We start from the raw sequence: 53,575 nt of genomic DNA, 5'->3' as shown, positions 1-53,575 counted from the left end.
ATGGGCGTGCCCGCGTCGCTGCCGCGCCGGCTCGTGCTGGTCGCGCTCGCCGGGCTGCCGTTTGCGGCGACTGCGGCGGCGCGTGAGAGTGCAGACGCCCTGTGGGATGCGCTTGCCACGCCTGGGCACATCGCGCTGCTGCGTCATGCCGACGCTCCCGGGGTCGGCGATCCGGCCGGCTTCCGGATCGGCGACTGCGCGACGCAGCGCAATCTTGGCGAGCAAGGCCGCGCACAGGCCCGCCGGATCGGGGATGAGTTTCGCCGGCGCGGCGTGCGCGTCGGCCTCGTGCTCACGAGCCAGTGGTGCCGGGCGCGCGACACCGCGCAACTCATGAGCCTGGGAACCGTCGAGGACGCACCCGAGGCGCTGAACTCCTTCTTCGGCCGCTCCGGCGAGCGCGAGTCCGCAACGAATGCGCTCCGACGGCGGCTGTCCGGCCTGCCGCGCGATGCGGGAACGGTCGTGATGGTGACCCATCAGGTCAACATCACCGCGCTGACCGGAGTGTTTCCCAGGTCGGGCGATATCGTGGTGCTGCGTCGCGAGCCTGACGGCGGCATCAGCGTACGCGGCACGATCCCTGCGCCGTGACGGCCAGCGAGAAAAGGGCGATGCGATGAACCTGATGCCAAAGCTCGCCGCCCGCGCCGAGGCCGGCCGTCCCGTTCGCTGCGCCCTGATCGGCGCCGGCAAGTTCGGCTCCATGTTCCTGGCCCAGGCGCCGCATATCGAGGGACTGGAAGTTGCGGCGATCGCCGATCTCGATCCCGAGCGGGCGCGTCAGGCCTGCCGCACGGTCGGCTGGGACGAGGCCCGCATCGCCGCCACGCGCTTCGTCGACAGCGGCGTCGCCGCCGCGGAAATGGACGGCGTCGAGGTGGTGATCGAGGCGACCGGGCATCCGGCCGCCGGCGCCCGCCATGCGCTCGCCGCGATCGCGGCCGGGCGCCATGTCGTGATGGTCAATGTCGAGGCCGATGTGCTGGTCGGCCCTGTCCTGGCAGCCAAAGCGAAGGCAGCCGGCGTGGTCTATTCCATGGCCTATGGCGACCAGCCCGCCCTTGTCGCCGAGATGGTAGACTGGGCCAGAGCCTCCGGCTTCACCGTCGCGGCCGCCGGCAAGGGCACGAAGTATCTGCCGGCCTATCACCGCGTCACGCCGGACGAGGTCTGGGGCCATTATGGGCTGACGCCGGAAGCGGCGAAGGCTGCTGGCATGAACCCGCAAATGTTCAACTCCTTCCTCGACGGCACCAAATCGGCGATCGAGATGGCGGCGATCGCCAATGCCAGCGGGCTCGACGTGCCGGAAGGCGGTCTCGCTTTCCCGCCCTGCGGCGTCGACGATCTCGCCCATGTCCTGCGGCCGAAGGCGGTCGGCGGCCGGCTCGACCATGACGGCATGGTCGAGGTCGTGTCCTCGCTGGAGCGGGATGGGCGGCCGGTCTTCCGCGACCTGCGCTGGGGCGTCTATGTCGTGCTGAAGGCGCCGAACCCTTACGCCGCCGCCTGCTTCAAGCAATACGGTCTGCCAACCGATTCCACCGGCCTCTATGCGGCGATGTACAAGCCCTTCCACCTGATCGGGCTCGAACTCTCGATCTCGGTGCTGAACGCGGTGCTGCGCGGCGAGCCGACCGGCACGACCCGGAGCTGGCGCGGCGACGCGGTCGCGACCGCCAAGCGCGATCTCAAGGCCGGCGAGATGCTGGACGGGGAGGGCGGCTACACCGTTTATGGCAGACTGATGCCAGCCGCCGCCAGCCGCGCGGCGAAGGCGCTGCCGATCGGACTGGCGCATGGCGTGACATTGAAGCGCGACGTTGCGGCAGGGGCCGTGGTCACCAGTGACGATGTTATGCTCGACGAAAGAGCGGAGATCGTGCGGCTCCGACGTGAACTCGAGGCGGCTGACCGGTAAACGCCCTTGCGACGAACGCACGACCCGGTCCGTTTCGAGGATAGTGTTGACCCGGCTTTAAGGGCCCGAGGGCATGATGGCGGCAAAGCCGCTGGAGCGTGCGATGTCGGGACATGGGGTGATCGCGGATCGGGCCAACCGTCTGGCCTGGATCCTGACTGGGAGCTTGCTCTTGGTCGATCTCGCCTGGCTGGCGTTCTCGCAAATCTCGGTCGTGCCGCTCTCGCTTGCCGGACCCGTCGCGGTGGGAGCGGGCCTGGCGTTCGCCGCTCGCTACTACCGATACCGTCGCGGCGAAGCACGCCTCGCCGATGCGCTGGACCTCTGTGGCCAGATGACGGCCTTTATGACGGTCGGGGCGCTGTTTTCCTATCTCGTCGCGACCTTGGGTATGCCGATGCAGGATGCGGCTCTGTACGCGATCGACCAGGGCCTCGGGCTCGATTGGCTGGCCTATCTCAAGGTCGTCGACCAGCGCCCATTGCTGGGTGTCCTGTTTCGCGTGGCCTATCAGAGCTTTATCCCGCAAGTGCTGGTTCTGATGCTCGTGCTGTCGTTCTCGGGCCTGGGACACGCGGCGCGCGTCATGACCCTGGCCATGATGCTGTCCGGCATCGTGACGATAGCGATCTCAGGCTTGCTGCCGGCGATGGCGATGTTCGTCCATCTCAACCTGAGCCCCGCCGATTATCCCAATCTGTCGCCCTCGGCTGCCTTCGTGCACGTCAAGGACATGCATGCCCTGCGGGCTGGGCTGCCGCTCGAGCTCGACCTGTCGAAGGCCGAAGGCATTATCACCTTTCCGTCCTATCATGCTGCGCTCGGCCTCCTGATGTTGCTGGCCGGGTTGTCCCATTCCGTGCTGCGCTGGTCTTTCGGCGCGCTCAATCTGGCCATGATCGCGGCCACGCCGATCGATGGCGGGCACTATTTCGTCGATGTCGCCGCCGGACTGGTCATTGCCGTTTTGTGCTATCTGCTCGCACGGCGCCTGCTGCGTGTGAAGAGCGGTGTCGCACGGCAGAATTCGCTTGCTGCGCCCGTTGCTATCGCGAAATCATGAAGAGCAATCCAGGCCGCTAAGCGCAAAACAGCTGGCGAGGCGCTGTCCGGGACCTTATCTCGTTTCCAGGCGAAACGGAGGAGAGGTGCGGATGATGCGGGTTTTTCGAGCGCTCGTTCTTGCTGCAACGCTTCTTCCGGGCTGGGCTTTCGCCCAGCAACGGCACCCATCGAGCGCCGGAGAGCTCGTGGTTGAAACCGTCGCGAGCGGGCTGGAGAACCCCTGGGGCCTCGCCTTCCTGCCGGACGGGCGCATGCTGGTGACCGAGCGCCCCGGCCGCCTGCGCCTCGTCGGCAGCGACGGCAAGCTCTCGGCGCCGATCTCCGGCGCGCCCAATGTCGTGGCGCGCGGGCAGGGCGGCCTGCTGGATGTCGTGCTCGATCCGAATTTCGCCCAGAACCGCTACCTCTATCTCTCCTTCGCCGAGCCGCGCGCCAACGGCAACGGCACCAGCGTCGCTCGCGCCAGGTTGAGCGCCAACGGCACTGCGCTTGAGGGCCTCAGCGTGATCTTCCGGCAGATGCCGACGATCGCGAGCAACATGCATTTCGGCTCACGGCTGGTCTTCGACCGGACCGGCGCGCTCTTCGTCACCGTCGGCGACCGCTACAGCCAGCGCGACCAGGCGCAGAACCCGGAGAACCATATCGGCAAGGTCCTGCGCATCAAGCCGGAGGGCGGCGCGGCTGAGGGCAATCCGAAGACGCCGGGCTGGCAGCCGGAGATCTGGTCGATCGGCCACCGGAATGTCCAGGGTGCCGCCCTTCACCCGCAGACCGGCCAGCTCTGGACGGCCGAGCACGGCGCGCGCGGCGGCGACGAGATCAACACACCCAAGGCCGGCCTGAACTATGGCTGGCCGGTCATCACCTATGGCATCGACTATTCCGGCGTGAAGATCGGCGACGGCACGTCCAAGCCCGGGATGGAACAGCCGCTGTTCTACTGGGACCCGTCGATCGCGCCTTCCGGCGCCGCCTTCTACACCGGCGATCGCTGGCCGGCCTGGAAGAACTCGCTCTTCGTCGGCGCGCTCGCTGGCCAATTGCTGTCGCGGCTCTCGACCGATGGCGAGAAGGTCACCGGCGAGGAGCGCCTGCTGAGCAATCTCGGCGAGCGCATCCGCGACGTCCGGCAGGGGCCGGACGGCTTCCTCTATCTCCTCAGCGACGATTCGAACGGCAAGGTGCTGCGGGTCAGGCCGGCGCGCTGAGGCGCTCCGTCATTCCGGGCGCCGCAAAGCAGCGAGCCCGGGGAAGCAAAGAACACGACGCTATTCCAGCCCGTCATGCTCGCCCTTGTGGCGAGCATCCACGTCTTGAACACCGCCTTGCCCGAAGGAAGACGTGGATGGTCGGGACAAGCCCGACCATGACGGGAGTTATGGCGATGCTCGGTGAGTGTCGGGCGTCACGGCCCGCAATCCCATTCGCGCTCGACGACGAAGACCCTGCGGGTCGCAAGATGCCCGTTGGTGTCGTAGAGATCGCCGACATAGTACTCGGTCCCGGCGGCGTCGCGCACGCTGCGGTCGACCTGCAGCGACCAGCCATAGCCAACCCGGTTTCCGCCCTTCCAGTCGCGATGGAGATTGCCGGTCGAGGCCGAGGCGAGGATGCGGGCGCGCTCGTCGCTCGGCGAGCAGGTCGGTCCGGCAAGGGCGGCGCCGGACAGAGCGGCTAGGCAGAGGGAGAGCGTGATCGGCTTGAGCAAGGCAGGCATCCTTCGGAGGAATTCGAGCAGAATCAGGTGATCTCGGCGAGCCGCGTATCGAGCGACAGAACGAGGCACCAATGTGGCTCGAAGTCGGCTCCCAGCGGCCAGACCTGCTCTTTGAAGATCGTCAGCATGGCCGCCTGGTAGCGCTCGAACCAGTCGCGCTGGCAAAGCACGAACTTGGTCGCGCCGACAATGGTCTCACGGTCGATGATGCACAGCGGAACGATGTCGGGATTGGCCGCAAGATAGTCCTGCACCGCGACCATCAGCGTCGGGTAGCCGGGGTGCAGCATGTCGTCGAGCACGATGAGCCCGCCTTCGGCGAGGCAGGCGGTGGCGAGCGCCAGATCCTTGCTCAGCGCCGCGCGCGAATGCTCGCCGTCGATATGGATGAAGCGCAGCTTCTCGCCGCGGGCATGGCCTATCAGTTCTGCCGGCGACATCGTGCCGGCATCGGCCTTGATGGTAACACGGCGCTCGGGCGCGATGCCGTGCTTCAGGCAGTTCGCCTCGAAGCGATCCTTCACCTGAGGATTTGGCCATTCGAAGATGTCGATGCCGACGGCAAGCTCGCCAGGCTCCAGCGCATGCGCCAGCGCGATGAAGAAGCGACCTTCGAAAGCGCCGATTTCGGCGATCGGCCCGCCGACCCCCTCTTCCGTCTGCAAACGCAGCAGCCGCGCGCAGATTGCCGCCGCAAAGCGCGAGGACATGCCGACGACGCTGTCATAGCCCTCGGCGAGATAGGCTTCGACGGCAGGGTGGCCGGAGTGCGGGATCGGCGCCATCGCTCAGGCCTTGGCGTGGAAGATGAAGAAGGCGCCGGCCGCGATCAGCGCAAAGCCGATCGCATGGTTCCAGGTCAGCTGCTCCTTGAGCCAGAACACGGAGAAGCCGGCGAAGACGCAGAGCGTGATCACCTCCTGCATCGTCTTCAGCTCGGCGGCCGAATAGACGGCGGAGCCGATGCGGTTGGCCGGCACCGCGAGCATGTATTCCGGCAGAGCGATCATCCAGCTCGCCAGGATCGCCAGCCAGATCGCCGTGCTCTTGTAGGAGAGATGGCCGTACCAGGCGAAGGTCATGAAGACGTTCGAGCCGATCAGCATGGCGATCGGCAAGAGATGGGCGGCGCTGAGGGTTGGCATGGCAGGGTCCGGATTTGCGCAGGATCGGCGGGATCAACGGCTCAGCCGTAGCGGAGTTTCATCGTCAGGATGATCAGCACCAGCGCGAGCGTCACCGTATTGGCGCCGATCAGCGGCCATGAGGCGATCAGCACGCCATAGATCAGCCAGAGCACGATGCCCGTGGCAAAAAGCGCCTGCGTCCACAGCGAGATGCCGCTGGTGTCGCGCGTCTTGATCGTCTGCCAGGCCTGCGGCAGCCAGCAGAAAGTGGTGAGCAGGGCGGCGCAGAAGCCGAGCGCTTCGATGGCGGCGGTGGACATGCGGGCCTGCGGCGATTCGCGCGAGAGTCGAGGTCGATCAGACATAGCCGGTTTCGGCGTTCCGCGCGCGGCAGGCCTCGCATGGTTAACCTCCGTTAACCGCAGCGCCCTAGTTTTGCGTCAATCCTGCGATTCGGTGGACTTATGCGCACATTGATCCTGGCCTTGCCTCTCGTCCTCGCCGCCGCGACCGCGGCCCGGGCCGATTTCGACTCCTGCGTCGCCGGCCTGCGTTCGGCCGCCGCGGCCAAGGGCGTCTCCGGCGCCACCTTCGATCGCGCCATGGCGGGCGTCACGCCCGACATGAAAGTGATCGAGGCGATGAACAACCAGCCGGAGTTCAAGACTCCGATCTGGGACTATCTCGGCACGCTGGTCGATGACGAGAAGGTCGCGGAAGGGCGCTCGATGATGCGCCAGCACGCGTCGACGCTTGCCGCCGCCGAACAGCGCTTCGGCGTCGACCGCCACACCATCGCGGCGGTCTGGGGCGTCGAGAGCGATTTCGGCAAGGCGCGGGGCAAGATGCCGCTGGTCCAGGCGCTTTCGACCGGTGCCTGCCTGGCGCCGCGGCGCAATGCCTTCTTCAAGGGCGAATTGATCGCTACCCTGCAGATCATCCAGCGCGGCGATGTCCGCCCCGAGCGGCTGTTCGGCTCCTGGGCCGGCGCCTTCGGCCACACCCAGTTCATCCCCTCGACCTATCTGCGGCTCGCGGTCGACGGCGATGGCGACGGCCGGCGCGACCTCGTCGACTCCATTCCCGACGCGCTGCATTCGACCGCGAACTTCATGGACAAGGCCGGCTGGGTCACCGGCGCGACCTGGGGCTACGAGGTCCGCGTGCCTGGTGGCTATTCCGGCCCGACCGGGCGCAACCCGAAGCAGCCGGTCTCGTCCTGGGCGGCGCGAGGCATCGTCAAATTCGACGGCTCGGCGCTGACCGGTTCCGGCAATGCCGGCTTGCTGATGCCGGCCGGCCGTAATGGCCCGGCCTTCCTCGTCTTCAAGAACTATGACGCCGCCTACAGCTATAACGGCGCGGATTCCTATGCCCTTGCGATCTCGCTCCTGTCCGACCGCCTGCGCGGCCGGCCCGGTGTGCAGGGCGAATGGCCGACCGACGATCTGCCGCTCTCGCGCGAGCAGCGCCGCGAATTGCAGCGCCTGCTGATCCAGCGCGGCTACAACGTCGGCGAGCCCGATGGTGCGGTCGGCGCGCTGACGCGGGCGGCGATCAAGGACATCGAGGGCAAGATCGGCATGCCCCAGACCGGCCGCCCCGGCGAGAAGGTCCTGCGCGCGCTGAAGGGCGGGCGCGTCTGAGGCGCAGCCGTCCCGTGCTTGCGCACGAACGCTGCGCCTCGTAAGCAGCCAGCGCATTTCTGTTGCGCGAGGCTCCCATGGCGAACCACAAGCTCCTGCTGCTCCCCGGCGACGGCATCGGCCCCGAGGTAATGGGTCAGGTCGAGAAAATCGTCTCCTGGTTCGAGAAGCAGGGCCTCGGCTCGTTCTCGCTCGAGCGCGGCCTCGTCGGCGGCATCGCCTATGACACCCACAAGCAGGCGATCTCGGAAGGCGACATGAAGCTCGCCCAGGAAGCTGACGCCGTGCTGTTCGGCGCGGTCGGCGGCCCGAAATGGGCCGATGTGCCCTATCAGCATCGTCCCGAGGCCGGCCTGCTGCGCCTGCGCAAGGATCTCGGCCTGTTCGCCAATCTGCGCCCGGCGATCTGCTATCCGGCGCTGGCCTCGGCCTCGTCGCTGAAGCCGGAGGTCGTCGAAGGGCTCGACATCCTGATCGTGCGCGAGCTCACCGGCGGCGTCTATTTCGGCGAGCCGAAGGAGATCGTCACGCTGGAGGACGGCTCCAAGCGCGGCGTCGACACCCAGCTCTATACGACCGGCGAGATCGAGCGGATTTGCGCCGTCGCCTTCGAGCTGGCCCGCACCCGCCGCAACAAGGTCTCTTCGGCCGAGAAGCACAACGTCATGAAGACCGGCGTGCTCTGGAAGCAGACGGTCACTGCCCAGCACGCCCGCGACTACAAGGATGTCGAGCTCGAGCATGTGCTGGCCGACAACTGCGCCATGCAGCTGGTGCGCTGGCCCAAGCAGTACGACGTCATCGTCTGCGACAACCTCTTCGGCGACATCCTCTCCGACGTCGCGGCGATGCTGACCGGCTCGCTCGGCATGCTGCCCTCCGCCTCGCTCGGCGCCGAGGATCCGGCCACCGGCAAGCGCAAGGCGCTCTATGAACCCGTCCACGGCTCGGCGCCCGACATCGCCGGAAAAGGCCTTGCCAACCCGATCGCGATGATCGGCTCCTTCGCCATGGCGCTGCGCTATTCCTTCGGCGCCGGCGAGGCGGCGGACCGGCTCGAAGGCGCGATCGCCGACGTGCTCGGCGCCGGCACCCGCACCAAGGACATCGCCGCGCCCGGCGCCAACGCCGTCTCGACGACCGAGATGGGCGACGCCATCGTCAAGGCGCTCGAAGCGCGGGGGTGAGGTTCGTCATTCCGGGGCGCTGCGGAGCAGCGAGCCCGGAAACCATGAACACCACGCTGCTCCACTACGTCATGCTCGCCCTTGTGGCGAGCATCCACGTCTTGAACACCGCCTTCAATCAGCGAAGACGTGGGTGGTCGGGACAAGCCCGACCATGACGAGGTAGGCTCTTCAGCCCCTCAGCTTGCCCTGCCCCCATACTGCGCCTCATGCAGGCGCCGGTAGATCCCGGGCCGCTGCACCAGCTCCTGATGCCGGCCCTGCTCGGCGACGCCGCTCTCGTCGATGACGATGATGCGGTCGGCATCCTGGATCGTCGCCAGGCGATGCGCGATGACGAGCGTCGTCCGGCCCTTCGAGAGCTCAGCGAGCGAGGCCTGGATGGCGCGCTCGGTCTCGGTGTCGAGCGCCGAGGTCGCTTCGTCCAGGATCAGGATCGGCGGGTTCTTCAGGAACATGCGGGCGATGGCGAGGCGCTGCTTCTGGCCGCCGGAGAGCTTGACGCCGCGCTCGCCGATCACCGTGTCGAGGCCGTCCGGCAGCCGCGCGATCATCTCGTCGAGCCGGGCGCGTCGCGCAGCGTCAACAATCTCCTCCTCGCTCGCCGTCAGCTTGCCGTAGGCGATGTTCTCGCGGAGCGTGCCGGCGAAGAGGAAGACGTCCTGCTGGACGATGCCGATCTGGCCACGCAGCGAGGCCAGCGTCATCTGGCGGATATCGATGCCGTCGATGGTGATTTGGCCGCTCTCGACATCATAGAAGCGCGGCAGCAGCGAGCAGATCGTCGTCTTGCCGGCCCCGGACGGGCCGACGAAGGCGATGGTCTCGCCGGCGCGGATCGCAAGGTCGATGCCCCTGAGGATCTTGCGGTCCGGCGTATAGCCGAAGCTGACATTGTCATAGGCGATGTCGCCCTTGAGACCGGAGACAGCGATGGCGCCCGGCAGGTCGGCGATATCGGGCCGCGTATCCAGGAATTCGGTATAGCGCCGGAAGCCGGCGATCCCCTTTGGATAGGTCTCGATCACCGAGTTGATCTTCTCGATCGGCCGGAAGAACACCGTCACCAGCAGCAGGAAGCCGACGAAGCCGCCGGCAGTCAGGTCGCCGATCAGCACGTAATAGGCGCCGGCGATCATCACCGCCATCTGGGTCAGGCGCATGCCGAAATAGGAGAGCGAGGTCGAGGCCGCCATCAGCCGGTAGGCGTCGAGCTTGGTGCGGCGATAGCGCTGGTTATCCTCTGCGAACAGGCTGCGCTCGTGCTCCTCATTGGCGAAGGCCTGGACGACACGGATGCCGCCGACATTCTCCTCGATGCGGGCGTTGAAGGAGCCGACGCTGCCGAACAGTTTCTGCCAATTCGCCGTCATCCGCCGGCCGTAGCGGCTGGTCAGCCAGGCGACCAATGGCACGATCGTCGCGGTGATCAAGGCGAGCTGCGGGTGCACCATCAGCATCAGCACGAAGGCGCCGATGAAGGTCATCACCGCGATGAACAGGTCCTCCGGCCCGTGATGGGCGACCTCGCCGATTTCCTCGAGGTCCTTGGTCAGGCGCCCGACGAGATGGCCGGTCTTCTGGTTGTCGAACCAGCCGAAGGAGAGCTTCTGCAGATGGTCGAACGCCTTGCGGCGCATCTCGGTCTCGATGTTGATGCCGAGCATGTGGCCCCAATAGGTCACAACCACCATCAGGCCGGCATTGATCAGGTAGATCGCGAGCAGGCCGAGCGAGGCCAGCACGATCAGGCTCCAGTTCCCGCTCGGCAGCAGCTGGTCGACGAACAGCTTCACCGCGATCGGAAAGCCGAGCTCGAGCAGGCCCGAGATCACGGCGCAGCCGAAATCGAGCAGGAATAGGCCGCGATGGGGGCGATAATAGGCGAAGAAGCGGGCGAGCATGCCGGGGCTGTTAGCATATTGGCGGCAAGCTGGTCAGGTGGAGACGCACGGAGCGTCACGCACCGGTCGCATTGCGGCGACGGGGCGAGGCGGTTCGGCGGAGGTACCGACCTTGCTTCGTTGACGCGCCCATCGTGCGCGTCACGATCGCTGCTCTGTCGCGGAGGGGGTGCGCATGAATAGATTGGCGATCATGACAGGCATGGCGGCGTCGTTCGTCATGCTTCTGAATGGCCCCGTGCAGGCCCAGGAGGGCTGCAAGCAGGTCAGAACCTCCTGCTCCGCCATTTTCAGGAGCTGCGAGCAGAACTGCAACAAGGTCGGCAGCAACCCTTCTGCCTGCATCGCCCGCGTCTGCACGCCGCCGCTCGACGGCTGCAAGTCGAACGGCGTCTGGCGCAGCGTCCAGAGCGGCTCGGCCTGCTGGGCGACGAACAACAGGTCCTAGCTTCGAGGTCGAAGGCCGCTACTCGGTAAGCTTGTTCGCGCATGCTTATGGTTGAGATGTCGGTGAGACGCTACTTTCGGTCGCGCGTAACAAGCTGCCGGTAAGTGGATTCTCATGTTCAATATCTGGAAGAAGCTCGACCCGGACGCCATTTGGACGGCGCCGGCGCTTATTTTAATGTCGATTCAATCAGCTATTGTAGGAAAGGGTTATGTAAATCAGGATTTGGAATTGAATATGATATACATTGCATTAGTTCTTCTTTTTATAGGCAGTGCCGTTGGACTATTGAAGCCTATTAAAAGACGAATTGAGAGAGGAATTATAGTAGAGGATGATGCGCAAAAATACAAAAAAGCATATGCTGTAATATTAATGATATTAATTTTGCCTTGGATGTGGAATATAATTTCGCGTCTAATTCGCTAGAAGGCGTAAAATCGACCATTGAGGGGCGCCTCCGATTGGAGGCGCTTAACTCCCCAGCCGATACTTCACGAACCCTTCGCCGGCATCGCCGACCGGCTGCGCCTTCAGCGTTTCCGGCTTCTTGCTGACGGCGGCCGGAGAGGTCGGGAAGGTGACGTTGACGGTTGCCGGCAGCGGCTTCAGCGACCAGTTGTTGTCGGCCGCCGGATTGATCGTCTTCTTCTCGATGATGTAGCGCACGATCACGTCGCGATTGAGGTCGGGCGCCTCCAGCACCACCGTCGTCTTGGTGCCCGGGAAATTGCCGCCGCCGGAGGCACGGTAATTGTTGGTGACGACGATGAACTCGGCTTTTTCGTCGATCGGCTTGCCCTGATAGGCGAGCGCGACGATGCGATGGGCGCCTGGCGCCACCAGCTTGCCGTCGCCGTCATAGCGCGAGGCTTGCGTCACGTCGATCTGGTAGCTGACGCCGTCGATCACGTCGAAATTGAAGGCCGGGAAGCCGGGATTGATCAGCGGCTGCTCCTCGGTCCTGGCGACGTCGATCTGGTTGAAGATGCCGGCCGAGCGCTCCAGCCATTCGCGGATCTGCGCGCCGCTGACTTTCACGACCTGCACCGTGTTCGGGTAGAGATAGATGTCGGCGACGTTCTTGATCGCGATCGGCCCGGCCGGGATATCGGTGAAGAAGGCCGGCCCGGCGCGCCCGCCCGATTTGAAGGGCGCTGCGGCCGACAGGACGGGCAAGTCCTTGTACGGCGTCTGCGCCATCAGCGGCTTGGCATAGGCGATCTGCGCCTCCGCCACGATCTGTACGGAAGGATCGTCGGCGACGAGGGCGAAATAGCTGTTGATCGGCGCGCTCGTGGTGCCGACCGGCTCGCGCATATAGCTCAGCGTCGCCTCGTGGTCGGCCTTCACCGTCGCGAGCACGGCGGCTTCGGCCTCGGCCTTCGGCACGATCTTGCGGTTGGGCGTGCGCTCATAGATCGGCTTGGGGTCGACCTTGAAGTCGGCGATGCGCCAGCGCCCGTCGCGCTTCTCCAACTCGAGGTCGACGATGCCGACATGCGAGCCCCAGAAGCCGGGCTGGCAGGCCGGCTTGCCATGCAGCGAGCCCTTCTTGTTGTCGACGCCGGGAATGCCGTCGAAGGCCTTGCCGCCAGGGAAGACGAGATGCTGATGGCCGGTCAGGACGACGTCGATGCCGTCGAGCTTGGCGAGGTGCAGCGCCGCGTTCTCCTCGCCGCCCTTGCGTTCGCCGCCGGCGATGCCCGAGTGGCAGAGCGCGATGGTCAGGTCGGGATGGGCGAGCGCGATCTCCGGAAGGTATTTCTGCGCGGCATCGACGATGTCGATTGCGGTGACCTTGCGGTCGAGATTGCCCTTGTCCCATTGCATGATCTGCGGCGGCACGAAGCCGATTACCGCGATGTTGAGGATATGCTTCGTGCCGGCCTCGTCCTCGAAGCTCTGCTCGAAGATGCGCCAGGGCTCGATCAGCGTGCCGCCGCCGACCCGGTCGACATTGGCGCAGACGATCGGGAATTCGGCACGGGCGAGGCCGTGCTCGAGGAAATCGAGCCCGTAATTGAACTCGTGATTGCCGAGCGTGCCGCACTGATAGGGCAGGGCGTTCATCGCGGCGATCATCGGATGGGTCTCGCCGGCTTTCAGCCCCTTCTTGTAGGCGACGAAGTCGCCGAGCGAGGAGCCTTGCAGGAAGTCGCCATTGTCGAAGAGCAGGCTGTTCCTGGCTTCCGCCTGCGCCGCCTTGATCAGGTTCGCCGTCTTGGCGAGGCCGACCGTGTCGTCGGGCGCGTCGCGGAAATAGTCATAAGGGACGACGTTGACGTGCAGGTCGCTGGTCTCCAGCAGCCGGAGCTTGAGCTTGGCCGGGGCCTGCGCCGCGACCGGGCTGGCGAGCGCGCCGGCTGCGGCGATGGCGGCCCCGGCCTTGAGCGTGTCACGGCGGCTGAAACTGCGGGCGCGGTCCATCATCGGCTCCTGAAGCGAGGTGCTGCGACAGACGCTAGCACCATGGCAGGACCGTGACACGGGGACTTTCGTCATTGCGCGCGGTGGGAAGCAATCCTGGGGACGTTGTGCCGCCCTTGGATTGCTTCGTCGCTGCGCTCCTCGCAATGACGATTGGCGTTACCGGCTCACGCCCTCCATCCGCACTCGCCCGTCGGCGCCCTCGGTCCAGGCGGCGATGGCGCCGTCCGGGAGCCGTTTCGCCTTCACCTGGAACGCCTCGCCGGCGATCAGCGGCGCGAGCCCGCGATAGTCGAGCCGGATCGGCTCGCCGCCGGAGAGCGTCGCGATGATGTTCATGATCAGCGTCGCCTGGATGGGCCCGTGCACGACGAGGCCGGCATAGCCTTCGACGCCGGTGACATAAGGCTGGTCGTAATGGATGCGGTGGCCATTGAAAGTGAGCGCCGAATAGCGGAACAGCAGCACCGGGTTTGCCTCGACCGTCCAGGTCAGGTCGGCCGGGCGAGGCTCGGCTGGAGCCGGTGCCGGCTCGGCTCCTGGCTTGGCCGCCTCGCGATAGACGATATCATGGCGCTCGCGCAGCGCGACGCCGCGCGCCGTGACGAATGCATGGTTGACCGCGACGAAGCAGAGCGGGCCGGCGCGACCTGCTTTGTACGTGACGTCACCGATGGTCGAGCGGCGGGTGACCTCGTCGCCTGTGCGCAAGGGAGCGAGCGTTTCGATCCGTCCGCCCGCCCACATCCGCCGCGGCAGCGCCACCGGCGGCAGGAACTTGCCCTTGGCAGCGTGGCCGTCATCACCGAGCGCGGCCATGGGCGAGATCGGCGGGGCCAGGCACCAGTGCAGGGCGAGCGGCGCTTCGCCCTGCGGGTATGGCGCAAGATGAGGGGAGAACGTCGCCTCATAGCTGGCGACGAGGCGCGGCGTGATCAGGTCGGACGCCTCTTCCGAGCGGCCGATCCATGATTTCAGATGATCGATATCCATTGCGCTCAGTAGCTTCTCGGCATGCCGAGGACGTGCTCGGCGAGATAGGACAGGATCAGGTTGGTCGAGATCGGCGCGACCTGGTAGAGCCGCGTCTCCCTGAACTTGCGCTCGATGTCGTATTCCTCGGCAAAGCCGAAGCCGCCATGCGTCTGGATGCAGGCGTTCGCCGCTTCGAAGGAGGCGTCGGCCGCCAGCATCTTGGCCATGTTGGCCTCGGCGCCCGGATTGGCCCCGGCCTCGTAGAGGCGGATCGCCTCGCGCACCATCAGTTCAGCCGCGCGCATATTGGCGTAGGCCCTGGCGATCGGGAACTGGATGCCCTGGTTCTGGCCGATCGGCCGGCCGAAGACTTGGCGCTCCTTCGCGTAATTGGAAGCTTTGTCGATGAACCATTTGGCATCGCCGACGCATTCGGCCGCGATCAGGATGCGCTCGGCGTTCATGCCGGAGAGGATATAGCGAAAGCCCTTGCCCTCCTCGCCGACGAGGTTGGCCGCCGGCACCTTCACATTGTCGAAGAAGACCTCGGTGGTGGCGTGGTTCATCATCGTGCGGATCGGCCGGATCGTGAGGCCGGCCTGCAGCGCCTCGCGCATGTCGAGGATGAAGACCGAGAGCCCGTCAGTACGCTTTTGCACCTGATCGCGCGGCGTTGTCCGGGCGAGCAGCAGCATCAGGTCGGATTGCGCCGCCCGGCTGGTCCAGATCTTCTGGCCATTGACGACGTAGTGATCGCCTTCGCGGCGGGCGGTGGTGCGCAAGGCGGTCGTGTCGGTGCCGCTGGTTGGCTCGGTGACGCCGAAGGCCTGCAGGCGCAATTCGCCCGACGCGATTGCTGGCAGATAGCGCTGCTTCTGCTCGGCGCTGCCATGGCGCAGCACTGTGCCCATCACATACATCTGGGCATGGCAGGCGCCGCCATTGCAGCCCTGGCGCTGGATCTCCTCCATGATCGCCGCCGCGGCCGAGAGCGTGAGTCCTGCCCCGCCATACTCCTCCGGGATCAGCGCAGAGAGGAAGCCGCTCTGCGTCAGTGCCGTCACGAACTCGCTGGGATAGGCCATCTCGCGGTCGAGCTTGCGCCAGTACTCGCCGGGGAAGTCGGCGCAGAGCCTTGCCACCGCCTCGCGGATGTCGGTGTGATCGTTGGCTGTGGTCATGCTCATCTCAGGCCGATCGCGCCGCTTTCGCCATGAACTCGCGGCGTAACGCTTCATCATGTTCGCCGAGGCCAGGTGGCGCCCGCATCAGGGCGCGCTCGCCGTCGACCAGCACCGGTGGCGCCAGCACCTCGATCGGGCCGTTCGGGGTCGGGACGGGCAGGGCGGTCGCGGCCGGATGGTCGATCAGGTCGGCCATTGTCGAGACCGTGCCATAGGCGATGCGGGCGGCATCGAGCCCTGCTGCCGTCTCGGCATAGGTTCGGGTGGCGAGCGTCGCCTGGATCGCGGCATCGAGGGCAGGGCGGTTGCGCACGCGCAGCACATTGCTGGCAAAGCGTGGGTCGTCGAGCAGGCCGTCATTGCCCAGCACGTCGCGGGCCAGGATCTGCCATTCGCGCTCGCTCTGGATCGAGATCAGCACCTCGGCATCGGCGAGGCGGAACACGCCATAGGGCGCGATCGAGGGGTGGGCTAGACCGAGCCGCGGCGGTTCGATCCCGCCATAGCGCCGGGTGAGATAGGGCACGTTCATCAAATCGGCGATGGTGTCGAACAGCGAGAGCTGGATGCGCGACCCTTCGCCGGTGCGACCGCGCCGGATCAGCGCTTCGAGGATCGCGGCATAGGCGGCATTGCCGGTGGCGATGTCGGCGATCGAGATGCCGATCCGCGTCGGGCCGGAATCGGGGCTGCCGGTGACGGCGGCAAGGCCGGCTTCCGCCTGGATCAAGAGATCATAGGCCTTCTTGGTGTAGTGCGGCGTACCGGGCGCATAGCCGGAGATGTCGCAGGTGATCAGCCTGGGATGGCGCTGGCGCAGCGCCTCGCTGCCGATCCCGAGCCGGTCGGTCGCGCCGGGCGCGAAGTTCTGGATGAAGACGTCGGCCTCCGCCAGCATCGCTTCGACCAGAGCGAGGTCATTCGGATCCTTGAGGTCGACCCGGCAGGATTCCTTGCCACGGTTGATCCAGACGAAATAGGAGGACAGGCCTCCGGCATAGTCGTCATAGCCCCGCGAGAAATCGCCTTCCTCACGCTCCAGCTTGATGACGCGGGCCCCGGCATCGGCGAGCCGGCAGCTCGCCAGCGGAGCGGCCACCGCCTGCTCCAGCGCCACCACCAGGATTCCATCGAGAGCATTCGTCATCAGACCGTCGCGCGCCTTCCGTTCCGCGCGAGAGATCGTCGTCGGCCCGATGAAGTCAAATAGCGTTTCGCGATGGCGGCCATAGCGCCCGGCTCCATAGAAAAACCCTATGGCCTTCATCGCTTTATCCTTCTTGTCCGAGTGCTGGCTCTATGCGCCCTTTTTCGCCGGACGAGGCGCCGCTCAAGAGCGCCCGATGTCATGCGAGGTTCTGGGAGGATGCTCATGAAGACGATGAAACTGGCGCTGGCCGCGCTGGCCGGCACGCTGCTCGCAGGCTCGGCTCTGGCACAGGACAAGCCGAAGGAACTGGTGGTCGGCATCGCGACCTTCCTGTCGGGGCCGGCCTCGGTCTTCGGCGTGCCCGGCCGCAATGCCGCCGACCTCCTGATCGCGGAGATCAACGCCAAGGGCGGCGTGCTCGGCGTGCCCCTGAAGCCGGTCTATGTCGATGAGGGCGCCGGCACCAACCAGCTCCTCTCAGAATATCGCCGGGTCGTGCAGGAGCAGGGCGCGCAGGTGATGCTGGGCGCGATCTCGTCCGGCTCCTGCAATGCGCTCGCACCCGTCGCCGAGGACCTCAAGGTCGTCAATGTGATGTGGGATTGCGGCACGCAGACCATCTTCGAGGACGGCAAGTGGAAATACTCCGTCCGCACGCAGGCTCATGCCGGCGCCGAGATGATGGCGACCTTGCTCTACCTGATGAAGGTCAAACCCGACTTCAAGAGCGTCGCGGTGGTGAACCAGGACTATGCCTGGGGCCGTGAATCCTGGGCGCTGCTGCAGGCCGGCCTCAAGGCTCTGAAGCCCGATGTGAAGGTCGTCGCCGAGCTCTTCCCCAAGTTCGGCGCGCCTGATTTCTCCACCGAGATCACAAGGCTGTCGGCGCTGCGGCCCGACGTCGTGATCTCGACCTCCTGGGGTGGCGATCTCGACACTTTCGTCCAGCAGGCGGCTGCGCGCGGCCTGCTGAAGCAGTCGACCTTCGTGCTGCCGCTGGCCGAAAGCTCGCTGGAGCGGCTCGGCGCCGTCCTGCCGGAGGGCGTGATCGTCGGCTCTCGCGGCGACCATTACTGGCGCCATCCCAAGCACAAGGACACGCCGGAGATGCAGTCCTTCGTCAAGGCGTACAAGGACAAGACCGGCGTCTATCCGATCTACCCGACCTTCCACATGCAGCAGGCCCTGACCGGGTTGACCAAGGCCTATGAGAAGGCCGGCGCCGGCGGTAAATGGCCGAGCAAGGAAGAGGTCATCGCCGCCTTCGAGGGACTGGAGTTCAAGTCGCTGACGGGCACGGTCACCATCCGGCAGGACCATCAGGGGCTCGAGGACCAGCTGCTCGGCACGACCAAGCGCGTGCCGGACTATCCCTTCGCGGTCTACGACAAGATGGCGCTCTATCCCGGCAAGCTGGTGACCACGCCGCTCGGCGAGAAGTCGCTCGACTGGTTCGCCAAGGTGAAGCCGGACCTCGTCACCGACAAGTCGATCGAGACCTTCGACTACGCGAAGTGACGTCGCTTTCCTCGCGCTGGTCGTCCCGGAAAAGCCGCGTCAGCGGCGCTGATCTGGGACCCATGCCGGAACGGTTCAGGCATGGGTCCCGGGTCTCCCTCCGGTCGCCCGGGACGACACGTGCTGAAAGCAACCGTCCAAAAAATCTCAAGAACGGACCGCATGCCTCCTGAAATGCTCCTCCTCGCCGCGCTCGACGGCCTGGCCTACGGCTCGCTGATCTTTCTGGTCGCGGTCGGACTGTCGCTGATCTTTGGCGTGCTCGGCATCGTCAATGTCGCCCATGGCTCGTTCTATGCGATCGGCGCCTATGTCGCGGCGGCCGGCGTGCTCGCGCTCGGCGCGGCCGGGCTGCCGACCTGGCTCGCCTTTCCGGTGCTGCTGCTCGCGGCCGCGCTGGTCGGCATCCTCGTCGGCGGCCTTGTCGAGATCGCCTTGCTGCGCCGGGTTTACGGCAAGGAGGAGGTGCTGCAGCTGATCGTCACCTTCGCCGTCTTCATGATCCTGGAGGACGCGCAGAAGGTCGTCTTCGGCGTCCAGCCCTATTTCGCCAACGCGCCGATGAACTGGCTCGGCACCGTCGAGGTCTTCGGCATCTTCTACACCACCTACCAGCTCGTCCTGATGCCGCTGGTGGCGCTCGCGGTGCTGCTCGGCCTGCGCTTCTTCCTGCGCCGCACCAGCTTCGGCCGCGCCATCGTCGCGGTGACGCAGGACCGCGAGGCTGCGACCGCGATGGGCATCGACGCGGCGCGGGTCTACCTGATCACCTTCATCATCGGGGCATCGCTGGCGGCGCTCGGCGGCGCGCTCGCCTCGGCAACGACATCGCTGACCCCCGGCATCGGCGCCGGCACGCTCGTCCTCTCCTTCGCGGTGGCCGCGACGGCCGGGCTCGGCCGCATCGAGGGCGCGGCGGTGGCGGCGCTGCTGATCGGGCTCGGGCGCTCGGCCGCCGTCTATTTCGCTCCCGAGTTCGACGTGCTGATCCCCTATCTCATCATGATGCTCGTGCTGCTGGTCCGTCCGCAGGGCCTGTTCTCGACCGTACAGACGAGGAAGGTGTGATGGCGCGCCAGCTCGTCTTCGGCCTTGCGCTGATCGCGGCGCTCGCGGTCTTCCCGCTGTTCTCGCCCTGGTCGACGGTGATCCTCACCGTGGCGCTCTGCGAGGGCCTCGCGGCGCTCGGCATCATGGTGCTGCTGCGCGCCGGCCAGGTCTCCTTCGGCCATGGCCTGTTCTTCTCGTTCAGCGCCTATGCGGTCGCTTTCCTGGCGGCGGCCAAGGTCGGGCACGAGGCGCTGATCCTGATCCCGGTCGGCATGGCGGCCTCCGGCCTGCTCGCCGCCATCGTCGGCCTCTTCATCGTGCGCTACCGGGCGATCTTCTTCGGCATGCTCAACCTCGCCATCTCCATGGTGTTCTTCTCGCTGCTGGAGAAGCTGTTCTCGATCACCGGCGGCGCCGACGGCAAGCGCGTGCCGCGGCCGACCTTCGCCGGCATCGAATTCGGCCGCGAGCAGTTCGAGCTCGCGACCTTCTATGTCACGCTCGTGCTCTGCATCCTCGCGGCGCTCTTCGTCGCGCGTTACCTGCTTTCGCCCAGCGGCAAGGCGCTGGAGGCGATCAAGTCGAACGAGACGCGGCTCGAATATCTCGGCGTCTCCCCGCGCAAGGTGCTCTACGGCGCCTATCTGCTCTCCGGCCTGCTGGCGGGGCTGGGCGGCGCGATCATCGCGCTCGTCTCCGGCCATGTGACGCCGGAGCTGGCCTATTGGGTGCGCTCCGGGGAATTCGTCTTCATCGCGATCCTGGGCGGCATCGGCGGCGTCGCCGGGCCCTTCCTCGGCGCGCTGATGTTCCAGATCATCCGCGGCTATGCGGCGGTCTATGCGCCCGAGACCTGGCATGCCGTCCTCGGCGTCATGCTGCTGGTCATCATCTTCTTCGCCCCGGCGGGCCTCTACGGCATCGTCGCCGGCAAGAGCAGGCCGCAGCGCGAGGAGGGCGGGCGATGAGCGGCGTCATCCTCGAAGCCGACGACCTCAACCTGCGCTTCGGCGGCGTGCAGGCAGCGAACGGCGCCTCGCTCAAGGTCGCGGCCAACGAACGCATCGCCATCATCGGCCCGAACGGCGCCGGCAAGACCACCTTCATCAATCTCTGCACCGGCTATCTCAAGCCGCAATCCGGCCGCGTCGTCTTCAATGGGCAGGATGTGACGCGCCTCTCGCCGCAGGCGATCACCCGCCTCGGCATCGGCCGCTCCTTCCAGATCCCGCAGCTCTTCCTCGACAACACCGTGATCGAGAATCTGCTGCTGGCGCTCTCGGCGCGCGAGGGCTCCTGGTCGCCCTTCCTCGCCATGCAGCGCCACCCCAAAGCCGAGGAGATGTGGGCGCTGCTCGATCTGGTCGGCCTGAAGGCGACCGGCAACCGAATTGTCCGCGAACTGCCCGAAGGCATGCGCAAGCTGATCGACATCGCCGTCGCGCTCGCGCTCGAACCGAAGCTGATCTTCATGGACGAGCCGACCAGCGGGGTGTCCTCGACCGAGAAGTTCCAGGTGATGGACACGCTGACCCGCGTGCTCGACGCCCGCGCCACCACCGCGGTCTTCGTCGAGCACGACATGGATGTGGTCGCCCGCTACGCCAATCGCGTCGCGGTCTGGACCGGCGGGCGCATCGCCCATCAGGGCACGCCGGACGAGATCCTCAGCCATCCGGAGGTGCGTGAGACCGTGATCGGGGTGGGGGTCTGAGATGCTGGAGATCAGGGAGCTCTCGGCCGAGATCGAAGGCGTGCAGGTGCTGCGCCGGGCCTCGCTGTCGCTGGAGGAGGGTGCGACCGTCGCGCTGATCGGACGCAACGGCGCCGGCAAGACTAGCCTGCTGCGCGCCATCATGGGCTTCATGACGGTGACCGGCGGCGCGATCAGCTTCGATGGCAAGCCGCTCGATACGGTGAAGGCGCATGAGCGGCCGCGGCTCGGCATCGGCTATGCGCCGGAGGACCGCCGGCTGTTCTCGACCTTCACCATCGAGGAGAACATCCGCCTGCCGGCCGAGGTGATGAAGCTCGGCGAGGCCGAGATCGAAAGAAGGTTGGAACGAATTTACGCGGTGCTGCCCGAGCTCGCCGATCTGCGTCAGCGCCCGGCGGCGGGGCTCTCCGGCGGGCAGGGCAAGATGGCGGCTCTTGCCCGGGCGCTGATGATCGGCAGCCGCGTCATCCTGCTGGACGAGCCCTTCCAAGGGCTCGCCCCGGTTCTGGCCAACCGCTATGCCGCCGCCCTGCGCGCTCTGCGCGACAGCCATCCCGACATCGCCTTGCTGATCACCGAATCCAACCCCAGTCTGCTGCGCAACTTCGCGGCCAAGGCCTATGCGATCGAGCGCGGCGAGGTCAGCGAAACGCAGTTGGCCGAAAGCTCGCTCGCCGCAGCCGGGCTGCATTGAGACAAGACGAGACGGCATCGCCGTATACGGAGACCATCATGACCCAGCACTTCATCAACGGCCGGCATATCGCCGGCCGCACCGGCGAGACCATGGCGGTGCTCGCTCCGGCGACCGGCGAGGAATTCACCCGCATTGCCTGTGGCACGGCCGAGGACATCGATGATGCGGTGCGCGCTGCCCGCGCCGCCTATGAAGGCTCCTGGGGCAGGTTGACCGCGGCTGAGCGCGGCCGGCTGATCTCCAGGCTCGCCCTCAAGGTCCAGGACCATTTCGACGAACTGGCGAAGATCGAGGCGCAGGACACCGGCAAGCCGATGGCGCAGGCGCGGGCCGACATCGACGCGACCGCCCGTTATTTCGAGTTCTATGGCGGCGCCGCCGACAAGGTGCACGGCCACGTCATCCCGTTCCTCAACGGCTACAGCGTGAATGTCGTGCACGAGCCCTATGGCGTCACCGGCCACATCCTGCCCTGGAACTATCCGGCGCAGATGTTCGGCCGCTCGCTGACCGCCTCGCTCGCCATGGGCAATGCCGTGGTGCTGAAGCCGGCCGAGGATGCCTGCCAGACGGCGCTGCGCCTCGCCGAACTCGCCACCGAAGTCGGCTTCCCCGATGGCGCCATCAACATCGTCACCGGCGGCGGCCATGAGGCGGGCGAGGCGCTCTGCCGCAATCCCGGCGTCGGCTTCATTTCCTTCACCGGCTCGCCGCAGGTCGGCCAGATCATCCAGAAGGCCTGCGCCGACAACTTCATCACCTGCACGCTCGAACTCGGCGGCAAGTCGCCCCAGATCGTCTTCGACGACGCCGATTTCGACGCCGCCGTGCCGATCGTCTGCAAGGCGATCGTCCAGAACACCGGGCAGACCTGCTCGGCCGGCAGCCGCGTGCTGGTCCAGAAGACCATCTATGACGATTTCGTCGGCGCCGTCGCCAGGCAGTTCTCCAAGCTGCGCGCCGGCACGCCCGAGATGGATCTCGATTGCGGCCCGGTGATCAACGCCAAGCAGCGTGGCCGGGTGCAGAGCTTCGTGGATCAGGCCCGTGAGCAGGGCATTCCGGTCCTCGCCGAGGGTGCGATCGCGCAGGGCGTGCCCAATGGCGGCTTCTATGTGACGCCGACCCTGTTCGGCCAGGTGCCGCGCGGCAACCGGCTGGAGCAGGAGGAGGTCTTCGGTCCCGTGCTCGCCGCCTTCTCCTTCGACGACGAGGAGGACGCGGTGAAGCTCGCCAACTCGACCCCCTATGGCCTCGTCGCCGGCGTCTGGACCAATAATGGCGGACGCCAGCAGCGTGTCGCCAAGCGCGTCCGCGCCGGGCAGGTCTTCATCAACGGCTATGGTGCGGGCGGCGGCATCGAACTGCCCTTCGGCGGCACCGGCAAGAGCGGCCATGGCCGCGAGAAAGGCTTCATGGCGCTAGAGGAGTTCGCCGTCGCGAAGACGATCGTCCACAAGCACGGGTGAAGCGGAACAGGTGAATCGCGGCCAGGTTGTTCGCCCGTAAGGAGTAGCTTGGGATCGTACGAGAACAGGTCTTGCGCCCCGCTGCGGGCGCAAGCATTGATTGACGATGTGGACGCTGCCGGCAGGCGATACCGTAGATATCCTGGGAGGATTACTTGCGCCCCTGCAAGGCCGGCGCATTCTCGATATCGGCTGCGGTCGGGGCAATCTGCTGCAGGCGCTGGCCGAGCGAGGCGCCAGCGTCGCCGGGCTCGATCCGGACGAGGCGATGCTGGAGGTCGCGCAGGCCCTTGTGCCCAAGGCCACGCTGAAGCAGGGCTGTGCCCAACTCGTGCCCTGGGGCGATGCCAGCATGCACGCCGCGATCTTCCTCAACAGCCTGCACCATATCCCTGTCCCCGACATGCTGCTGGCACTGGAGGAGGCCGCCCGCGTCGTCGGCAGGGGTGGCAGCGTCATCGTCATCGAACCCCTGTCGGAAGGATCGTTCTTCGATGCGCTGCGGCTGATCGAGGACGAGACCGAGGTCCGGCAGGCCGCACAGGATGCGATTGTCAGGGCGAGGCGCCGCGGCATCGTCAACGAGATCAGGCGGATCGAATACGACCGTATCGAAACGTTTTCCGATGCCGAAGCCTTCCTGGAGCGTGCCGTCGTGATCGATCCGTCGCGCGAGGAGCGGGCGCAAGCGGCGCGCAGCAAGCTGCTCGCCCGCTTCGAGGCGCTGTCGGACCATGACAAGGGCGGCTATGTTCTGCACCAGCCGCTGCGGATGCACCACCTCAAGGTGCCGTTCGGGCCGAAGCCGGCGAGCACCCCCGCCATGTTCGGCTGAGGCTCAGCCCGCGCCGGCTGGGGCCGGCAGCCGAGGGGCCTTCACCCGCCCCGGCCATTCGCCGGTGATGCCAGGCTGGACCGGCCGTTCCAGGTAGGTCGAGAGCACGACATAGCTGCGCGTCGCGGTGACGCCGGGCACGTCGTAGATCTTCGCCAGCAGGCCCTCGAGCGCGTGCGTGCTCTGCGTGCGCACCTTCAGCATCATGCAGGTGTCGCCGGCGACCGAATGGATCTCCTCGACCTCGGGATGGGCCTCGATCGCCAATAGCGTCGTGGTCTTGCCCCAGCCGGTGGTATCGACATGGACGAAGGCGAGCAGCGTCTTGCCGGTCGCCTCCGGCTCGATCAGCGCCGCGACCCGCTTGATCGCACCCGAGCGCCGCAACCGCTTCACCCGCTCATGTGCCGCCGGCGGCGACAGGCCGACACGCTCGCCGAGATCGGCGTAGCTGATCGTAGCGTCCTCGACCAGGACGCCTAACAGCTTTCGGTCCATCGCATCGAGTTCGCGCTCGGACCCGCGGTTGCGCCGAACGCCATCTGTTTTTTCAAGCATTCGCTGATCCTCGATTGAAGCTGAATCAAATTCGGTCATTCTGTCGAAATGACGAATGAAGATCAAATTAGCGCTGGAGCAGCCCGCATCCCCGCCGCGGCCTATGCACTCTGCCTGTGCATCGGCCTCGTCGGCGCCAACTCGCTGGCGCTGGGGCCGATCGCCCCGCGCGTGGCGGAGAGCTTCGCCTCCGGCGTGCCGGCGGTGATGACGGCCTCGGCCGCCTTCGGCATCGGCACGGCGGCGAGCGCCCTGCTGCTCGCCGGGCTGATCGACCGCTTCGGCGCAGGCCGGGTCCTGCGCTACGCGTTGCTTGCCTTCCTGGCGGCCCTCGCGGCGAGCGGGGCGGCACCAGCCCTTGCGGCTTTCGTCGGCGCGCAATTGCTGGCCGGGCTCGCCGCCGGCCTTGCGCTGCCGGCCATCTACACACTCGCTGCGCTGGCAGCACCCGCCGGCCGCGAGAGCGACACGCTCGGCATCGTCCTGTTCGGCTGGACGCTGAGCATGGTCGCCGGCGTCTCGCTCTCGGCCGTGATCGCCGATCTCCTCGGTTGGCGCATGGTCTACGCCATCGTGGTGGTCGCCGGGCTCGCCGCCATGGCCGGGACAACGAAGCTGACAGCCGGCGGCAACCCGACCAGGCGCACCGCGCCGTCGCCGCTCTCGGCGCTGAGGGTTCCCGGCATCGCGCCGCTGCTGCTCGCCTGCGCCGCCTTCATGGCCTCGTTCTACGGCGTCTATGGCTATGTCGGCGACCATCTGCATCGCGGGCTCGGCCTGCCGGTCAGTGCCGGTGGCCTGCTGGCACTGTGCTATGGCCTCGGCTTCGGGGCGACGACCTTCCTCGACCGCTGGATCGACCGGCTCGGTCCCGCCCGATTGCTGCCGCTGTTCTTTGCGGTGGTCGGTGCTGTCTATCTGGCGATGACCGCTGCCTCCGCCTCCTATCCGGCATTGCTCGCCGTCGTCTTCTGCTGGGGCATGGCCAATCACGCCGCGCTGAACGTGCTGATCCTCCGGCTGGCGGCACTCGATCCCGGCCGCCGCGGCGCGATCATGGGCCTCAACAGCGGCGTCACCTATCTCGCGCTCTTTGCCGGAACGACAGGCTTCGGGCCGCTCTATGCCAGTGCCGGCTTCTCGGCGCTCGCCGGGCTTGCGGTCGCGCTGATGCTGGTGGCGGCGCTTGCCGCTGCGCTTGCGCCGCGCGCGGCAACGGCAAGCGCATGATCCCTACATCTGGATGACGTGCCGGATCGTCCGGCCTTCGTTCAGCGCGTCGAAACCCTCATTGATGCCGTCGAGTGGGCTCGAGCTGGTCCAGAGCTTGTCGACCGGCAGCCGGCCGCGCTGATAAAGGTCGATGAAGCGGGGAATGTCGCGCACCGGAATGCAGGAGCCGACATAGGAGCCCTTCAGCGTCCGCTCTTCGCCGACGAGCCGAACCGGCGCCAATGACATCGTATGAGCGGGGTTGGCGAGACCGGCCGTCGTCGTCGTGCCGCCGCGCCGCGTGATCTGGTAGGCAAGCTCCAGCGCCTTCACCGAGCCGGCCATTTCGAGACCGTGGTCGACGCCCCCCTTCGTAGCGGCGCGGATCGCCTCGACGACATCGGGCGCGCCGGCATTGAAGGTGTCGGTCGCGCCGAGCTCGCGGGCGATCTTCAGCTTCTCGTCCGAGAGGTCGACGGCGATCACGCGCGAGGCGCCGCAGGCGACCGCGCCGAGCAGGGCGGAGAGGCCGACACCGCCGAGCCCGACGACCGCAGCCGTCTCGCCGGCCCGGACCTTCGCCGTGTTCACGGCCGCACCGACTCCGGTCAGCACGGCGCAGCCGAACAGCGCGGCGATCTCGTGGGGAATGTCGGCCTCGATCTTGACCAGCGAATGGCGCGACATCACCGTGTGCTCGGCGAAGGCGGAGACGCCGACATGATGGTGCACCGGCTGGCCGTTCTGCGAGAGCCGGCGCCCGCCCGCCATCAACTCGCCGACGCCGTTGGCGGCGTTGCCGGGTTCGCACAAGGCAGGGCGCCCCTCGCTGCACGGCGCGCAATGGCCGCAGGATGGCACAAAGACCATGATGACACGGTCGCCCTTCCTGAGGTCGGTGACGCCTGGCCCGACCTCCTCGACCTCGCCGGCGGCCTCATGGCCGAGCACCATCGGCACCGGGCGCGGCCGGTTGCCGTCGATCACCGAGAGGTCGGAATGGCAGAGGCCCGCGGCCCGAACCCTGACCAGCACCTCGCCCATGCCGGGCGGGGCGAGCTCGACCTCCTCGATCCGAAGCGGTTTCGACTGCGCATAGGGCGCGGTGACGGGGCTGGCGTGCAGCACGGCGGCGCGAGTCTTCAAGGCGTATCCTCGTGAGCTGATTTGCCGGCGAGTGTTCGGCTCGCCGCGCCGCCTGTCAAAGACGAAATCCCGATCAGCCGTATAAGGCGGGCGGATCGGTCTCGTCGCCCAGCGTCGCGGTCCAGCGCTCGTCGGCGACGAGGCCGCGCAGGATCTCCCAGGAGAGCTGGCCGATGGCGCGGGCTGCGGCCGTCATCGGCCGCTCGGTCGAATATGCCAGGTAGACCTTGCGATAGAGCGACGGCTCTTCCAGCGGCCAGGTCTGGAAGATGCCGGCCTTCTCCTGCGCCCTGACCGCCATGCGCGGCAGGATGCTGTAGCCGAGGCCGCGCTCGGCCAGGCGCTTGATCTGCGAATAGGATTCGATCTCGACCGCGGCATGGACGGTGGCGTTGATGCCGGCCGCCGCCTCGTCGATCTGGTCGCGCAGGCCGTGGCCCGGCCCGGGCAGGATCAGGTCGAGCCCGGCGGCCTCGGTCAGCGTCACCGCCTTGCCGGCAGGCGTCTTCAACGCCGTCAGAGCCGGGATGCCGAAGAGGCAGAGCTCCTCGGTCAGGACGTGGTGTATGCCGAGCCCCTTCGGATCGGAGGTCGAGTAGATCACTGCGAGATCAACCTCGCCCTTGCGCAGCCAGTCGAGCACGAAGCCGCTCATCGCCTCGGCGACGCGGATGCGCACATCCGGGAAACGCTCCTGCGTCGCCTCGATCAATGGCACGCTGAACTGCTCGCTGACCGTGCCTGGCAGGCCGATCCTGACCTCGCCGGCCGGCGCCGCCTGCTCGCCGCGCACGCTGTCGCGCAGTTCGGCGAATTCGGCGAGGATGGTGCGTGCCTTGGCGAGCAGGCGCTCCCCCGCCTCGGTCGGCTGGACGCCGCGCGTGCCGCGATGCAGCAGGGCGACGCCGAGCTCGTCTTCCATATGGCGCAGATGCTGGCTGAGCGCCGGCTGCGCCACCCGGAGCTTGAGTGCCGCCTTGGAGAACGAGCCCTGTTCGACGATGGCCGTGAAATAGCGCAACTGGCGCAGATCCATCGTCGTCCCGTTCCCCTTGATTGGCCCGCGAGCGCGAGCTTTCGCTTATGCAGACTAGAGCGAAGCCTTATTGGCCGTCCACTCCGCAGGCGTGCATCCTTTCCTTCCGGCAAGGCCTGACGCGACGCAAGGCCGCCCGGCGAAGAAGACGGCGCCCGACGCCGCTCCCTTTCCACGCGGAGGAACGCCATGTCGAACCTGCTCATCCCGTCCACCAGCCGCCGCGGCTTCCTGTCCGGTGCGGCCGCGCTCGCCGCCGGTGCGGCCTTGCCCGGCGGCGCGTTGGCCAAGGCCCCGCTCGCGAACAGCCAGGTGCCCTATTACTATCGCTTCGGGCTCGGCCAGGCCGAGGTCACGGTGGTTTCGGACGGGCCCTTGCCGCTCGGCGATCCCGGCTCCAGCTTCCTCGGCCTGCCGAAGGAGCAGGTCTACGGCCTGCTCGAAACGAACTTCCTGGCCAAGGACAATGTCGTGCTCGAGCAGAATATTCCGATCGTCAATTTCGGCGACCGGCTGGTGATGTTCGACACCGGCATGGGCTTCTCCAAGGCTTTCGGCCCGACGACCGGCCGGCTGCTGAAAAGCATGCAGGAGGCCGGCATCGACCCGGCTTCGATCGACGCCATCGTCTGCAGCCATGCCCATATCGACCATACCGGCGGCATCTGTTCGGCCGAGGGCAAGCCGAACTTCCCCAATGCGCAGATCTATATCAGCCAGGTCGACCATGATTACTGGCTCGACGACGCCCGCCTCGGCACGCCGTTCAAGGCCTTCGGCGACCATGCCCGCGCCAATTTGCGGCCGGTGCGCGATCGCATCGTCTTCTTCAAGGACGGGCAGGAGTTCCTGCCGGGCATCACCGCGATCTCGGCGCCGGGCCACAGCCCAGGCCACACCATCTTCAACGTCTCCTCGGGGGGCAAGTCCTTCGTCTTCCTCGGCGATCTCACCCACCACCCGATCCTCCTAACCGAGAATCCGCGGGTCGAGTTCGCTTACGACTGGGACCCGAAGATGTCGGTGCAGTCGCGGGTGAAGCTGCTCACCATGCTGGCCGAGCAGAAGACGCCGGTAATGTCCTATCACTTCGCCTGGCCGGGCTTCGGCAACCTCGCCAAGGCCGGTGACGGCTTCCGCTACTATCCCGCTGCGATGCAGATGCTGCGCGGCTGAGCTGATCCTCCCCCAGGCTCGGCCTCGGCAGCGTCCATGCGCGCCTGGAAGCTCTGGCCCCAGGCGCGCATGGCGAGCAGCACCGGCTCCAGCGATTGCCCGAATTCGGTCAGCTCGTATTCCACCTTGGGCGGCACTTCCGGATAGACGATCCGGCGCACCACGCCGTCCGCTTCCAGCTCGCGCAATTGCAGGGTGATCATCCGCGGCGTCGCTCGCGGCGTCAGCCGGCACAGCGCATTGAAGCGCAATTTGCCACGCAGCAGCTGGAACAGCAGCACCGGCTTCCAGACACCGCCGATCACCGACAACGTCGCCTCGACGCCGCAGCCCGTGCGGGCCGCCGGCTCGCGGCGCGGTCGTGTTCCTGTGGCGTGAATGGGCTCAACGACACTTACATCCATGATAGTACATGTTCTCTTTGTACGTACTTGTGCCAGATGAGCTATGACGACACTTGCCTGCTTCCGCAACCACGCAAGGAAGCACGGCAGTGAAGGCAGCATGGTATCAGCGCAAGGGACCGGCGAACGAGGTCCTTGAAGTCGGCGAGCAGCCGCAGCCGGTCGCCGGCCCGGGCGAATTGCTGATCAGGGTCCGCGCCAGCGGCATCAACCCGTCCGATTGGAAGGCGCGCGCCGGCTGGCTCGGCCGCAGTGAGATGCCATTTCCGCTGGTCATCCCGCATCAGGACGGCGCGGGGGAAGTGGTCGCAGCCGGCTCGCCCGAGCTGGAGAGCCGCATCGGCGAACGGGTCTGGTTCTATGAAGCCGCGCTCGGCCGGCCCTTCGGCGGCGCGGCCGAGTATGTTGCGTTGCCGGCGCGGCAGGTCCAGCCGCTGCCGGCAAGTGTCACGTTCGAGGAAGGCGCCGCTCTCGGCGTACCCGCGATGACGGCACATCGCTGCGTCCTCGCCGATGGTTCGGTGGCAGGAAAGGTGGTGCTCGTCACCGGCGGCGCCGGCGCAGTTGGCCGCTACGCCATCCAGTTCGCCAAGCAGAGCGGGGCGCGGGTGATTGCGACCGTCAGCCGCGAGGAGCAGGCGCGTTCCGCCAAGGCGGCGGGCGCCGATCTCGTACTCAACCGCCACAATGACGATCTCGCGGCGCGCATTCGGGACTTCACCGGCAAGGAACGTGGCGTCGACCGCGTCGTCGAGGTCGCCTTCGGCGCCAATCTCGACCTGACCATGCAGGTGCTGGCGCCGCGCGGCGTGATCGCGACCTATTCATCTGATGCGGTTGCCGAGCCCGTCCTGCCCTACTGGCCGCTGCTTCAGCTCGATGCCGCGATCCGCTTCGTGCTGGTCTATGTCATGGATGCGGCCGCGCATGATGAGGCCGCGGCTGCGATCGGGGAGGGGCTGCGAGGCGGATGGCTCAGCCACGAGATCGCCGCGCGCGTCCCGCTCGACGAGATCGCGCAGGCACATGAACTGCTCGAGAGCGGCCGCGCGGTCGGCAAGGTCGTGACCATCAGCTAGTCGATAAGCAGCGGGCGCGACGCCGTCTCGCCCGCTGCTCAAAATAGCTAGATCGGAGGACGCTGCGGTGTTCTCAGGCCGCTTCGGTCATCGCTCCGCCGAGGAAGAGCTGGGCAACGCGGGGATCTGCGAGAATGGTGGCTGCCGGGCCCTGCATGCGGGTCTGGCCGAGCTCCAGCACCAGGCCTTCGTCGGAGATTTCCAGCGCCGAGCGGGCGTTCTGCTCGATCATCAGGATGGTGACGCCCTTGGCACGCAGCTCCTTCAGGATGTCGAAGGTCTCCTGCACCAGCATCGGCGAGAGCCCGATCGAGGGCTCATCGATCAGCACCAGCTTGGGGTCGAGCAGGAGCCCGCGCACGATCTCGAGCTGCTTCTGCTGGCCGCCGGAGAGCGTCGAGGCCTGGACATCGGCCTTGGCGCGCAGCGACGGGAAGCGGTCGAGCGCCGCCTCGATGCGCCTGGGCATGTCGGTGATCTGGCTGCCGGCCGCGACCGCGCCGAGCTCGATATTGTGGCGCACCGAGAGCTCGGGGAAGATGTTGCGGCCCTGCGGCACGTAGCAGATGCCGGCCTCGAGCAGCTTGCGCTGGTTCCAGTTGGTGATCTCCTGGCCTTCCAGCCGGATATGGCCCTCGCGCACCTTGAGCAGGCCGAAGATCGCCTTGAACACGGTCGACTTGCCGGCGCCGTTCGGGCCGATCACAGTGGTGATCGCGGCGCGCGGCACCTTGAATGTCGTGCCGTTGAGGATGGTCATGGCGCCGTAGCCGCCGACCACGCCGTCGAGTTCGAGGATGGGAGTGGTCATGGCATCGCTCCTCAATGCCCGAGATAGGCTTCGATGACCGCCGGATTGGCGCGGACTTCGGCCGGTGTGCCCTCGGCCAGGACCTTGCCTTCGGCCAGCACGATGACGCGCGAGCACAGCGACATCACGAAATCCATGTTGTGCTCGATCACCACGAAGGTCGCGCCCTGCTCGGCATTGATGGCACGCAGGCGCTCCTTGAGATCGCCCAGCATGGTGAGATTGACGCCGCCGGCCGGTTCGTCGAGCAGGACGAGGCGCGGCCCGGCCATGAAGGCCATGGCGGCGTCGAGCAGCTTCTGCTGGCCATAGGAGAGCCCGCCGGCCTTCGCCTCGGTGAGGTGGCCGAGCTTGAAGAAGCCGATCATCTGCTCGGCCTTGGCCGAAAGCCCGGCATCGCGCGCGCCGAAGAAGCGCGACAGCATCGTGCCTTCGTGTTCCTGCCCGGCGAGGATCAGGTTCTCGCGCACGGAGAGCTCGGGGAAGACCTGCAGCAGCTGGAAGGTGCGGCTGACGCCGAGCCGGTTGAGCTCGGAGGGACGCATGTTCGTGACGTCGCGGCCGTCGAGCTTGACCGCGCCCTCGGTCGGCTCGAGCTGGCCGAGGATGCAGTTGAACAGGGTCGACTTGCCGCAGCCATTGGGGCCGATGATGCCGAGGATCTCGCCTTCATTGACCTTGAAGGAGACGCCGTTCACCGCCTTGATGCCACCGAAGGCCTTGTGCAGGTTGGAGACCTCGAGGACTTCGGTCATCGCGCGCCCTCCTTCTTGCCGGTGAGCTTCGCCCAGCCGCGTTCGAGCAGGCCGCTCATGCCCTGGGGGCAGGCGATCAGCAGCAGCATGACGATCGCCGCGAAGATGATCAGGTAGAGCGAGCCGGCAAAGCGCAGCCATTCCGGCAGCACCACGCCGAGCAGCGCCCCGATGAACGGCCCGAGCAGGTAGCCGGCGCCGCCCGCGACCACCATCAGCAGCAGGAAGAAGCTCTGCGACAGCGAGAAGGGCGAGGGGTCGATGAACTCGACCAGCGGCGCGTAGAGCGCCCCGGCGAAGCCCGCATAGGCCGAGCCGATCGCGAAGGCGAGCAGCGTGTACATGCGGGTGTCGATGCCCAGGCTCGCGGCGCGGATCGGGTTCTCGCGCAGCGCCGTGAAGGCGCGGCCCCAGGGCGAGCGGATCATCCACCAGAGCACGACGGCGAGCAGGAAGGTGACCACGACGACGAAGCGGTGGAAGGCGAGCGCGCCGTCGAGCTTGAGCCCGAAGAAGCTCGGCCGCGGGATGTTGGAGAGGCCGAAGACGCCGCCGGTCAGCCATTGCTCGTTGCGCAGGACGAGCCAGATCAGCGTCGAGAAGGCCAGCGTCACGAAGGCGAGGTAATGCGCTTTGACCCTGAGCGCCGGGAAGCCGAGCACGAGCCCGACCGCGAAGGTGATGAGACCCGAGATCGCGAAGGAGGCGTACCAGTTCAGCCCAACCTTGCTGGTCAAAAGCGCCGTCGCATAGGCGCCGATGCCCATGAAGGCGGCCTGCGCCAGCGACTTCAGGCCGGCATAGCCGAGCGTCAGGTTGAGCCCCATCACCGCGACGCTCATCACCAGCCAGAGCGAGAGCACATAGGTGCCGTAGCGGCCCATGCCGGAGGGAGCGAACCAGAGGATGACCGCGGCGATGACCAGCGTCAGCAGCGTGCCGTCGACGAAGCCGGGCAGGGGCAGGCGGCGCGCCGCGGAGGTCGCGGCGCCGTGGGTTGCGGGCGCGGTCATACCCGGCGCTCCTCTTTGCGGCCCATCAGGCCTTCCGGCTTGACGAGAATGACGACGACCAGGAGCACGAGGGGCACGGCGAGGCGGTACGAGGTCGAGATGTAGGCGGCAGCCATGCTGTCGACGATGCCGACGATCAGCCCGCCGACGAGGGCGCCGCGGACCTGGTTGAAGCCGCCGACGATCGCCGCGATGAAGGCGAACAGGCCGATCACCTCGCCATTGGAGAATTTCGCCAGATAGATCGGCGAGATCAGCACCGAGGCGACGACCGCTAGCGCCGCGTTGATCACGAAGGTGAGCAGCACCATGCGCTCGACCGGAATGCCGAGGATGCGCGCCACCGTCGGGTTCTGTGCGGTCGCCTGCATCTGGCGGCCGAGCCGGGTGCCGCCGACGAACCATTGCAGCAGCCCGATGACGGCAAAAGCGACGGCGATGATCGCGACATGCTGCAGCGAGATCGCCGCGCCGAACACCGAGATCGTCTCGGTCGGCACGAAAGAGGGGAATTTCTGCGCCTCGGCCGAAAAGCCGTCCTTGGCGCCTTCCTTCATGATGATCGACAGCGCCATGGTGGCGATGGCGAGCGGCAGGACGCCGTGCCGGATCATCGGATCGACGATGGTCAGCTTGAAGCCGACGCCGAAGATCAGGATGAAGGCGGCGATGCCGATCAACGCTCCCAGCCAGATCGGCGCGCCGAACAGCTTGATCGCAAGCAGGACCAGCACGGCCGGCAGCATGACGAACTCGCCCTGGGCGAAGTTGATCGTCTGCGAGGTCTGCCAGACCAGGGTGAAGCCGATCGCGGCCAGTGCGTAGATCGCGCCCGTGGCGATGCCGGCGATGAGATAGGCGAGGAATTCGGCCATGGCTTTGCTCTCGCTCGTGTGGCGATGGTCGGCGCAACCTGGCCCCTCCCCCTTGTGGGGAGGGGATCGGGGTGGGGGTGGTGCCGCTTGGCGATCGGTCGCGAGGAAAGCGCCGGATCAGCGGATTCGTCTTCTCGATCTCTGTGGAGCCCGCCTTTGCGACCCCCACCCCTGCCCCTCCCCACAAGGGGGAGGGGTTTCGGTCGCGGTTCTTACGGGTTGATCTTCGGCAGCGTCGCCGTGATCACCTGCTTGCCGTCCTTGACCTCGGCGAGGAAGCTCTCGCGGTCGAGGTCGCCGTTCTTCTCGATCGTGGTCTCGATCAGGATGCCCGGCTCGTCCGAGGTCTTGATTGTGGCGCCGCGCAGCGTATCGGCGACGCCCTTCTTGTCGAACTTCTTCTGCTTCTCGGTCGCCCACTTGACCATGTAGACGGCCATGTAACCCTTCATGCCGTTATGGTCGGAGGCGTAGTTGTACTTGGCCTGGAACTTCTTGCCGAACTCCTGGAAGGCCGGGATCGGCGCGTCGATCGAGAGGCCGACATGGCCCTTGACGCCGTTGGCGGCGTCGCCCGCGAGCTCGATCACCTTGGCGCCGAGCAGGGTGGTCTCGCCGACCATCGGCTTGGTGATGCCCTGCTGCTTGGCGGCGCGCAGGAAGCGGGCGCTCTCCTCCTCGTTCAGATAGACGAAGATCGCATCGGCATTGGAGTTCTTGACCTTGATCGCATCGGCGGCGAAGTCGGCCTGGCCCTGCTCGGTGGCAACGTCGGCGGCGAGCTTGATGCCGGCCTTCTCCAGCTCGGGGATGATCGCGTCGCGGCCGCCCTTGCCGAAGTCGTTGTTGACCCAGACGACGGCGACCGAGGCGGCCTTGACCGTGTCCTTCAGGTATTTGGCGATCTTCGGCATCGCCGCGGTCTGGCTGAGCGAGGTCCGGAACAGGTACTGGTTGCCCTGCTTGGTCAGGCCGGCCGCCTCGCCGCCGACGAGCTGGGCGATCTCGGCGCGCTGGGCAATCTGCATGGAAGCGCCGATCGGGCCGGAGAAGACCGGGCCGAGCACGGCATAGGTGCCCTCGTCGATGGCGCGCTGCACGGCGGCGCGGGTGTTCCCCGGATTGGTCTGGGTGTCGTAATGGACGATCTCGATCTGCTTGCCGAGGATGCCGCCCTTGGCGTTGATGTCGGCGACGGCGAGATCGATGCCGTTCTTCCAGTTGGTGCCGGCGGTCGCGCCCGCGCCCGAGAGCTCGACGACGTCGACCAGCTTGACCTTGTCCTGCGCCAGGGCCGGCAGGCTGACGGCCATGCCGAGCGCGGCAGCGATGATCCAGTGCTTCTTCATGCTCGTTTCCTCCACTTGTCCCTAGTGTCTGAAATCCCCGCCCGGTGTTGTCCGGGTCGTCTTGCTCAGGCGGCGTGTTCGGTCGTCTCGCCCGCCGCGGTCACGGAGTCGAAGGCGGCGCCGATCACCGCCTCCGATGCTTCCAGGCCGGTGAAGAGCCGGAAAGCATCGACCGCCTGGTGAATCGAGAGCTCGCGCCCGGTCATCACCGTTGCGCCGGCTTTTTGCGCCGCTTTCAGCAGCGGTGTCCAGAGCGGGTGATAGACCGCGTCCGCGACCCATTGCGAGGCCTGGATCGCGCTTGGCTCGATCGGGATGCCGCGGTCCGGCAGCATGCCGACCGGCGTGCCGTTGACGATGCCGGCGGCCCCCTCTGCCGCCGCCTCGGCGCTGGCGGCGATCTCGACGCTCGCGCGGGTGCCGAGGAGCCCGGCCAGCGCTTCGGCCCGGCTGCGATCGACGTCGCAGAGCCGCAGCCGGGTGACGCCGCAGCCGGCGAGCGCGAAGGCGATCGCCTTGCCGACGCCGCCGGTGCCGATGATCGCGACCGGCTTGTCGCCATCCTGCCGGCCAAGCCGGCGATAGGCGGTGGCGAAGCCCGAGGCATCGGTGTTGTGGCCGATCAGACGGCCGTCGTCGACGACGATCGTGTTGACCGCGCCCATGGCTGCAGCCTGCTCGGACAGCCCGTCTAGCAGCGGCACGACCGCTTCCTTGTAGGGATAGGTGACGTTGATGCCGGAGAAGCCGAGCCGCCGGATGCCGTCGAGCATGGCGGCGAGGTCCTCGCGGCTGGCGCCAGCAACCTCGATCAGATGGTAATGCGCCTCGATCCCGGCGGCTCGCGCCGCAGCTTCCTGCGTCGTCGGCGTCGCCGAATGCGCGATCGGGAAGCCGATCAGCCCGAGCAGCACCCGCTTGCTCTTCCTGGCGATGACCATGGTCGCTATTCCATCCCTGTCACGGCCCGTCTCGGCGGGCTTGTGCATGAGCCCGCAGCTAAACCGATTTGCCGCCGTAACGCGATAACCAATTCGTCGCTGCCGCCTAACATGATGTTATCTTTCTTCGGCAAGTCGCGGCGAGACCACCGCGTTCATCTCCTCGCGCAGCAACTTCACGAAAGTCTCGGCATAGAGCGAGAGCGCCTTGTCGTTCTTCATCGCGACATAGGTCTGGAAGCGGGTCGGCTCCTCGATCGGGATCGTGGCGATGCCTTGCATCGAGCCATGGGCGACGGTGAACTGGTCGATGATGGCGATGCCGAGCCCGGCCCGCACCAGCGAGCAGACGGTGGTGCCGAAGCGCGCCTTGATCGCCATCTCGTACTGCAGCCCCTGGCGCTGGAAGATCTCGCTCATGATCCGGCCATAGGGGTCGGTCGGGTCGATGCCGATCAGCTGATGCTGGACGATCTCGCGGGCCGAGATGCTGCTGTAGCCGGCGAGCGGATGGTGCTGCGGCACGATGCAGAGCAGCTCGCCCATGGCGAGAGGCACGAAGTCGAGGCCTGGATGGTCCAGCTTGTAGCTCATCGCGACGATCTCGCCCTTGCCGAGCAGGAGATAGTCGAGCGCTTCCTCGATCTTCAGGATGTTGATGTCGATGCGCAGGTCGGGATGCTTGCGCCTGAGGCGCTCGATCGCGCGCGGCACCATGACATGGCAGATGCTCGGAACCGAGCCGAGCTTGAACTCGACGTCGCCGCCGCGTTCGATCCGGGCCAGCATCGAGTGCAGGTCGTCGACCTTGCGGTAGACGCCGTTGATCTGCTCGAAGATGTCCTTGGCCTCCGGCGTCGGCACGTAACGGCCCTGCCGGCGCTCGAACAGCTTGAGCCGGAGCGAGCGCTCGGTGTGTTTCATCAGCCGGCTGATGCCGGGGGCCGAGACGTTGAGCAACTTCGCCGCGCCGGCGATCGTGCCGGTGATCATGATCGCCCGGATCACCTCGATCTGGCGCAGGGTGAGCATGGGTGGCGTTCCTCGCCGGCTTCTTGCCCCAAGCGGAGGCGAGGGCTGCGGACCTGTCAAGACGCCATGCGTGGCTCGCTCGGTCCGATTGACTTTCGCAGGATTTGATCGTCACCTGACCTTAAGTCGTCAACCGCTCCGGGGGGATGCCATGGCGGACCAGGTTCACCCGGCGGCGGCGTCGCACCTGCCTGCTTTCGTCGCAAGTCCAGGTGGCACGGACGTCCTCATGGTGGTCGCGGCGATCATTCTGCTCGCTGCTGTCCTGGGCGTCGGGTTGCTCTTCCTGCGCCTGCACACCTTGCCCGAGCGCATCGCGCATAAATCCCACAAGCTGCAATTCGAGATCGTCGCCGTGCTCGGGCTGCTAGCCCTGTTCACGCATGTGCATCTGTTCTGGGTCATCGGCCTGATGCTCGCTTTGATCGACGTCCCCGATTTCTCCGGCATGTTCAGCCGCATGGCGGGCTCGCTCGAGAAAATCGCTGGCATCGCGCCGGGACGCGGTGGCGAGGCGGCGTCGGATATCGAGCACGGCATCGTGCGGCCGGACGACAAGCCGGCGCCTCCGCCAGCCGTGGCCGCCGCGCCGGCTGGCCAGCTCTGAGGAGGCCGCGATGCTCGAACTCCTTGTCTGTGCCCTCTTCACCATCGTCCCGGACTATCTCTATCGCCGCTACGGCCAAGGCAGGCGGCTGGGCAAGGAGATCACGCTCTATTCGGTCTGGTTCGAACTGCGCTGGGGCATCGTCACCTGCGTGATGCTGACGGTCGGGCTGATCACGGTGATCTTCTACAATCATCCCTCGACCACCAGTGCGACCGTGTTCTTCCGCAGCGTCCCGATCATTCCGGAGATCAATGGCCGGGTCGCGCAGGTGCATGTCGGCGTCAGCGGCAAGGTCGCGCAGGGCGCGCCGATCTTCACCCTCGACAGCACCAGCCAGCGGGCCGCGGTCGAGACGGCGCGGCGCAAGCTCGCCGAGGTCGATGCCGCGCTCGTGGTCGCAAAGGCCGACATCCTCACCTTCGACGGCAAGATCCAGGAGGCGAAGAGCGCGCTGCAGCAGGCGCTCGACGAATTGCAGACCAAGCGCGAGCTGAAGCGGCGCAACGACGACATCGTCGCGACCCGCGAGATCGAGCGGCTCGAGAACATCACGGCCGGGCGCGAGGCCGCGGTCGCCTCGACGACAGCGTCGCAGGCCGCCGCCCAGACGAAGATTTCGACCTTGCTGCCGGCCGAACGCGCCAGCGCCGAGGCTGCGCTGGCGCAGGCCGAGGTCGAACTCGCCAAGACCGTGGTCCGGGCCGGCTTCAACGGCCATGTCGAGCAGTTCACGCTGCGGCCAGGCGACATCGTCAACCCGTTCATGCGCCCGGCTGGCGCGATCATCCCGGAAGAGGCCGGACGCGGGCGGCTGCAAGCCGGCTTCGGCCAGATCGAGGCGCAGGTGATGAAGGTCGGCATGGTCGCCGAGGTCACCTGCATTTCGAAGCCCTGGACGGTCATCCCGATGGTCGTGACCGGCGTCCAGGACTTCATCGCGGCCGGCCAGGTCCGCAGCGGCGAGCAGCTGATCGACGCCCAGCAGGTCGTGCGGCCGGGAACGATCCTGACCTATATGGAGCCGCTCTATCCGGGCGGGCTCGACGGGGTGACGCCGGGGTCGAGCTGCATCGCCAACGCCTACAGCAACAACCACGACATCATCGCCGCCAAGGATACCGGAACGCTACGGCGCATCGCCTTGCACGCGGTCGACGCGACCGGGGTGGTGCACGCCATGCTGCTGCGCATCCAGGCGCTGGTCCTGCCGATCAAGACGCTGGTCTTCAGCGGGCACTGAGCTGCGGGCGGTCGAGCTTCAGATCTCGAACCAGTGCGCTGCGGGGCCGAGATTGTGCACCTCAGAATGGCCGATGGCGCCCTTCGTGCCCCAGGCGTGATGGATATGCCCACAGAGCACCAGTTGCGGCTGGTGCCGCTCGATGGCGGCCCGGATTGCTCTGCTGCCCTCATGCCGGCCGTTGCGCTGCAGGTCCGCAACGCCATAGGGCGGTGAGTGCGTGACGAGCACGGCCTTGTCCGGGCAGGCCGCGAGCAGTTCTTCTGCCTCGGCCTCCGAGAGGCGCTGGTTCCAGGATGCTTCGTTGGTCGCCGGAATCTCGTAGCCGAGGCCGAAGAACGCAGTGTCGCCGATCGCAACACCACTTCCGTGCAGGACATGCAGATGCGGCCATCCCCGATTGGCGGCCTGCATCTCAGCGAGATTGTCATGATTGCCGGCGACGACCAGGACGGGGACCGTGATGTCACGCAGGATGTCGAATGTATCGGCCAGGCCTTCGCCTCTCGTCCCGAAATCGCCTGCTCCGATGACGACGTCTGCGGCTCGCGCAGCGTCTCGCAGTGACCAGGCGGCGTCCTTGTCGCGGTGCAGATCGCTGAAGGCCAAGATCTTCATCGACATCCTCCCGGGCGCTCGATCCGAGCGGCTCAGAGCACGTCGCGCACGCGCACCAGCGTGGAGTCCATGTGCTTGCCGATGATCACGGCGAGCGCGTCGCCGTCGCGCTTCAGCAGCGCCGCGATCATCTCCTCGTGCTCGGCCACGGCGCCGGCCCATTTCTCCGGGCCCTCATTGCCGATGAAGCGCAGCCGCTTGATCCTGGCCTGCAAGGTACCGTGCATCTCGACCAGCACGTCGTTGCCTGAGGCGGCGACGATGGCGCTGTGGATCGCCTGGTTGAGCTTGAAATAGTCGAGCCGGTTGCGGGTCCGATAAAGCTCCATCATCTCGTCATGGAGCGCCTTGATCGCGGCGATCGTCTCGTCGCTCGCCTGCGCGCAGGTCATCCGGCCGCCGAGCTGTTCCAGCGTCTTCAGAACCTCCAGGATCTGCAACAGGTCGCCAGCCGAGAACTTGCGGACGATCGCTCCCTTGGCCGGCTGGATCTCGACCAGCCCCTCGCTCGCCAGGGTCTTGATGGCTTCCCGGAGGGGCGTACGCGAGACGCCGAGCTGGGCCCCGACGGCGCCTTCGTTGATGCGCTGCCCAGGGCCGAGCCTGCCCTCGATGATCATGTCGCGCAGCCGTTCGAGCACCTCTTCGTGCAAGGTGCGGCGGGTGATGCGCGGATAGGTATCCTGCGCCTCGCTCGACATGCCGGCCTCGTTCGTCATCGCGGCTCTCCTTTGTCTTTCTGTACGGCATGGCGCTTTCGCGCTGTCAACGCGAGCGGCCCGGCTCCGGCGACGACCTCCCGACCGGACGTAGCGAGACCTGTGGACAGGTGAAGCCGTCGCCGGACTCGCGGCAGAGTAGTGCAGGAATGTTATGCTGCATACAGCATACTTGCTTTCGCGGCGGCCCCCATGATAGGCCGGAAGCCAAGCAGCCGGCGGTGGCCGGCCTCGGGAGGACGAGATGGACATCAAGGCGCAGGTTTCCTTGCCGGTGATCGCGGTCGCGATGGGCGATCCCTCCGGCATCAGCCCCGAACTCACCGCCCGCATCCTGGCCGAGCCCGATCTGAGCAAGGCCGCGCGCTACATCGTCTTCGGCGACTTTCGCCTGTTCCAGCTCGGCGCCGACGATGCCGGCCTCACGCCTGATGTTCGCGTCATCGGCGAGGGCGATGCCCTGCCGGCCGACGCCGGCAAGCCGGTCTTCGTCGATCTCAAGAACCATGATCCTGCCGATCTCCAGCGCGGCACGGCGACGCTCGCCGGCGGCAAGGCCGCGACCGACAATTTCCGCCGCGCGCTGCGTCTCGCCGCGTCCAGCAAGGCCGATGCGGTGTTCTTCACCCCCTTCAACAAGGCGGCGATGCGCTTTGCCTATCCCGGCTATGACGACGAGATCCGCTTCGTGCGCGACGCGATCGCGTTCGAGGGGCCGGCCAGCGAATTCAACGTGCTGGACAAGCTCTGGAACGCGCGCGTCACCTCGCATATCCCGCTCTCCGAAGTGGCGCAGAACATCACCCAGGAACGGATCCTGCGGGCGCTCGATCTCGCCGAGAAGAATCTGCGTGCCGCCGGTTTCAACCCGCCGCGCATCGCGGTCGCCGGCATCAACCCGCATGCCGGCGACGGCGGCAATTTCGGCCGCGACGAGATCGAGACGATTGAGCCGGCGGTGAAGACCGCCAAGGCCAAAGGTTACGTGGTCGAGGGTCCGTTCCCGTCCGACACGGTGTTCCTGCGCGCCAGGAACGGTGACTTCGACGCGGTGCTGACGATGTATCACGACCAGGGCCAGATCGCGATGAAGCTGATGGGCTTCGACCGCGGCGTCACGCTGATCGGCGGCTTCCCGTTCCCGATCTGCACCCCGGCCCACGGCACCGCTTATGAGATCGCCGGCAAGGGCATCGCCAATCTCGGCGCCACCCGCGCGGCGCTGTCGCTCGCGATCAAGATGGCGAGCGAGGGCAAGGCGGCGCGCAAGGCCGCCTGATGCAGATTTCCCGGCGCAGCGGCCGAGAAGAGCCGCGCCAGTTCCAACGATCATCCAGGGAGAGACAGCATGAAACGTTTCTGTATTGCGGCGGGCGCCGCGCTCGCTTCCGTCATTGCCGCGGTGGTGCCGGCCGCGGCCTGGCAGCCGACCAAGCCGATCGAGTTCGTCGTGACCTCGGGGCCCGGCGGCGGCACCGATAATTTCGCCCGCATCGTCCAGTCGATCATCACCAAGCACAAGCTGATCGAGCAGCCGGTCGTGGTACTCAACAAGGGCGGCGGCAGCGGCGCCGAGGGCTACATCTACGGCAAGGGCGCCAAGGGCGACGCCCACAAGGTCGTCTTCGGCACCAACAACGCCTATCTCCTGCCTTACGTCGCCAAGCTCGGCTACAAGCTCTCCGACCTGACGCCGGTTTCGGCGCTGGCGCTCGACGAGTTCCTGATCTGGGTGAAGGGCGACGCGCCTTATGCCGACGCCAAGGCCTATATCGAGGCCGCGAAGGCCAAGCCAGGCAGCCTGAAGATGGCCGGCAGCCAGTCCAAGGACACCGACCAGACCCTGACTGCGATGATCCAGGAGGCGACCGGCGCCAAGTGGATCTACGTGCCCTTCCAGGGCGGTGGCGCGGCTGCAACCCAGCTCGCCGGCGGCCATGTCGATTCCAACACCAACAACCCGAACGAGAACATCGGACAGTGGAAGGCCGGTCAGGTGAAGCCGCTCTGCGTCTTCTCGCCGGTGCGCCTCGCCAAGAGCGATCCGATCCATGACGGCAAGGGCTGGGGCGACATCCCGACCTGCAAGGAAGCCGGCCTGCCGCTCGAATCCTTCCAGATGCCGCGCACCGTCTGGCTGCCGGCCGAGGTCCCGGCCGACGCGGTTACCTTCTATGCCGATGTGATGGAGAAGGTCAGCAAGACCCCGGAATGGGCCGAGTTCATCGCCCGTACCGCGCAGACCGCCCGCTTCATGAAGGGCAAGGAGCTCTCCGACTTCGTCGCCAAGGACGAGGCCGCCAACGCGAAGGTCTTCAAGAGCGAAGGCTGGGTCGTAAACTGACGTCGTCAATCTCCGGTCATCCCGGACAAGCGGCGAAGCCGCGCTGATCCGGGATTCCATGCCAGAACCGTTCCGGCATGGGTCCCGGGTCTCCCTTCGGTCGCCCGGGACGACATGGTCGGGCTGGGCGTTCGACGTTTGCAGGAGGAAAGCCGATGATCAGCCGTTTCCAGGCCGAGATCGCGACAGCTTTGGCGACGCTCGCCTTCGGCCTCGTCATCGTCAACGGCGCCCGCGAGTTCGGCATCGGCTGGGATTCCTCCGGCCCGCAGCCCGGCGCCTTCCCGTTCTATTGCGGGCTGCTGATCGCGCTTGCCAGCGCGGGCACGATCGTGACCACGATCGGCCGGCGGATGGGCGGCTCGGCGGCGCTCGCCGGGACTTTCCTCGACAGGGAGCAGGGCAAGCGCGTGCTCTCCTTCTTCCTGCCGATGCTCGCCTTCGTCATCCTGACTGTTACGCTTGGCATGTATGTCGCGATGCTGCTCTATCTCGTCTTCGCGATGCGCTTCCAGGGCCGCTATGGTTGGCTGCCTTCGCTCGCGACGGCGATCGGCACGGCTGCCTTCTTCTATTTCGGCCTTGAGAAATTCGCCCAGGTCGGCCTGCTCAAGGGGCCGGTCGAAGCGATGCTCGGTCTTTAGAGCCGCGAGCCGGAGCATCTCATGGAAAACTTCGCCTCGCTTCTTCACGGCTTCCAGATCGCGCTGACCACGCATCACATCGCGCTGATGTTCGCCGGCGTGCTGCTCGGTATCCTGGTCGGCGTCCTGCCGGGCCTGGGCGCGCCCAACGGCGTCTCGCTGATGCTGCCGCTGACCTTCAGCATGGACCCGGTCTCGGCGATCATCCTTTTGACCTCGCTCTATTGGGGGGCGCTCTTCGGCGGCTCGACCACCTCGATCCTGTTCAATATCCCCGGCGAGCCCTCTTCGGTCGCGACCACCTTCGACGGCCACCCGATGGCCAAGCAGGGCAGGGCGACCGAAGCGCTTTCCTTCGCCTTCCTGTCGGCCGGCATCGGCGCCATGGCCGGCGTCATCCTGATCACGCTGCTTTCCGGCTGGGTCGCGCGCTTCGCGCTGAAATTCTCCTCGCCGGAGTATTTCGCTGTTTATTTCATGACCTTCGCCAGCTTTGTCGGGCTTGGTGGCGCTTCGCCCTTCAAGACCATCGTCTCGATGGCGATGGGCTTCGCCTTCGCCTCGATCGGCATGGACTCGGTCTCGGGTAATGTCCGCCTGACCTATGAGTTCGACGTGCTGCTCGCCGGCGTCAGCTTTCTGATCGCGGTGATCGGCCTGTTCGGCCTCGGCGAGCTGCTGCAGACGATGGAGGAGGGCCTGCGCTTCGACGGGGTCAAGGCCAAGGTCAGCCCGCGCGACGTGTTCGCCACCGCGCTGAAACTGCCGCGCTACTGGCTGGCGCTGCTGCGCTCCAGCATCATCGGCATCTGGATGGGCATCACGCCGGGCGGCCCGACCGCGGCCTCTTTCATGAGCTATGCGATGGCCAAGCGCTCCTCGCGCAATCCCGAGAAGTTCGGCAAGGGCGAGCCCGAGGGCGTGATCTCGCCCGAGACCGCCGACCATGCCGCCGGCTCCTCGGCGATGCTGCCGATGCTGGCGCTCGGCATCCCGGGTTCGGCGACGGCTGCGGTGATGATGGGCGGGCTGATGATCTGGGGCCTTAACCCCGGCCCGATGCTGTTCGTCGAGCGGCCCGACTTCGTCTGGGGCCTGATCGCCTCGATGTATCTCGGCAACGTCGTCGCGGTCATCGTGGTGCTGGCGACGGTGCCGCTCTTCGCCTCGATCCTGCGCATCCCGTTCTCGATCATTGGCCCGGCGATCGTCGTGGTCTGCTTCATCGGCGCCTATACCGTCGGCAACAAGGAATTCGACATCTGGCTGGCGCTCGCCTTCGGCATCGTCGGTTATCTCTTCAAGAAGCTCGACTATCCCATCGCGCCCCTGGTGCTGGCCATGGTCATCGGCGACAAGGCGGAGGACGCCTTCCGCCAGTCGATGATCTTCAGCCAGGGCTCGCTCTCGATCTTCTGGTCGAACGCCCTGGTCGCGAGCCTGATGGCGATCGCTCTTGCGCTCCTGCTCTTCCCGCTGATCGGCTCGACAAGGCGCGGCATCCGCAAGCTGGTGACGGCGCGCGCGGCGAAGGCGTGACGGTGGCGGCATGGCGGGCGATCTTGCCGGCAAGCTCGTAACGCGTTACGTTTTCCGCTCGTTACCGGAGGTCTCGCCGTGGCAGCGGTTGCAGAGCGGATGCGCGACATGCGTCGTAGACGGCGCGAGCAAAACTTGCGCGAGGTGCGTCTGCTCGTTCCCGATGCGCGTTCGCCGGCTGTCCGTGCTCGGATCGTGCGGCAGGTCGCGAGGCTCGATCTCGCCGCAGAGGACGACGCCTTGCGCTGGATCGAATCGGTGTCCGAATTTGACAACCCGGCGAGGGACGATTGAGCTTGAGCCGCGGCGCTGTCGTGATCGTCGCGGCTGCTGGAGATTATGGCAAGCCACGGCCAGCGGTCATCGTTCAGAGCGATGCGATTCCAGCCGCGCATCCCTCCGTTGTGGTCTGTCAGATGACGTCGACCTTGGTCGATGCGTCGGACCTTCGTGTCATGATCGAACCGTCGCTGGAGAATGGCTTGCGCGAGCGATCGCAGGTGATGGTCGACAAGCCGGTCACCCTCATGCGCAGCCGGGTATCCGGCTCCATCGGACGCTTGACCGCCGCCGAGATGGCGCGCGTGACGGCCGGGCTGGCTTTCGTCATCGGTGTCGCCGACTGACGCATCGTTCGATGGAGAGCCGGTGGCGATCGATCACCACTGTGCTTGTATCGTCGGCAGGGCGGGGCGATCCGATACCAGCGGAAGGACAGCCAGCCATGAGAATTGCCGGCAGACTTCAAGCCATCCAGGCCGACATCACCACGCTTGCCGTCGACGCCATCGTCAACGCCGCCAACAATTCGCTGTTGGGGGGAGGCGGCGTCGACGGTGCGATCCATCGCGCCGCAGGGCCGGAATTACTCCAGGAATGCCGCCGGCTCGGCGGCTGCCAGACCGGCGACGCCAAGCTGACCCAGGGCTATCGCCTGCCGGCGCGCTTCGTCATCCATACGGTCGGGCCGGTCTGGCAGGGCGGCGGCCGGAGCGAGGCTGAGCTGCTCGCCTCCTGCTATCGCCGCTCCCTCGCGGTCGCGGCCGGCGCAGGCCTGCGAACCGTCGCCTTCCCGAGCATCAGCACTGGGATCTACGGTTATCCGATCGCGGCTGCGGCGGATATCGCCGTGGCGACGGTCGCGGAAGCCCTGAAGGCCGGCGCTTCCTTCGACGCAGTCATCTTCTGCTGCTTCTCGCCCGAGGACCTCGCCATCTACCAGCGCGGGCTTCCCGGCAGTGGCGATTGGCAGACGCAATGAGCTCCACCCCCTCCCAGCCACGAACAGCCGAGGCCTTGCCATGAGCGAACCCTATAAAGGCATCATCCCGATCGCGCCGACGATCTTCCACGAGAACGGCGACGTCGATCATGAGGGCAATCGCCGGGTGATGGACCTGATGGTCGACCAGGGCGTCGACGGCATCTGCATCCTTGCCAATTTTTCCGAGCAGTTCCTGCTGACCGACGCCGAGCGCGACGAGGTCATGCGGCTTTCGATCGAGCAGGTCGCCGGCCGGGTGCCGGTCTGCGTCACCACCTCGCATTTCTCGACCCGCATCGCCGCGCAGCGCGCCAAGGCGGCGGCCGAGGCCGGCGCCAAGATGCTGATGATGATGCCGCCCTACCACGGAGCGCTGCTCAAGGCGGACGAGCAGGGCATGATCGAGCATTTCAAGATCGTGGCGGATGCAGCGGGAATCCCGATCATCCTCCAGGACGCGCCGCTCTCCGGCGTGACCATGACCGTGCCTTTCATGGTCAGGCTCAACAAGGAAGTGCCGCTCGTGCGCTACTTCAAGATCGAGGTGCCGGGCACGGCGGGCAAGCTGCGCTCGCTGATCGAGGCGGGCGGCGACGCCATCGTCGGCCCGTTCGATGGTGAAGAAGCGATCACGCTGATGGCCGATCTCGACGCCGGCGCCACCGGCACGATGACCTCGGCAATGATCCCCGACCTGATCAAGCCGATCCTCACCGCCCATGCCGCGGGCGACCGCAGGCAGGCGGCGGCGCTCTATGCCCGCGTGCTGCCGATCATCAATTACGAGAACCGCCAATGCGGCCTGCGCTCGGCCAAGGCGGTGATGAAGGCCGGCGGCGTGATCAAGTCGGACGCGGTGCGCCATCCGCTTACGCCGCTGCATCCGCAGACGCGCGAAGGCCTGCTCGAGCTCGCGCGCGAACTCGATCCGCTCGCCTTGCGCTGGGGCAAATAGCCCAGCTGCTCTCGCTGCCCGCCGTCGAAGGCTGGCAGCGACCGTCAATAGGCGCCGATGCCGCCGGAGGGCGGCGGCATGTTGCCCCGTCGATCTTTGGTGATGAACTCCGGTGTCACCAGAAGCATCCGGGACAGCCAGGCGCTGTAGTCAGCTAGCAACTCTATGACGGCACGCATTGGTCGCCTCCACGATTGCAGAGGCAATTCTAGCAGATAAACAGCTTTTTGCCGACGAAATCCGATGAATTTGCTGCGTGGCGATCATGCAATCCTGTGATGCGCAACGTAACGGAATCGCGTTGGCATGCTCGGGTTGCACGCCCTATCGTGCAGACACACGATTCTCGCTCCGGAGCCCGTCATGACCGCAACCGCCAGGCGCGGCTACGCGCCGGAGATCATCGTCGCCGCCGGCTGCCTGATCGCGCTGATCAGCTTCGGCCCGCGCGCCAGCGCCGGCCTGTTCCAGATCCCGATGACCTCTCAGTTCGGCTGGGGCCGCGACACGTTCAGCCTGGCGCTGGCGATCCAGAATCTGCTCTGGGGCCTGGGCGCGCCCTTCGCCGGCGCGATCGCCGATCGCTTCGGCATGGTGCGGGTGCTCTGCGCCGGCGCGCTGCTCTATGCCGCCGGGCTCGTCACGATGTCCTATGCCTCGACGCCGCTGCAGCTCCATCTCGGCGCCGGCGTGCTGATCGGCTTCGGGCTCTCGGCCTGCTCCTTCAACCTGATCCTCGCCGCCTTCGGCAAACTCCTGCCTGAGCAATGGCGCCCGCTCGCCTTCGGCGCCGGCACTGCCGCCGGTTCCTTCGGCCAGTTCCTGTTCCCGCCGATCGGCAACATCCTGATCGAGACGCTCGGCTGGCAGCAGGCGCTGATCGTCTTCGCCTTCACCCTGCTGCCCGTGCTGCCGCTCTCGGTGATGCTGGCGATGCGGGGCGCCAAGCAGCCTGCCGCTGCGCCCGGCGCGGTTGTGGCGCCGAACCAGAGCATCGCGCAGGCGCTGGCCGAGGCCTTCAAGCACCGCTCCTATGTCCTGCTCGTGCTCGGCTTCTTCACCTGCGGCTTCCAGCTCGCCTTCATCACCGTGCACATGCCGGCCTATCTCAAGGACACCGGCCTGCCGGCCTGGGTCGGCGGCTGGACGCTGGCTGCGATCGGCCTCGCCAATGCGGTCGGCTCGCTCGGCTCCGGCTGGCTGACGGCACGCATGCCCAAGCGCCATCTGCTCGCCTGGATCTATCTCGGCCGGGCCGTCGCCATCGCCGCCTTCATCCTGCTGCCGCCGAGCCCGACGACCGCGATCGCCTTCGGCATCGTCATCGGCGTGTTCTGGCTCTCGACCGTGCCACCGACTTCGGCGCTGGTCATGCTGATGTTCGGCACCAAGTACATGGCGATGCTCTACGGCTTCGCCTTCTTCTCGCATCAGGTCGGTGGCTTCCTCGGCGTCCTGCTCGGCGGCATCCTCTATGAGCAGTTCGGCTCCTACACCATCGTCTGGTGGCTTTCGGTCGCGCTTGGCGTCGCCTCGGCGCTGATCAACCTGCCGATCGTCGAGAAGCCGGTGGCGCGCGCCGTGCCGCAGCCGGCCTGACTAAAGCCGCACGAGCTTGCCGCTTGCAGGCGGCGGCCGGGCGGGTCACTCCTAGGGAAAGTTCGATCGCGTCCCGGGAGTGAGTTCATGTCGACCTTCAAGGCCCTCATCGCCAACAAGGGCGAAGCCGGCACCAGCGTCGCCTTCGGCGAGTTCGCCGAAGCGGACCTGATGGAAGGCGACGTCATCGTCCGCGTCACCCATTCGACGCTGAACTACAAGGACGGCCTTGCCATCACCGGCCGCGCCCCGGTGGTGCGGCGCTGGCCGATGATCCCCGGCATTGATTTCGCCGGCCGGGTCGAGTCTTCCGATCATCCCGAGTTCAAGCCCAGCGACCTCGTCATCCTCAACGGCTGGGGCACCGGCGAGACGCATCTGGGCGCCTATGCTCAGAAGAGCCGGGTCAAGGGCGATTGGCTGGTCCCGCTGCCCGACGGAATGACCCCTGCCGAAGCGATGGCGATCGGCACCGCCGGCTACACCGCCATGCTCAGCCTGCTTGCGCTGGAGCGCCATGGCGTCAAACCGGCCGACGGCCCGGTCGTCGTCACCGGCGCAGCCGGCGGCGTCGGCTCGGTCGCGACCGCGCTGCTCGCCAAGGCTGGCTGGCATGTCATCGCCTCGACCGGCCGGCCGGAGGAAGCTGATTACCTCAAGGGCCTTGGCGCAGCCGAGATCATCGATCGGAACGAACTCTCCGGGCCTGGGCGCCCGCTCGGCAAGGAGCGCTGGATCGCCGGCGTCGATGCCGTCGGCTCGCACACGCTCGCCAATGTCCTGTCGATGACCAAATACGGCGGCGCTGTCGCCGCCTGCGGCCTGGCGCAGGGCATGGACCTGCCGGCCTCGGTCGCGCCCTTCATCCTGCGCGGCGTCGCGCTGCTTGGCATCGATTCGGTGATGTGCCCGAAGACGCGCCGGCTGGAAGCGTGGCAGCGTCTCGCGCGCGATCTCGACCGTGAGAAGCTGGCGGCGATGACGACGACGATCCCGCTCGAGGATGTCGTCGAGACCGGCCGCGCTCTGCTCGACGGCAAGGTGCGCGGTCGGGTCGTCGTTGAGATCGGCTAACCGAATTCGCCGATACGCTTCTCAAAAAGCGCGCGCAGCCGTTCGCCGGATTGAGTTAGCTCGATTACGGGGGTGGAATCACCTCCATCTACAATAATGAACCTGATTGTCCCATCTCGAGCCTCGATGATGTCAATCAGTCGCCCCTTTCTTTCTTGACGGTAAAAAACGACCATCTTTCCCTGATAATCTCGGAACTTGACGTCTGATATCGCGTCGAATGTCAGCGGATTTCCTGCGGAAAGGAATGCTAGATGCCGCCTAACGCTTTCAAAGGCCGCGATTTCTGCTTCCGACGTTACGATTCCTGCTGGGGATGGTGATGGCACTTCAATCGGAGTTGAGAGTGGTGTGTTCTCGATCCGGGTGGGTTGCTTGGGAAGCGACGGGGATATATCAAGCTTTTTGAGGACATTGGACGTAAAAACGTCATTGAATGCGGCCTTTGTGATGGCTCGATAACCTTCGATTGCATGAGTTCTAATATGCTTTATGTCATTTTCTTTTAGCAGGAAGCGCGTGAAATCTATAGATGGTTCGGCGAATTGCTTCGATAAGTAATCAAAGAATGCGCGATGCGTCAGGCTGCGGCGTGCATTCTCCGCGATTGTGTCTGGATCGAATTTTGCTTTCGTTAGTGCGTGGAGACCTTCGATAGCTGTATCTGAGACTTGTGCCTTCGATATCTTTTCAAAATCGATAATTAGAAACGGATCGTCATCCATCATATTTGGCTCTTCAGAGTCTACAAAAAACTCGTAAACGATTCCGTCCGTTAGAATGCCCAGTTTGACTGTTTTTGATGCATTAAAATAACTTTTCAGTTGACCTCTGTCGTCTTTTTTCCCATTACCAATGGATTTGCATTCTATCGCAATAATGGGATTCATTTCTTTCAAAATAGCATAATCAACTCTATTCTTATATTTGTCCGAAAAATCTGCGGCGTGCTCTGCGGCAACTTCTGTTGGGTCTCTATCATCATAACCAAGAAGTGCGATAAACGGGAGTATTAATGCAACTTTGGTAGCTTCTTCATTCTTAATATGCTCGCGAACCCGCTGCACACGTTCTGCATAAGAGACAAGGCTCGTGCGGAAATCCTCAATCGTGGTCACTCTCTATCCCCCCGGTAGTGCTTGTTAGCAAGGATAGCCCGCGAACTTGCTATTTCTCAACTGCCATATGCAACGCTGGGGTGTAGGCGAATCTGGAGCTGCCGCGTGCGTGTAAGGACTCCAGGCTTCGCTGCTATGAAATCGGGGCGCTTCTAAGCTTCACACCGCACCCTCCAGCAGTGCCTTCCGTTTCGCCAGCTCGCCGCCGACGAAATCCATGAAGGCGCGCACGCGTGGCGCATGCCTGATGTCGGGGTGGGTCAGGATCCATAGCCCGGTGGAGAAGTCCGGGTCCGGTGGCAGCAGCCGCACGAGCCCCGGCCGCTGGTCGGCAATGAAGCAGGGCAGGGGGCCGATGCCCATCCCCTGCTCGACCGCTTCCGTCAGCCCGAGCACGGCCGAGGAACGCAGCGCGATCCGTTCGGCTGGGACATGGTCGCGGACATAGCGGGCCGCCTTGACGTAGCCGAGCGGGTCGCCGAGCGCGACCCAGTCGCGCCGGAACAGCAGCTTCGGCTCATGCGACTCGGCCTCGGTCGCCGGCGCGTCGGCGCGGGCGTAGACGGCCCAGTTCAGGTTGGCGAGGCGGCGGCCGACCAGCGTCTCGCCCGGCGAATCGCTGGCGCGGATGGCGACGTCGGCGTCACGGCGCGAGAGATTGAGGGTTTGGCTCGCCATGACGACATCGAGCCGGATCAGCGGATGCGCTGCCCGGAACGCTGCGAAGATCGGCAGCAGCACATGCAGATAGAGCGTGTCGGTGGTGGTCACGCGCAAGTCGCCTGACGGAGCGAGGTCGCGCCCAGCGAGCCTGCGCCCGAAAGCGGTGACGTCCTCATCGATGCGCGAGGCCAGCGTCGTCATCTCCTCGCCGGCCGAGGTCGCGACATAACCGGTCTTGCGGCGCTCGAAGAGAGCGTGGCCAAGCTGCTCCTCGATCTGGCCGAGCCGGCGGAACACCGTGGAATGATTGACGTTGAGGGCGGCTGCCGCGCCGGTCAGCCCGCCTGCATCGGCGATCGCCTTGATCAGGCGGAAATCATCCCAGGCGAGCTTCGACGTCGACAATGGTCACTCTCCGGCAACTCCGCGCGCAGCATTGCCAGATCTTGCGGAATTGCAAGCGGATCTCGGGCGATAATGCCGACTTCAACGCGGCGCCGCGGCGCGGCGCAGCCGGTCGTTGATCGCTTCGCCAAGGCCTCGCATCGGGATCGGCGCGATGGCGATCGTCGCCGGGCGTTGATCGTCGAGATGGCGCATCGCGGCGAAGAGATTGGCGGCGGCCTCGGTCAGGTCGCCTGATGGACTCAGGTTGAAGGCGAGCGCGGGCAGGGCGCCATCCGGTCCCGGACCGAAGCCGAGCCAGGCTTCGCCCGGTCGCGGCGCCTCCGCATCCAGCCTGACCGCGGCCCTCGGCGCGTAGTGCGAGGCGAGGAGGCCTGGCGCGAGCGGGGCCGTACCGCCTTCCTCGACGATGACGAGGGCCTGCCCGATCGCAGCCTCCAGCGCCGCACGCGGCACGCCGCCCGGACGCAGCAGGCGCGGCGCCCCGCCGAGGCAGGCGACGATGCTGGATTCGACGCCGACCGCCGTCGGCCCGGCATCGAGCACGGCGTCGATGCGCCCGTCGAGATCGGCGAAGACATGCTCGGCCTGCGTCGGGCTGACCCGGCCCGAGCGATTTGCCGAGGGCGCCGCGATCGGCCGGCCCGCAGCCTGCAGGACAGCGCGCGCCACCGGATGCGACGGCACCCGCAGCGCGACGCTGTCGAGCCCGGCGCGGGCGAGGCTGCAGACCGTGCACGAGCTCGAAGCCGGCACGACCAACGTCAGCGGGCCCGGCCAGAACGCCTTCGCCAGCGCCAGCGCCGGCGCATCGAACAGGCCCTGGCGCCTGGCAGCATCGACATCCGGCAGATGCGAGATCAGCGGGTTGAAGCTCGGGCGCTCCTTGGCGGCATAGATCGAGGCGACGGCGCGGTCGTCGCTTGCGTCGGCGGCGAGCCCGTAGACCGTCTCGGTCGGCAGCGCGACGAGCTTGCCGGTGCGCAGCAGCTCTGCTGCGGCGGCGATGCCGGCCTGGTCGGCGGAAAGGCGCTGGGTCTGACGAGGTCCTGTCACGGTCGCTCTTGAAAGTTCATATGTAAACTATAACAATGCCGACGCGGCATGCGTGAACCTGCGCCGGCTTGCGCGTGGCGGCGGGCATAGTTCGTCGCTAACATCGCCGTCAAACGCAACGAGCAGAATGCCCGGTTCGAAAGTGCGGGCGCCGAGGGAGGTAAGCGATGTCGTACCGTGCTCCGGTCGAGGATATCCTGGCGACGATGCGCCATGTCGCCGGGCTCGACGCCCTGATCTCCGAGGGGCTCGCACCGGAACTCGCGGATGGCGTCACCGAGGCCGTGCTGGAGG

Annotated in this window: 57 protein-coding genes (1 of these 57 only partly in view); 30 read left to right on the top strand and 27 right to left on the bottom strand. The window is 66.2% G+C overall.

Going from position 1 to position 53,575, the window contains the following annotated elements; all coding sequences use genetic code 11:
• From BMZ21_RS07560 to BMZ21_RS07545, 4 genes are all read left to right on the top strand, one after another.
• A complete protein-coding gene (locus tag BMZ21_RS07560) occupies positions 1-594 on the top strand; it encodes a histidine phosphatase family protein (protein WP_091831462.1) in 594 nt (197 codons plus the stop codon).
• A 25-nt stretch (positions 595-619) separates the two neighbouring features.
• Complete coding sequence (locus BMZ21_RS07555; RefSeq protein ID WP_091831460.1) at positions 620-1,924, top strand: NAD(P)H-dependent oxidoreductase; 1,305 nt, start codon at positions 620-622, stop codon at positions 1,922-1,924.
• Between the two features lie 76 nt (positions 1,925-2,000).
• Positions 2,001-2,987, top strand: coding sequence for a phosphatase PAP2 family protein (locus tag BMZ21_RS07550; RefSeq protein ID WP_143079665.1), 987 nt, complete (start codon positions 2,001-2,003; stop codon positions 2,985-2,987).
• 94 nt (positions 2,988-3,081) lie between these two features.
• Positions 3,082-4,200, top strand: a complete 1,119-nt coding sequence (locus BMZ21_RS07545) for a PQQ-dependent sugar dehydrogenase (RefSeq protein ID WP_091832381.1) — start codon at positions 3,082-3,084, stop codon at positions 4,198-4,200.
• Between the two features lie 197 nt (positions 4,201-4,397).
• Here BMZ21_RS07545 and BMZ21_RS07540 read toward each other — a convergent pair whose 3' ends face one another.
• The 4 genes from BMZ21_RS07540 to BMZ21_RS07525 are packed head-to-tail and all read right to left on the bottom strand — an operon-like array spanning position 4,398 to position 6,156.
• On the bottom strand, positions 4,398-4,700 hold the full coding sequence (locus BMZ21_RS07540) for a hypothetical protein (protein ID WP_091831455.1): 303 nt from the start codon (positions 4,698-4,700) through the stop codon (positions 4,398-4,400).
• 32 nt (positions 4,701-4,732) lie between these two features.
• A complete protein-coding gene (locus BMZ21_RS07535; RefSeq protein ID WP_091831453.1) occupies positions 4,733-5,494 on the bottom strand; it encodes a class I SAM-dependent methyltransferase in 762 nt (253 codons plus the stop codon).
• 3 nt (positions 5,495-5,497) lie between these two features.
• Positions 5,498-5,854: a DMT family protein gene (locus BMZ21_RS07530; protein ID WP_091831451.1), complete on the bottom strand. Its 357-nt coding sequence runs from the start codon at positions 5,852-5,854 to the stop codon at positions 5,498-5,500.
• Between the two features lie 41 nt (positions 5,855-5,895).
• A complete protein-coding gene (locus tag BMZ21_RS07525; protein WP_091831449.1) occupies positions 5,896-6,156 on the bottom strand; it encodes a SemiSWEET family sugar transporter in 261 nt (86 codons plus the stop codon).
• A gap of 144 nt (positions 6,157-6,300) precedes the next feature.
• Here BMZ21_RS07525 and BMZ21_RS07520 point away from each other — a divergent pair, with 144 nt between their 5' ends.
• A complete protein-coding gene (locus BMZ21_RS07520) occupies positions 6,301-7,482 on the top strand; it encodes a lytic murein transglycosylase (RefSeq protein WP_091831447.1) in 1,182 nt (393 codons plus the stop codon).
• 77 nt (positions 7,483-7,559) lie between these two features.
• Entirely contained in the window at positions 7,560-8,669 is a 1,110-nt protein-coding gene (leuB, locus tag BMZ21_RS07515; protein WP_091831445.1) for a 3-isopropylmalate dehydrogenase, read from the top strand.
• A 179-nt stretch (positions 8,670-8,848) separates the two neighbouring features.
• Here leuB and BMZ21_RS07510 read toward each other — a convergent pair whose 3' ends face one another.
• Together BMZ21_RS07510 and BMZ21_RS07505 are read right to left on the bottom strand one after the other, a co-directional pair.
• A complete protein-coding gene (locus tag BMZ21_RS07510) occupies positions 8,849-10,573 on the bottom strand; it encodes an ABC transporter ATP-binding protein (protein WP_091831443.1) in 1,725 nt (574 codons plus the stop codon).
• Positions 10,574-10,714: 141 nt separating this feature from the next.
• Positions 10,715-11,011, bottom strand: a complete 297-nt coding sequence (locus BMZ21_RS07505) for a hypothetical protein (protein WP_091831441.1) — start codon at positions 11,009-11,011, stop codon at positions 10,715-10,717.
• A gap of 124 nt (positions 11,012-11,135) precedes the next feature.
• On the opposite strand from BMZ21_RS07505, the gene BMZ21_RS29860 reads away from it, so the two are divergent.
• Positions 11,136-11,450, top strand: a complete 315-nt coding sequence (locus BMZ21_RS29860; RefSeq protein WP_143079664.1) for a hypothetical protein — start codon at positions 11,136-11,138, stop codon at positions 11,448-11,450.
• Positions 11,451-11,495: 45 nt separating this feature from the next.
• Here BMZ21_RS29860 and BMZ21_RS07500 read toward each other — a convergent pair whose 3' ends face one another.
• From BMZ21_RS07500 to BMZ21_RS07485, 4 genes are all read right to left on the bottom strand, one after another.
• The gene (locus tag BMZ21_RS07500; RefSeq protein ID WP_091831439.1) at positions 11,496-13,454 is read right to left on the bottom strand and encodes a bifunctional 2',3'-cyclic-nucleotide 2'-phosphodiesterase/3'-nucleotidase; all 1,959 of its coding nucleotides are present in this window, start codon (positions 13,452-13,454) and stop codon (positions 11,496-11,498) included.
• 156 nt (positions 13,455-13,610) lie between these two features.
• Positions 13,611-14,444, bottom strand: a complete 834-nt coding sequence (locus BMZ21_RS07495) for an HTD2 family dehydratase (protein ID WP_208862232.1) — start codon at positions 14,442-14,444, stop codon at positions 13,611-13,613.
• A gap of 5 nt (positions 14,445-14,449) precedes the next feature.
• The gene (locus tag BMZ21_RS07490; protein WP_167561566.1) at positions 14,450-15,607 is read right to left on the bottom strand and encodes an acyl-CoA dehydrogenase family protein; all 1,158 of its coding nucleotides are present in this window, start codon (positions 15,605-15,607) and stop codon (positions 14,450-14,452) included.
• A gap of 7 nt (positions 15,608-15,614) precedes the next feature.
• Complete coding sequence (locus BMZ21_RS07485) at positions 15,615-16,757, bottom strand: CaiB/BaiF CoA transferase family protein (RefSeq protein ID WP_091832377.1); 1,143 nt, start codon at positions 16,755-16,757, stop codon at positions 15,615-15,617.
• Positions 16,758-16,982: 225 nt separating this feature from the next.
• Here BMZ21_RS07485 and BMZ21_RS07480 point away from each other — a divergent pair, with 225 nt between their 5' ends.
• The 7 genes from BMZ21_RS07480 to BMZ21_RS07450 all read left to right on the top strand — a co-directional run bounded on the left by BMZ21_RS07480 (position 16,983) and on the right by BMZ21_RS07450 (position 24,046).
• Complete coding sequence (locus BMZ21_RS07480) at positions 16,983-18,278, top strand: ABC transporter substrate-binding protein (protein WP_091831433.1); 1,296 nt, start codon at positions 16,983-16,985, stop codon at positions 18,276-18,278.
• Positions 18,279-18,440: 162 nt separating this feature from the next.
• Positions 18,441-19,346, top strand: coding sequence for a branched-chain amino acid ABC transporter permease (locus BMZ21_RS07475; protein WP_091831431.1), 906 nt, complete (start codon positions 18,441-18,443; stop codon positions 19,344-19,346).
• A complete protein-coding gene (locus BMZ21_RS07470) occupies positions 19,346-20,296 on the top strand; it encodes a branched-chain amino acid ABC transporter permease (protein ID WP_091831429.1) in 951 nt (316 codons plus the stop codon). Before BMZ21_RS07475 ends, BMZ21_RS07470 begins: the two co-directional genes overlap by 1 nt.
• Positions 20,293-21,042, top strand: coding sequence for an ABC transporter ATP-binding protein (locus BMZ21_RS07465; RefSeq protein ID WP_091831427.1), 750 nt, complete (start codon positions 20,293-20,295; stop codon positions 21,040-21,042). Before BMZ21_RS07470 ends, BMZ21_RS07465 begins: the two co-directional genes overlap by 4 nt.
• A gap of 1 nt (position 21,043) precedes the next feature.
• Positions 21,044-21,739, top strand: a complete 696-nt coding sequence (locus BMZ21_RS07460) for an ABC transporter ATP-binding protein (RefSeq protein WP_091831425.1) — start codon at positions 21,044-21,046, stop codon at positions 21,737-21,739.
• A gap of 38 nt (positions 21,740-21,777) precedes the next feature.
• A complete protein-coding gene (locus tag BMZ21_RS07455; protein WP_091831423.1) occupies positions 21,778-23,211 on the top strand; it encodes an aldehyde dehydrogenase family protein in 1,434 nt (477 codons plus the stop codon).
• Between the two features lie 106 nt (positions 23,212-23,317).
• Complete coding sequence (locus tag BMZ21_RS07450; protein ID WP_091831421.1) at positions 23,318-24,046, top strand: class I SAM-dependent methyltransferase; 729 nt, start codon at positions 23,318-23,320, stop codon at positions 24,044-24,046.
• 3 nt (positions 24,047-24,049) lie between these two features.
• Here BMZ21_RS07450 and BMZ21_RS07445 read toward each other — a convergent pair whose 3' ends face one another.
• Positions 24,050-24,604: an Lrp/AsnC family transcriptional regulator gene (locus tag BMZ21_RS07445; protein ID WP_091831419.1), complete on the bottom strand. Its 555-nt coding sequence runs from the start codon at positions 24,602-24,604 to the stop codon at positions 24,050-24,052.
• Positions 24,605-24,652: 48 nt separating this feature from the next.
• On the opposite strand from BMZ21_RS07445, the gene BMZ21_RS07440 reads away from it, so the two are divergent.
• The gene (locus BMZ21_RS07440; protein ID WP_091831417.1) at positions 24,653-25,834 is read left to right on the top strand and encodes an MFS transporter; all 1,182 of its coding nucleotides are present in this window, start codon (positions 24,653-24,655) and stop codon (positions 25,832-25,834) included.
• Positions 25,835-25,837: 3 nt separating this feature from the next.
• On the opposite strand, the gene BMZ21_RS07435 is transcribed toward BMZ21_RS07440, so the two are convergent.
• Together BMZ21_RS07435 and BMZ21_RS07430 are read right to left on the bottom strand one after the other, a co-directional pair.
• Positions 25,838-26,962 (bottom strand): zinc-dependent alcohol dehydrogenase family protein, encoded by a 1,125-nt coding sequence (locus tag BMZ21_RS07435; protein WP_091831415.1) that lies wholly within the window; start codon positions 26,960-26,962, stop codon positions 25,838-25,840.
• A 73-nt stretch (positions 26,963-27,035) separates the two neighbouring features.
• On the bottom strand, positions 27,036-27,998 hold the full coding sequence (locus BMZ21_RS07430; RefSeq protein ID WP_091831413.1) for a LysR family transcriptional regulator: 963 nt from the start codon (positions 27,996-27,998) through the stop codon (positions 27,036-27,038).
• A gap of 189 nt (positions 27,999-28,187) precedes the next feature.
• Here BMZ21_RS07430 and BMZ21_RS07425 point away from each other — a divergent pair, with 189 nt between their 5' ends.
• Entirely contained in the window at positions 28,188-29,174 is a 987-nt protein-coding gene (locus BMZ21_RS07425; protein ID WP_091831411.1) for an MBL fold metallo-hydrolase, read from the top strand.
• Here BMZ21_RS07425 and BMZ21_RS07420 read toward each other — a convergent pair.
• The gene (locus BMZ21_RS07420) at positions 29,141-29,578 is read right to left on the bottom strand and encodes a winged helix-turn-helix transcriptional regulator (protein ID WP_091831409.1); all 438 of its coding nucleotides are present in this window, start codon (positions 29,576-29,578) and stop codon (positions 29,141-29,143) included. The genes BMZ21_RS07425 and BMZ21_RS07420 overlap by 34 nt on opposite strands.
• A gap of 89 nt (positions 29,579-29,667) precedes the next feature.
• Here BMZ21_RS07420 and BMZ21_RS07415 point away from each other — a divergent pair, with 89 nt between their 5' ends.
• The gene (locus tag BMZ21_RS07415) at positions 29,668-30,657 is read left to right on the top strand and encodes an NADPH:quinone reductase (protein WP_091831407.1); all 990 of its coding nucleotides are present in this window, start codon (positions 29,668-29,670) and stop codon (positions 30,655-30,657) included.
• 73 nt (positions 30,658-30,730) lie between these two features.
• Here the strand turns inward: BMZ21_RS07415 and BMZ21_RS07410 are convergent, their stop codons facing one another.
• From BMZ21_RS07410 to BMZ21_RS07380, 7 genes are all read right to left on the bottom strand, one after another.
• Positions 30,731-31,468: an ABC transporter ATP-binding protein gene (locus BMZ21_RS07410; RefSeq protein ID WP_091831405.1), complete on the bottom strand. Its 738-nt coding sequence runs from the start codon at positions 31,466-31,468 to the stop codon at positions 30,731-30,733.
• Between the two features lie 11 nt (positions 31,469-31,479).
• Positions 31,480-32,223 carry an ABC transporter ATP-binding protein gene (locus BMZ21_RS07405; RefSeq protein WP_091831403.1) on the bottom strand — a complete coding sequence of 248 codons (744 nt, stop codon included), beginning with the start codon at positions 32,221-32,223 and terminating at the stop codon, positions 31,480-31,482.
• Entirely contained in the window at positions 32,220-33,236 is a 1,017-nt protein-coding gene (locus BMZ21_RS07400; RefSeq protein ID WP_208862231.1) for a branched-chain amino acid ABC transporter permease, read from the bottom strand. Before BMZ21_RS07400 ends, BMZ21_RS07405 begins: the two co-directional genes overlap by 4 nt.
• On the bottom strand, positions 33,233-34,111 hold the full coding sequence (locus BMZ21_RS07395; protein WP_091831401.1) for a branched-chain amino acid ABC transporter permease: 879 nt from the start codon (positions 34,109-34,111) through the stop codon (positions 33,233-33,235). The genes BMZ21_RS07400 and BMZ21_RS07395 overlap by 4 nt, the downstream gene beginning before the upstream one ends.
• A gap of 212 nt (positions 34,112-34,323) precedes the next feature.
• A complete protein-coding gene (locus BMZ21_RS07390; protein ID WP_091831399.1) occupies positions 34,324-35,460 on the bottom strand; it encodes an ABC transporter substrate-binding protein in 1,137 nt (378 codons plus the stop codon).
• A 65-nt stretch (positions 35,461-35,525) separates the two neighbouring features.
• Positions 35,526-36,401 (bottom strand): shikimate dehydrogenase, encoded by an 876-nt coding sequence (locus tag BMZ21_RS07385; protein ID WP_091831397.1) that lies wholly within the window; start codon positions 36,399-36,401, stop codon positions 35,526-35,528.
• Positions 36,402-36,518: 117 nt separating this feature from the next.
• Positions 36,519-37,433: a LysR family transcriptional regulator gene (locus BMZ21_RS07380; protein WP_091831393.1), complete on the bottom strand. Its 915-nt coding sequence runs from the start codon at positions 37,431-37,433 to the stop codon at positions 36,519-36,521.
• Positions 37,434-37,584: 151 nt separating this feature from the next.
• Between BMZ21_RS07380 and BMZ21_RS07375 the strand changes: the two genes are divergently transcribed.
• Both BMZ21_RS07375 and BMZ21_RS07370 read left to right on the top strand, forming a co-directional pair.
• Entirely contained in the window at positions 37,585-38,040 is a 456-nt protein-coding gene (locus tag BMZ21_RS07375) for a hypothetical protein (RefSeq protein WP_244543771.1), read from the top strand.
• Positions 38,041-38,050: 10 nt separating this feature from the next.
• Entirely contained in the window at positions 38,051-39,283 is a 1,233-nt protein-coding gene (locus BMZ21_RS07370; protein WP_091831391.1) for an HlyD family secretion protein, read from the top strand.
• 18 nt (positions 39,284-39,301) lie between these two features.
• Here BMZ21_RS07370 and BMZ21_RS07365 read toward each other — a convergent pair whose 3' ends face one another.
• Positions 39,302-39,901 (bottom strand): metallophosphoesterase family protein, encoded by a 600-nt coding sequence (locus tag BMZ21_RS07365; RefSeq protein ID WP_167561565.1) that lies wholly within the window; start codon positions 39,899-39,901, stop codon positions 39,302-39,304.
• A gap of 32 nt (positions 39,902-39,933) precedes the next feature.
• Complete coding sequence (locus tag BMZ21_RS07360; RefSeq protein WP_091831387.1) at positions 39,934-40,620, bottom strand: GntR family transcriptional regulator; 687 nt, start codon at positions 40,618-40,620, stop codon at positions 39,934-39,936.
• Between the two features lie 244 nt (positions 40,621-40,864).
• On the opposite strand from BMZ21_RS07360, the gene BMZ21_RS07355 reads away from it, so the two are divergent.
• The 8 genes from BMZ21_RS07355 to BMZ21_RS07320 all read left to right on the top strand — a co-directional run bounded on the left by BMZ21_RS07355 (position 40,865) and on the right by BMZ21_RS07320 (position 47,366).
• A complete protein-coding gene (locus BMZ21_RS07355; RefSeq protein WP_091831385.1) occupies positions 40,865-41,899 on the top strand; it encodes a 4-hydroxythreonine-4-phosphate dehydrogenase PdxA in 1,035 nt (344 codons plus the stop codon).
• A 69-nt stretch (positions 41,900-41,968) separates the two neighbouring features.
• Entirely contained in the window at positions 41,969-42,964 is a 996-nt protein-coding gene (locus BMZ21_RS07350) for a Bug family tripartite tricarboxylate transporter substrate binding protein (RefSeq protein ID WP_091831383.1), read from the top strand.
• A gap of 155 nt (positions 42,965-43,119) precedes the next feature.
• Positions 43,120-43,608, top strand: coding sequence for a tripartite tricarboxylate transporter TctB family protein (locus tag BMZ21_RS07345; protein ID WP_091831381.1), 489 nt, complete (start codon positions 43,120-43,122; stop codon positions 43,606-43,608).
• A gap of 21 nt (positions 43,609-43,629) precedes the next feature.
• Positions 43,630-45,147, top strand: coding sequence for a tripartite tricarboxylate transporter permease (locus tag BMZ21_RS07340; RefSeq protein WP_091831379.1), 1,518 nt, complete (start codon positions 43,630-43,632; stop codon positions 45,145-45,147).
• A 78-nt stretch (positions 45,148-45,225) separates the two neighbouring features.
• Positions 45,226-45,441: an antitoxin MazE-like protein gene (locus BMZ21_RS07335; protein WP_244543736.1), complete on the top strand. Its 216-nt coding sequence runs from the start codon at positions 45,226-45,228 to the stop codon at positions 45,439-45,441.
• Between the two features lie 2 nt (positions 45,442-45,443).
• The gene (locus BMZ21_RS07330) at positions 45,444-45,773 is read left to right on the top strand and encodes a type II toxin-antitoxin system PemK/MazF family toxin (protein WP_091831376.1); all 330 of its coding nucleotides are present in this window, start codon (positions 45,444-45,446) and stop codon (positions 45,771-45,773) included.
• A gap of 98 nt (positions 45,774-45,871) precedes the next feature.
• A complete protein-coding gene (locus tag BMZ21_RS07325; RefSeq protein WP_208862230.1) occupies positions 45,872-46,408 on the top strand; it encodes an O-acetyl-ADP-ribose deacetylase in 537 nt (178 codons plus the stop codon).
• A gap of 40 nt (positions 46,409-46,448) precedes the next feature.
• Entirely contained in the window at positions 46,449-47,366 is a 918-nt protein-coding gene (locus tag BMZ21_RS07320; protein WP_091831374.1) for a dihydrodipicolinate synthase family protein, read from the top strand.
• Between the two features lie 44 nt (positions 47,367-47,410).
• Here the strand turns inward: BMZ21_RS07320 and BMZ21_RS30960 are convergent, their stop codons facing one another.
• A complete protein-coding gene (locus BMZ21_RS30960) occupies positions 47,411-47,545 on the bottom strand; it encodes a hypothetical protein (protein ID WP_280141468.1) in 135 nt (44 codons plus the stop codon).
• 184 nt (positions 47,546-47,729) lie between these two features.
• Between BMZ21_RS30960 and BMZ21_RS07315 the strand changes: the two genes are divergently transcribed.
• Together BMZ21_RS07315 and acuI are read left to right on the top strand one after the other, a co-directional pair.
• Entirely contained in the window at positions 47,730-48,965 is a 1,236-nt protein-coding gene (locus BMZ21_RS07315; RefSeq protein ID WP_091831372.1) for an MFS transporter, read from the top strand.
• An 87-nt stretch (positions 48,966-49,052) separates the two neighbouring features.
• The gene (gene acuI, locus BMZ21_RS07310; RefSeq protein WP_091831370.1) at positions 49,053-50,039 is read left to right on the top strand and encodes an acrylyl-CoA reductase (NADPH); all 987 of its coding nucleotides are present in this window, start codon (positions 49,053-49,055) and stop codon (positions 50,037-50,039) included.
• Here acuI and BMZ21_RS07305 read toward each other — a convergent pair.
• From BMZ21_RS07305 to BMZ21_RS07295, 3 genes are all read right to left on the bottom strand, one after another.
• Positions 50,036-51,157 (bottom strand): type I restriction enzyme HsdR N-terminal domain-containing protein, encoded by a 1,122-nt coding sequence (locus tag BMZ21_RS07305; protein WP_091831368.1) that lies wholly within the window; start codon positions 51,155-51,157, stop codon positions 50,036-50,038. The genes acuI and BMZ21_RS07305 overlap by 4 nt on opposite strands.
• Before the next feature lie 159 nt (positions 51,158-51,316).
• Positions 51,317-52,225, bottom strand: a complete 909-nt coding sequence (locus BMZ21_RS07300; protein ID WP_091831366.1) for a LysR family transcriptional regulator — start codon at positions 52,223-52,225, stop codon at positions 51,317-51,319.
• 81 nt (positions 52,226-52,306) lie between these two features.
• Positions 52,307-53,281 (bottom strand): L-threonylcarbamoyladenylate synthase, encoded by a 975-nt coding sequence (locus BMZ21_RS07295; protein ID WP_091831364.1) that lies wholly within the window; start codon positions 53,279-53,281, stop codon positions 52,307-52,309.
• Positions 53,282-53,448: 167 nt separating this feature from the next.
• Here BMZ21_RS07295 and BMZ21_RS07290 point away from each other — a divergent pair, with 167 nt between their 5' ends.
• A protein-coding gene (locus BMZ21_RS07290; protein ID WP_091831362.1) for an acyl-CoA dehydrogenase family protein crosses the window boundary here: on the top strand, positions 53,449-53,575 show its beginning. It continues 1,649 nt past the right edge of the window; only the first 127 of its 1,776 coding nucleotides appear in the window; it begins with the start codon at positions 53,449-53,451; its stop codon lies beyond the right edge, outside the window.

The organism is Allobosea lupini, assembly GCF_900109525.1.
GTDB classification, from domain to species: Bacteria; Pseudomonadota; Alphaproteobacteria; order Rhizobiales; family Beijerinckiaceae; genus Allobosea; species Allobosea lupini.
This window is presented reverse-complemented; position numbering and strand designations above follow the sequence as displayed.

Excerpts from the sequence above, each read along its gene's own strand:
- BMZ21_RS07560 (WP_091831462.1), top strand. The coding sequence starts at position 1 with ATGGGCGTGCCCGCGTCGCTGCCGCGCCGGCTCGTGCTGGTCGCGCTC.
- BMZ21_RS07555 (WP_091831460.1), top strand. The coding sequence starts at position 620 with ATGAACCTGATGCCAAAGCTCGCCGCCCGCGCCGAGGCCGGCCGTCCC.
- BMZ21_RS07550 (WP_143079665.1), top strand. The coding sequence starts at position 2,001 with ATGGCGGCAAAGCCGCTGGAGCGTGCGATGTCGGGACATGGGGTGATC.
- BMZ21_RS07545 (WP_091832381.1), top strand. The coding sequence starts at position 3,082 with ATGCGGGTTTTTCGAGCGCTCGTTCTTGCTGCAACGCTTCTTCCGGGC.
- BMZ21_RS07535 (WP_091831453.1), bottom strand. The coding sequence starts at position 5,494 with ATGGCGCCGATCCCGCACTCCGGCCACCCTGCCGTCGAAGCCTATCTC.
- BMZ21_RS07530 (WP_091831451.1), bottom strand. The coding sequence starts at position 5,854 with ATGCCAACCCTCAGCGCCGCCCATCTCTTGCCGATCGCCATGCTGATC.
- BMZ21_RS07525 (WP_091831449.1), bottom strand. The coding sequence starts at position 6,156 with ATGTCCACCGCCGCCATCGAAGCGCTCGGCTTCTGCGCCGCCCTGCTC.
- BMZ21_RS07520 (WP_091831447.1), top strand. The coding sequence starts at position 6,301 with ATGCGCACATTGATCCTGGCCTTGCCTCTCGTCCTCGCCGCCGCGACC.
- leuB (WP_091831445.1), top strand. The coding sequence starts at position 7,560 with ATGGCGAACCACAAGCTCCTGCTGCTCCCCGGCGACGGCATCGGCCCC.
- BMZ21_RS07510 (WP_091831443.1), bottom strand. The coding sequence starts at position 10,573 with ATGCTCGCCCGCTTCTTCGCCTATTATCGCCCCCATCGCGGCCTATTC.
- BMZ21_RS29860 (WP_143079664.1), top strand. The coding sequence starts at position 11,136 with ATGTTCAATATCTGGAAGAAGCTCGACCCGGACGCCATTTGGACGGCG.
- BMZ21_RS07500 (WP_091831439.1), bottom strand. The coding sequence starts at position 13,454 with ATGATGGACCGCGCCCGCAGTTTCAGCCGCCGTGACACGCTCAAGGCC.
- BMZ21_RS07495 (WP_208862232.1), bottom strand. The coding sequence starts at position 14,444 with ATGGATATCGATCATCTGAAATCATGGATCGGCCGCTCGGAAGAGGCG.
- BMZ21_RS07490 (WP_167561566.1), bottom strand. The coding sequence starts at position 15,607 with ATGACCACAGCCAACGATCACACCGACATCCGCGAGGCGGTGGCAAGG.
- BMZ21_RS07485 (WP_091832377.1), bottom strand. The coding sequence starts at position 16,757 with ATGACGAATGCTCTCGATGGAATCCTGGTGGTGGCGCTGGAGCAGGCG.
- BMZ21_RS07480 (WP_091831433.1), top strand. The coding sequence starts at position 16,983 with ATGAAGACGATGAAACTGGCGCTGGCCGCGCTGGCCGGCACGCTGCTC.
- BMZ21_RS07475 (WP_091831431.1), top strand. The coding sequence starts at position 18,441 with ATGCCTCCTGAAATGCTCCTCCTCGCCGCGCTCGACGGCCTGGCCTAC.
- BMZ21_RS07470 (WP_091831429.1), top strand. The coding sequence starts at position 19,346 with ATGGCGCGCCAGCTCGTCTTCGGCCTTGCGCTGATCGCGGCGCTCGCG.
- BMZ21_RS07465 (WP_091831427.1), top strand. The coding sequence starts at position 20,293 with ATGAGCGGCGTCATCCTCGAAGCCGACGACCTCAACCTGCGCTTCGGC.
- BMZ21_RS07460 (WP_091831425.1), top strand. The coding sequence starts at position 21,044 with ATGCTGGAGATCAGGGAGCTCTCGGCCGAGATCGAAGGCGTGCAGGTG.
- BMZ21_RS07455 (WP_091831423.1), top strand. The coding sequence starts at position 21,778 with ATGACCCAGCACTTCATCAACGGCCGGCATATCGCCGGCCGCACCGGC.
- BMZ21_RS07450 (WP_091831421.1), top strand. The coding sequence starts at position 23,318 with ATGTGGACGCTGCCGGCAGGCGATACCGTAGATATCCTGGGAGGATTA.
- BMZ21_RS07445 (WP_091831419.1), bottom strand. The coding sequence starts at position 24,604 with ATGCTTGAAAAAACAGATGGCGTTCGGCGCAACCGCGGGTCCGAGCGC.
- BMZ21_RS07440 (WP_091831417.1), top strand. The coding sequence starts at position 24,653 with ATGACGAATGAAGATCAAATTAGCGCTGGAGCAGCCCGCATCCCCGCC.
- BMZ21_RS07430 (WP_091831413.1), bottom strand. The coding sequence starts at position 27,998 with ATGGATCTGCGCCAGTTGCGCTATTTCACGGCCATCGTCGAACAGGGC.
- BMZ21_RS07425 (WP_091831411.1), top strand. The coding sequence starts at position 28,188 with ATGTCGAACCTGCTCATCCCGTCCACCAGCCGCCGCGGCTTCCTGTCC.
- BMZ21_RS07420 (WP_091831409.1), bottom strand. The coding sequence starts at position 29,578 with ATGGATGTAAGTGTCGTTGAGCCCATTCACGCCACAGGAACACGACCG.
- BMZ21_RS07410 (WP_091831405.1), bottom strand. The coding sequence starts at position 31,468 with ATGACCACTCCCATCCTCGAACTCGACGGCGTGGTCGGCGGCTACGGC.
- BMZ21_RS07405 (WP_091831403.1), bottom strand. The coding sequence starts at position 32,223 with ATGACCGAAGTCCTCGAGGTCTCCAACCTGCACAAGGCCTTCGGTGGC.
- BMZ21_RS07400 (WP_208862231.1), bottom strand. The coding sequence starts at position 33,236 with ATGACCGCGCCCGCAACCCACGGCGCCGCGACCTCCGCGGCGCGCCGC.
- BMZ21_RS07395 (WP_091831401.1), bottom strand. The coding sequence starts at position 34,111 with ATGGCCGAATTCCTCGCCTATCTCATCGCCGGCATCGCCACGGGCGCG.
- BMZ21_RS07390 (WP_091831399.1), bottom strand. The coding sequence starts at position 35,460 with ATGAAGAAGCACTGGATCATCGCTGCCGCGCTCGGCATGGCCGTCAGC.
- BMZ21_RS07385 (WP_091831397.1), bottom strand. The coding sequence starts at position 36,401 with ATGGTCATCGCCAGGAAGAGCAAGCGGGTGCTGCTCGGGCTGATCGGC.
- BMZ21_RS07380 (WP_091831393.1), bottom strand. The coding sequence starts at position 37,433 with ATGCTCACCCTGCGCCAGATCGAGGTGATCCGGGCGATCATGATCACC.
- BMZ21_RS07375 (WP_244543771.1), top strand. The coding sequence starts at position 37,585 with ATGGCGGACCAGGTTCACCCGGCGGCGGCGTCGCACCTGCCTGCTTTC.
- BMZ21_RS07370 (WP_091831391.1), top strand. The coding sequence starts at position 38,051 with ATGCTCGAACTCCTTGTCTGTGCCCTCTTCACCATCGTCCCGGACTAT.
- BMZ21_RS07365 (WP_167561565.1), bottom strand. The coding sequence starts at position 39,901 with ATGAAGATCTTGGCCTTCAGCGATCTGCACCGCGACAAGGACGCCGCC.
- BMZ21_RS07360 (WP_091831387.1), bottom strand. The coding sequence starts at position 40,620 with ATGACGAACGAGGCCGGCATGTCGAGCGAGGCGCAGGATACCTATCCG.
- BMZ21_RS07355 (WP_091831385.1), top strand. The coding sequence starts at position 40,865 with ATGGACATCAAGGCGCAGGTTTCCTTGCCGGTGATCGCGGTCGCGATG.
- BMZ21_RS07350 (WP_091831383.1), top strand. The coding sequence starts at position 41,969 with ATGAAACGTTTCTGTATTGCGGCGGGCGCCGCGCTCGCTTCCGTCATT.
- BMZ21_RS07345 (WP_091831381.1), top strand. The coding sequence starts at position 43,120 with ATGATCAGCCGTTTCCAGGCCGAGATCGCGACAGCTTTGGCGACGCTC.
- BMZ21_RS07340 (WP_091831379.1), top strand. The coding sequence starts at position 43,630 with ATGGAAAACTTCGCCTCGCTTCTTCACGGCTTCCAGATCGCGCTGACC.
- BMZ21_RS07325 (WP_208862230.1), top strand. The coding sequence starts at position 45,872 with ATGAGAATTGCCGGCAGACTTCAAGCCATCCAGGCCGACATCACCACG.
- BMZ21_RS07320 (WP_091831374.1), top strand. The coding sequence starts at position 46,449 with ATGAGCGAACCCTATAAAGGCATCATCCCGATCGCGCCGACGATCTTC.
- BMZ21_RS30960 (WP_280141468.1), bottom strand. The coding sequence starts at position 47,545 with ATGCGTGCCGTCATAGAGTTGCTAGCTGACTACAGCGCCTGGCTGTCC.
- BMZ21_RS07315 (WP_091831372.1), top strand. The coding sequence starts at position 47,730 with ATGACCGCAACCGCCAGGCGCGGCTACGCGCCGGAGATCATCGTCGCC.
- acuI (WP_091831370.1), top strand. The coding sequence starts at position 49,053 with ATGTCGACCTTCAAGGCCCTCATCGCCAACAAGGGCGAAGCCGGCACC.